The sequence below is a fragment of the Dialister micraerophilus genome, from assembly GCF_947090205.1.
Classification (GTDB): Bacteria; Bacillota; Negativicutes; order Veillonellales; family Dialisteraceae; genus Dialister; species Dialister micraerophilus.
Genome location: NZ_CAMUNF010000002.1, coordinates 1 through 57,671, shown reverse-complemented (window position 1 = coordinate 57,671; position 57,671 = coordinate 1). Strand labels below are relative to the sequence as shown.

General features: G+C 31.6%; 57 protein-coding genes, 1 tRNA gene and 1 other RNA gene (1 of these 59 running past the window's edge). 55 read left to right on the top strand and 4 right to left on the bottom strand.

From position 1 onward, the window contains the following. On the top strand, nt 1-567 hold the final stretch of the coding sequence (pheT, locus tag P6922_RS02085) for a phenylalanine--tRNA ligase subunit beta (protein WP_276873883.1). Its footprint begins 1,905 nt before the window's first position; only the last 567 of its 2,472 coding nucleotides appear in the window; the start codon falls outside the window, past its left edge; the stop codon is at nt 565-567. Between the two features lie 45 nt (nt 568-612). Here pheT and P6922_RS02080 read toward each other — a convergent pair whose 3' ends face one another. Further along, complete coding sequence (locus P6922_RS02080; protein WP_007554168.1) at nt 613-1,095, bottom strand: S-adenosylmethionine decarboxylase family protein; 483 nt, start codon at nt 1,093-1,095, stop codon at nt 613-615. A 198-nt stretch (nt 1,096-1,293) separates the two neighbouring features. Here P6922_RS02080 and tgt point away from each other — a divergent pair, with 198 nt between their 5' ends. The 10 genes from tgt to P6922_RS02030 all read left to right on the top strand — a co-directional run bounded on the left by tgt (nt 1,294) and on the right by P6922_RS02030 (nt 10,217). Next, nucleotides 1,294-2,403 carry a tRNA guanosine(34) transglycosylase Tgt gene (gene tgt, locus P6922_RS02075; RefSeq protein WP_007554235.1) on the top strand — a complete coding sequence of 370 codons (1,110 nt, stop codon included), beginning with the start codon at nt 1,294-1,296 and terminating at the stop codon, nt 2,401-2,403. A gap of 62 nt (nt 2,404-2,465) precedes the next feature. Continuing rightward, nucleotides 2,466-2,897, top strand: coding sequence for a preprotein translocase subunit YajC (gene yajC, locus P6922_RS02070; protein ID WP_052527182.1), 432 nt, complete (start codon nt 2,466-2,468; stop codon nt 2,895-2,897). Beyond that, nucleotides 2,897-3,478: a 5-formyltetrahydrofolate cyclo-ligase gene (locus P6922_RS02065; RefSeq protein WP_276873881.1), complete on the top strand. Its 582-nt coding sequence runs from the start codon at nt 2,897-2,899 to the stop codon at nt 3,476-3,478. Before yajC ends, P6922_RS02065 begins: the two co-directional genes overlap by 1 nt. 37 nt (nt 3,479-3,515) lie before the next feature. Then, nucleotides 3,516-4,739: a protein translocase subunit SecD gene (secD, locus tag P6922_RS02060; protein ID WP_245526175.1), complete on the top strand. Its 1,224-nt coding sequence runs from the start codon at nt 3,516-3,518 to the stop codon at nt 4,737-4,739. After that, complete coding sequence (secF, locus tag P6922_RS02055; RefSeq protein ID WP_276873878.1) at nt 4,736-5,617, top strand: protein translocase subunit SecF; 882 nt, start codon at nt 4,736-4,738, stop codon at nt 5,615-5,617. Before secD ends, secF begins: the two co-directional genes overlap by 4 nt. Nucleotides 5,618-5,687: 70 nt before the next feature. Next, nucleotides 5,688-6,650 (top strand): class II fructose-bisphosphatase, encoded by a 963-nt coding sequence (gene glpX / locus P6922_RS02050; RefSeq protein WP_276873876.1) that lies wholly within the window; start codon nt 5,688-5,690, stop codon nt 6,648-6,650. Nucleotides 6,651-6,825: 175 nt separating this feature from the next. After that, complete coding sequence (lepB, locus tag P6922_RS02045; protein WP_276873873.1) at nt 6,826-7,380, top strand: signal peptidase I; 555 nt, start codon at nt 6,826-6,828, stop codon at nt 7,378-7,380. A gap of 64 nt (nt 7,381-7,444) precedes the next feature. Beyond that, complete coding sequence (locus P6922_RS02040) at nt 7,445-8,683, top strand: LL-diaminopimelate aminotransferase (protein WP_276873871.1); 1,239 nt, start codon at nt 7,445-7,447, stop codon at nt 8,681-8,683. Nucleotides 8,684-8,686: 3 nt separating this feature from the next. After that, on the top strand, nt 8,687-9,793 hold the full coding sequence (ychF, locus tag P6922_RS02035; RefSeq protein WP_276873870.1) for a redox-regulated ATPase YchF: 1,107 nt from the start codon (nt 8,687-8,689) through the stop codon (nt 9,791-9,793). Nucleotides 9,794-10,046: 253 nt separating this feature from the next. After that, nucleotides 10,047-10,217: a hypothetical protein gene (locus P6922_RS02030; RefSeq protein ID WP_155800643.1), complete on the top strand. Its 171-nt coding sequence runs from the start codon at nt 10,047-10,049 to the stop codon at nt 10,215-10,217. Nucleotides 10,218-10,631: 414 nt separating this feature from the next. Here the strand turns inward: P6922_RS02030 and P6922_RS02025 are convergent, their stop codons facing one another. Both P6922_RS02025 and P6922_RS02020 read right to left on the bottom strand, forming a co-directional pair. Continuing rightward, nucleotides 10,632-11,168 (bottom strand): prepilin peptidase, encoded by a 537-nt coding sequence (locus P6922_RS02025; RefSeq protein WP_040013910.1) that lies wholly within the window; start codon nt 11,166-11,168, stop codon nt 10,632-10,634. Then, a complete protein-coding gene (locus P6922_RS02020; RefSeq protein ID WP_276873868.1) occupies nt 11,168-11,545 on the bottom strand; it encodes a prepilin-type N-terminal cleavage/methylation domain-containing protein in 378 nt (125 codons plus the stop codon). The genes P6922_RS02025 and P6922_RS02020 overlap by 1 nt, the downstream gene beginning before the upstream one ends. A 271-nt stretch (nt 11,546-11,816) precedes the next feature. On the opposite strand from P6922_RS02020, the gene gatC reads away from it, so the two are divergent. The 35 genes from gatC to cobC all read left to right on the top strand — a co-directional run bounded on the left by gatC (nt 11,817) and on the right by cobC (nt 46,656). Further along, the gene (gatC, locus tag P6922_RS02015; RefSeq protein WP_007554166.1) at nt 11,817-12,101 is read left to right on the top strand and encodes an Asp-tRNA(Asn)/Glu-tRNA(Gln) amidotransferase subunit GatC; all 285 of its coding nucleotides are present in this window, start codon (nt 11,817-11,819) and stop codon (nt 12,099-12,101) included. Nucleotides 12,102-12,112: 11 nt separating this feature from the next. Beyond that, nucleotides 12,113-13,564: an Asp-tRNA(Asn)/Glu-tRNA(Gln) amidotransferase subunit GatA gene (gene gatA, locus P6922_RS02010; protein WP_276873866.1), complete on the top strand. Its 1,452-nt coding sequence runs from the start codon at nt 12,113-12,115 to the stop codon at nt 13,562-13,564. Between the two features lie 2 nt (nt 13,565-13,566). Next, nucleotides 13,567-15,012, top strand: a complete 1,446-nt coding sequence (gatB, locus tag P6922_RS02005; protein ID WP_276873864.1) for an Asp-tRNA(Asn)/Glu-tRNA(Gln) amidotransferase subunit GatB — start codon at nt 13,567-13,569, stop codon at nt 15,010-15,012. 162 nt (nt 15,013-15,174) lie between these two features. Then, nucleotides 15,175-15,783: a MotA/TolQ/ExbB proton channel family protein gene (locus P6922_RS02000; RefSeq protein ID WP_007553897.1), complete on the top strand. Its 609-nt coding sequence runs from the start codon at nt 15,175-15,177 to the stop codon at nt 15,781-15,783. Then, nucleotides 15,780-16,196, top strand: coding sequence for an ExbD/TolR family protein (locus tag P6922_RS01995; protein ID WP_276873862.1), 417 nt, complete (start codon nt 15,780-15,782; stop codon nt 16,194-16,196). The genes P6922_RS02000 and P6922_RS01995 overlap by 4 nt, the downstream gene beginning before the upstream one ends. Before the next feature lie 11 nt (nt 16,197-16,207). Further along, nucleotides 16,208-17,080: an energy transducer TonB gene (locus P6922_RS01990; RefSeq protein ID WP_276873860.1), complete on the top strand. Its 873-nt coding sequence runs from the start codon at nt 16,208-16,210 to the stop codon at nt 17,078-17,080. A 136-nt stretch (nt 17,081-17,216) separates the two neighbouring features. Next, nucleotides 17,217-18,419 carry an aspartate kinase gene (locus P6922_RS01985; protein ID WP_276873857.1) on the top strand — a complete coding sequence of 401 codons (1,203 nt, stop codon included), beginning with the start codon at nt 17,217-17,219 and terminating at the stop codon, nt 18,417-18,419. A 51-nt stretch (nt 18,420-18,470) separates the two neighbouring features. Beyond that, on the top strand, nt 18,471-21,398 hold the full coding sequence (locus P6922_RS01980; protein WP_276873855.1) for an insulinase family protein: 2,928 nt from the start codon (nt 18,471-18,473) through the stop codon (nt 21,396-21,398). A 14-nt stretch (nt 21,399-21,412) separates the two neighbouring features. Beyond that, nucleotides 21,413-21,889, top strand: coding sequence for a peptidylprolyl isomerase (locus P6922_RS01975; RefSeq protein WP_007556481.1), 477 nt, complete (start codon nt 21,413-21,415; stop codon nt 21,887-21,889). 142 nt (nt 21,890-22,031) lie between these two features. Further along, nucleotides 22,032-22,469, top strand: a complete 438-nt coding sequence (gene mraZ, locus P6922_RS01970; protein ID WP_007553886.1) for a division/cell wall cluster transcriptional repressor MraZ — start codon at nt 22,032-22,034, stop codon at nt 22,467-22,469. 6 nt (nt 22,470-22,475) lie between these two features. Beyond that, nucleotides 22,476-23,408, top strand: coding sequence for a 16S rRNA (cytosine(1402)-N(4))-methyltransferase RsmH (gene rsmH, locus P6922_RS01965; RefSeq protein ID WP_276873852.1), 933 nt, complete (start codon nt 22,476-22,478; stop codon nt 23,406-23,408). An 18-nt stretch (nt 23,409-23,426) separates the two neighbouring features. Continuing rightward, nucleotides 23,427-23,816, top strand: a complete 390-nt coding sequence (locus P6922_RS01960) for a cell division protein FtsL (RefSeq protein WP_007553911.1) — start codon at nt 23,427-23,429, stop codon at nt 23,814-23,816. Nucleotides 23,817-23,876: 60 nt separating this feature from the next. Beyond that, on the top strand, nt 23,877-25,373 hold the full coding sequence (locus P6922_RS01955; RefSeq protein ID WP_276873850.1) for a UDP-N-acetylmuramoyl-L-alanyl-D-glutamate--2,6-diaminopimelate ligase: 1,497 nt from the start codon (nt 23,877-23,879) through the stop codon (nt 25,371-25,373). Nucleotides 25,374-25,377: 4 nt separating this feature from the next. Continuing rightward, entirely contained in the window at nt 25,378-26,760 is a 1,383-nt protein-coding gene (locus P6922_RS01950) for a UDP-N-acetylmuramoyl-tripeptide--D-alanyl-D-alanine ligase (protein WP_276873848.1), read from the top strand. Continuing rightward, entirely contained in the window at nt 26,760-27,725 is a 966-nt protein-coding gene (mraY, locus tag P6922_RS01945; protein WP_276873846.1) for a phospho-N-acetylmuramoyl-pentapeptide-transferase, read from the top strand. The genes P6922_RS01950 and mraY overlap by 1 nt, the downstream gene beginning before the upstream one ends. A gap of 71 nt (nt 27,726-27,796) precedes the next feature. Next, complete coding sequence (gene murD, locus P6922_RS01940) at nt 27,797-29,146, top strand: UDP-N-acetylmuramoyl-L-alanine--D-glutamate ligase (protein ID WP_276873843.1); 1,350 nt, start codon at nt 27,797-27,799, stop codon at nt 29,144-29,146. 11 nt (nt 29,147-29,157) lie between these two features. Next, nucleotides 29,158-30,276, top strand: coding sequence for an undecaprenyldiphospho-muramoylpentapeptide beta-N-acetylglucosaminyltransferase (gene murG / locus P6922_RS01935; protein WP_276873841.1), 1,119 nt, complete (start codon nt 29,158-29,160; stop codon nt 30,274-30,276). Then, the gene (murC, locus tag P6922_RS01930; RefSeq protein ID WP_276873839.1) at nt 30,273-31,664 is read left to right on the top strand and encodes a UDP-N-acetylmuramate--L-alanine ligase; all 1,392 of its coding nucleotides are present in this window, start codon (nt 30,273-30,275) and stop codon (nt 31,662-31,664) included. The genes murG and murC overlap by 4 nt, the downstream gene beginning before the upstream one ends. Further along, nucleotides 31,657-32,592 (top strand): D-alanine--D-alanine ligase family protein, encoded by a 936-nt coding sequence (locus P6922_RS01925; RefSeq protein WP_276873837.1) that lies wholly within the window; start codon nt 31,657-31,659, stop codon nt 32,590-32,592. The genes murC and P6922_RS01925 overlap by 8 nt, the downstream gene beginning before the upstream one ends. A gap of 12 nt (nt 32,593-32,604) precedes the next feature. After that, nucleotides 32,605-33,459 (top strand): cell division protein FtsQ/DivIB, encoded by an 855-nt coding sequence (locus P6922_RS01920; RefSeq protein WP_276873835.1) that lies wholly within the window; start codon nt 32,605-32,607, stop codon nt 33,457-33,459. Nucleotides 33,460-33,580: 121 nt separating this feature from the next. Further along, on the top strand, nt 33,581-34,609 hold the full coding sequence (ftsZ, locus tag P6922_RS01915) for a cell division protein FtsZ (protein ID WP_007553876.1): 1,029 nt from the start codon (nt 33,581-33,583) through the stop codon (nt 34,607-34,609). A gap of 55 nt (nt 34,610-34,664) precedes the next feature. After that, entirely contained in the window at nt 34,665-35,168 is a 504-nt protein-coding gene (gene nrdR / locus P6922_RS01910) for a transcriptional regulator NrdR (RefSeq protein WP_007553906.1), read from the top strand. Further along, nucleotides 35,165-35,728 (top strand): D-sedoheptulose 7-phosphate isomerase, encoded by a 564-nt coding sequence (gene gmhA / locus P6922_RS01905; protein WP_007553845.1) that lies wholly within the window; start codon nt 35,165-35,167, stop codon nt 35,726-35,728. The genes nrdR and gmhA overlap by 4 nt, the downstream gene beginning before the upstream one ends. A gap of 3 nt (nt 35,729-35,731) precedes the next feature. Further along, nucleotides 35,732-36,241: a D-glycero-alpha-D-manno-heptose-1,7-bisphosphate 7-phosphatase gene (locus tag P6922_RS01900; protein WP_276873832.1), complete on the top strand. Its 510-nt coding sequence runs from the start codon at nt 35,732-35,734 to the stop codon at nt 36,239-36,241. Nucleotides 36,242-36,249: 8 nt separating this feature from the next. Next, entirely contained in the window at nt 36,250-37,242 is a 993-nt protein-coding gene (locus P6922_RS01895) for a glycosyltransferase family 9 protein (RefSeq protein ID WP_276873829.1), read from the top strand. Nucleotide 37,243: 1 nt separating this feature from the next. After that, nucleotides 37,244-38,029: a TrmH family RNA methyltransferase gene (locus P6922_RS01890; RefSeq protein ID WP_276873827.1), complete on the top strand. Its 786-nt coding sequence runs from the start codon at nt 37,244-37,246 to the stop codon at nt 38,027-38,029. Nucleotides 38,030-38,052: 23 nt separating this feature from the next. Further along, nucleotides 38,053-38,910 carry a ChbG/HpnK family deacetylase gene (locus P6922_RS01885; protein ID WP_276873824.1) on the top strand — a complete coding sequence of 286 codons (858 nt, stop codon included), beginning with the start codon at nt 38,053-38,055 and terminating at the stop codon, nt 38,908-38,910. After that, nucleotides 38,910-39,356 (top strand): amino acid-binding protein, encoded by a 447-nt coding sequence (locus tag P6922_RS01880; RefSeq protein WP_276873821.1) that lies wholly within the window; start codon nt 38,910-38,912, stop codon nt 39,354-39,356. The genes P6922_RS01885 and P6922_RS01880 overlap by 1 nt, the downstream gene beginning before the upstream one ends. A gap of 69 nt (nt 39,357-39,425) precedes the next feature. After that, a tRNA-Pro gene (locus P6922_RS01875) sits at nt 39,426-39,502 on the top strand. Between the two features lie 34 nt (nt 39,503-39,536). After that, nucleotides 39,537-40,400, top strand: a complete 864-nt coding sequence (locus P6922_RS01870) for a zinc metalloprotease HtpX (protein WP_276873819.1) — start codon at nt 39,537-39,539, stop codon at nt 40,398-40,400. 11 nt (nt 40,401-40,411) lie between these two features. Continuing rightward, the gene (gene ndk, locus P6922_RS01865; protein ID WP_007553839.1) at nt 40,412-40,822 is read left to right on the top strand and encodes a nucleoside-diphosphate kinase; all 411 of its coding nucleotides are present in this window, start codon (nt 40,412-40,414) and stop codon (nt 40,820-40,822) included. 107 nt (nt 40,823-40,929) lie between these two features. Continuing rightward, nucleotides 40,930-43,287 (top strand): endonuclease MutS2, encoded by a 2,358-nt coding sequence (locus P6922_RS01860; RefSeq protein ID WP_276873816.1) that lies wholly within the window; start codon nt 40,930-40,932, stop codon nt 43,285-43,287. Nucleotides 43,288-43,519: 232 nt separating this feature from the next. Further along, nucleotides 43,520-44,353 carry a DegV family protein gene (locus P6922_RS01855; protein ID WP_276873814.1) on the top strand — a complete coding sequence of 278 codons (834 nt, stop codon included), beginning with the start codon at nt 43,520-43,522 and terminating at the stop codon, nt 44,351-44,353. Between the two features lie 14 nt (nt 44,354-44,367). Beyond that, complete coding sequence (locus P6922_RS01850; protein WP_276873811.1) at nt 44,368-45,975, top strand: DAK2 domain-containing protein; 1,608 nt, start codon at nt 44,368-44,370, stop codon at nt 45,973-45,975. Between the two features lie 60 nt (nt 45,976-46,035). Continuing rightward, nucleotides 46,036-46,656: an alpha-ribazole phosphatase gene (gene cobC, locus P6922_RS01845; protein WP_276873808.1), complete on the top strand. Its 621-nt coding sequence runs from the start codon at nt 46,036-46,038 to the stop codon at nt 46,654-46,656. 83 nt (nt 46,657-46,739) lie between these two features. On the opposite strand, the gene ppx is transcribed toward cobC, so the two are convergent. Further along, a complete protein-coding gene (gene ppx / locus P6922_RS01840) occupies nt 46,740-48,278 on the bottom strand; it encodes an exopolyphosphatase (RefSeq protein WP_276873806.1) in 1,539 nt (512 codons plus the stop codon). A 143-nt stretch (nt 48,279-48,421) separates the two neighbouring features. Between ppx and P6922_RS01835 the strand changes: the two genes are divergently transcribed. From P6922_RS01835 to thiE, 9 genes are all read left to right on the top strand, one after another. Beyond that, entirely contained in the window at nt 48,422-49,975 is a 1,554-nt protein-coding gene (locus P6922_RS01835) for a Ppx/GppA phosphatase family protein (protein WP_007553899.1), read from the top strand. A 2-nt stretch (nt 49,976-49,977) separates the two neighbouring features. Then, entirely contained in the window at nt 49,978-52,137 is a 2,160-nt protein-coding gene (gene ppk1, locus P6922_RS01830) for a polyphosphate kinase 1 (protein WP_276873803.1), read from the top strand. Between the two features lie 383 nt (nt 52,138-52,520). Then, complete coding sequence (locus P6922_RS01825) at nt 52,521-53,498, top strand: 3D domain-containing protein (RefSeq protein WP_276873802.1); 978 nt, start codon at nt 52,521-52,523, stop codon at nt 53,496-53,498. Nucleotides 53,499-53,567: 69 nt separating this feature from the next. After that, nucleotides 53,568-53,999 carry a signal peptidase II gene (gene lspA, locus P6922_RS01820; protein WP_007553864.1) on the top strand — a complete coding sequence of 144 codons (432 nt, stop codon included), beginning with the start codon at nt 53,568-53,570 and terminating at the stop codon, nt 53,997-53,999. After that, nucleotides 53,999-54,922 (top strand): RluA family pseudouridine synthase, encoded by a 924-nt coding sequence (locus P6922_RS01815; protein WP_276873800.1) that lies wholly within the window; start codon nt 53,999-54,001, stop codon nt 54,920-54,922. Before lspA ends, P6922_RS01815 begins: the two co-directional genes overlap by 1 nt. 58 nt (nt 54,923-54,980) lie before the next feature. Further along, nucleotides 54,981-55,322, top strand: a transfer-messenger RNA (tmRNA) gene (ssrA, locus tag P6922_RS01810). A 98-nt stretch (nt 55,323-55,420) separates the two neighbouring features. Beyond that, nucleotides 55,421-55,738, top strand: coding sequence for a thioredoxin family protein (locus P6922_RS01805; protein WP_007553841.1), 318 nt, complete (start codon nt 55,421-55,423; stop codon nt 55,736-55,738). Nucleotides 55,739-55,807: 69 nt separating this feature from the next. Further along, nucleotides 55,808-56,611, top strand: a complete 804-nt coding sequence (gene thiM / locus P6922_RS01800) for a hydroxyethylthiazole kinase (RefSeq protein ID WP_276873797.1) — start codon at nt 55,808-55,810, stop codon at nt 56,609-56,611. After that, nucleotides 56,601-57,239, top strand: a complete 639-nt coding sequence (gene thiE, locus P6922_RS01795) for a thiamine phosphate synthase (RefSeq protein ID WP_276873794.1) — start codon at nt 56,601-56,603, stop codon at nt 57,237-57,239. Before thiM ends, thiE begins: the two co-directional genes overlap by 11 nt. The last annotated feature ends 432 nt before the right edge of the window (nt 57,240-57,671 follow it).

Here is a 57,671-nt window from a genome sequence, read left to right as displayed (position 1 = left end):
GAAGTAAAAAAATATGATTTCTATGATATAAAAGCAATTGTTGAAAATGTTCTTAGTAATATAGGTATAAAGAATTATGAAATAAGACGTTCGTCACATCCTACTCTTCATCCCGGTATTTCAGCAGAATTTGTAAAAGATGGTTGTGTATTGGCAATTTTCGGTGAAATTCATCCTAATGTACTTGATGTTCTTAACATTAAAGAAAAAGTTTTCGGCTTTATTATGGAACTCAAGAATTTGGATAAATATGCCGATGAAAAAATTATTTATAGTAAAATTGCAAAATATCCTGCAGTAGAACGTGATTTGGCAATAACAGTACCGGTATCAAAATCCAATAACTACGTTGAAAATATTATTTGTAAGGCCGCAGGTAAATATTTGGAAAGTTTAAAATTGTTTGATTTATATCAAGGTGAACAAATTAAATCCGGTTATAAGAGTATGGCATATTCTTTAAAATTCAGGCTTAAAGACAGAACTTTAACGGATGAAGAAGTAAATCAATGGATAAACAAAATAATTGAAGAACTTTCAAAAGAAGATATTTCATTACGTGAATAACTTAATAAAAAATAATATCGGAGTAAGAAATTTCTTACTCCGATATTATTTTCTTGATTTTTTTATGTTGATTATATTAACTACTTTTTTGCCGGCTTTATTTATTTTTCTTCCTGTATTTTTTATTTTATGCATTGTGGTGGATTTTGTATTTGTTTTAGGTTTCATATCTAAAGGTAAATTAAAATTGCCTCTTTTAACCGTTGTTGCACGAATTTGTTCAGGAGATAAAGCAGCACGGAAAATCTTCATTGCTTTAGATGGTAATAAATCTTTATTGAAAAGATATATATCTATAGATGCATAATTTAAAAAAGGATATATCCTCAAAGAAATATAAGATTGATTTCCGTAAACTATTGCAAGTAAATCTGTATCTGTTTGCAGAATGAAGTTTTTTATAATTTCCATGTTTATATCTTCAGCTGCTTTTGTAAGTGTAGCGATTATTTGATCTTGCTGCATTAAATTTTCAAAGTTGCAGCGATAACAATCAATTAGTAATTGTTTACCTATATATTGTTTCATATTTTTTCCTTTGTTTTTTATTTTTCATTATAACAATTATAAGATTAAAAATCTACTAATTATCGATAAAGATGGAACTTTTCAGTCATTTGAAAAAAGTATTTCAATTACGGTATTGAAAGCTGAAAAAAATATTGATATTTTAATATATATGCGATTTAATTATTTCAAATAAAGAATTTAGTAAGGATGATAATAATGGTAATAAAATATGAATTGATTGCAAAAGATGAACATACCGGAGCACGTGCAGGTTTATTACATACTCCGCATGGAACATTTAAGACTCCGATGTTTATGCCGGTCGGAACACAAGCGACTGTAAAGACATTGACACCTCATGAACTTAAAGAAATGGGAGCGCAAATTATTTTAAGTAATACATACCATTTATTTTTAAGGCCGGGAACCGAGCTTATAAAAGAAGCAGGTGAATTGCATTCTTTTATGAATTGGGATGGAGGCATTTTGACCGATAGCGGTGGATTTCAAGTTTTCAGTTTAGGGAAAATGCGAAAAATTACTGAAAAAGGAGTATATTTCAGATCACATTTGGACGGTTCAAAAAGATTTCTTTCTCCTGAAGTTGCTGCACATGCGCAAGAAAATTTAGGTAGTGATATAGCGATGGCTCTTGATGAATGCATTCCGTATCCTGCAGATTATGAATATAGCAAAAAATCTACAGAACGAACCACAAGATGGGCGGAACGTTTTGTAAAAGCACATACAAGAACCGATAGAGGAATGTTCGGTATAATTCAAGGAGGAATGTATAAGGATTTAAGAAAGCAAAGTGCAGATGAAATTTGCGGATTGCCTTTTGACGGAATTGCAATCGGAGGACTTTCTGTAGGCGAGCCGTTAGATTTGATGTATGAAATATTGGAATATACAACACAATTTATACCTGAAAACAAAGTAAGATACTTAATGGGAGTAGGTACACCCGATTGTCTTGTTGAAGGCGTTGCACGTGGTGTTGATATGTTTGATTGTGTATATCCTACACGTGTTGCGCGTAACGGAATGGCAATGGTAAAATCCGGCAGAATGAACATGAAAAATAAAAAATATGAAAAAGATTTTTTACCGTTGGATATAACATGCGGATGTTACACATGTAAAAATTTTACCCGTTCCTATATACGCCATTTGTATAAAGCGGAAGAAATATTGGCATTTAGATTGGTAACAATACATAATTTATATTTTTTATTACAATTTATGCGTGATATGAGAGATTCGATTATTAATGGAAGTTTTGTTGATTTTATGAAAAATTTTAAAGAAAATTATGTAAGATGAAATAAAATAAAGACAAAGTAAAAAAGCTATGATACAATAAGTCTATAATTAAATCTCAGGAGGTGAATGTTTTGGAAGATATTACCGCCATTGTAACCAGATTTTGGCCATTTGTTTTAGTTTTGGCATTTATTTATTTCTTTATGTACAGACCGCAGAAAAAGAGACAAAACGAAAGAGATGTTTTCTTAAACTCTTTGAAAAAGGGTGATGAAATTATTACTTTCGGTGGGGTTTATGGTATTATAAAGTCAATAAGAGATAAATATGTTGAACTTGAAATAGCGCATAAAATAGTTGTTCGTGTTGATAAGCAAGGTATTGCACAATTCAGTAAATCGAACAATAAAAGTAATGTGAAAACAAAATCTGCTGAACCGGTTGAAGTAGTAGAAGAAATAGTTGAAGTCGATAATCCTGAAGATGTCGGAACTGAAATTATTGAAGAAGTGGAAAATAATAATGCCAAATCAAAAAAAGAGGAAAATAAGTGATGCAACCCGATGCTGATATTTCTCTTTACAAGAAGGAATTGCGTAAGAGGATGCTCGCCAAAAGGCGAGCTCTTTCTGTTATAAATACTAAAACAAAAAACGGAAAATTTTTTAGTAAATATATAAAAGAACTTGATATTTACAAGAAATCGTCAAAAATTTTAGCTTATTTAGCTATGAAAGGCGAGCCGGATTTGGATGAATTTATCAGATATGCTTTAATTGATGGGAAATCAGTATATGTACCTGTTTGTGTTGATAAACAAAATATGTTTGCAGCACGTATTAATTCTTTTGAAGATTTGGAAATTGGAATGTATGATATTCGTACATTGTCGTATCCATATGAAATTGCAAAACCGGATGAAATTGATTTGGTATTAATTCCATCTGTTGCTTGTGACTTAAGAGGTAACAGGTTAGGCATGGGAAAAGGATATTATGACAGATATTTGACTGAAATACCTTATAAAAAACGTATAGCGGTTATTTGGAGTTTTCAAGTAATAGATAATGTACCTATTGATAAATTCGATAGAAAAGTAAGTAAAATAATAACTGAAAAAGGTGAAATTTTGTAAAGGAGTTGAAATTTTGGAACAGAAAAAATTAATTCCGATAAAAAAAGGAGCGTTGGCTCGATTTTTCGGAGTTATAATTGTAATAATTGCGGTGTTTGCTTTTACTGTAGGTCGGCTCGCCGGAAATATAAGACAGGGACTTGATTTACAAGGCGGAACACATATAGTTATGCAAGCGGAAGATACACCGCAGAATAAAGTTACAAATGAAGCTATAGGGCAAGTAATCAATATTATGCAAAAGCGTATAAATGAAATGGGACTAACGGAACCCATAATTCAGCGTGAAGGCGGAAATAGAATAATAATTGAATTGCCCGGTGAAAAAGATCCTAAAAAAGCTATTGAAACTATAGGTAAAACTGCTGTTTTGGAGTTTAAAGATGAAGATGGTAATGTAAAACTTACCGGTGAAGATTTAAAAAATGCAAAAGAACAGGTAGGACAAAATAAATCTCCACTTGTAGCACTGGAATTTACAGAAAACGGAGCAACTAAATTTGCAAATCTTACGGCTGCAAATATCGGAAGACACATAGGCATATATCTTGATGGAGAAATGCTTACAAATCCTGTAGTTAATGAAGCAATTACCGGAGGATCTGCAGTTATATCAGGACAAAGAACTCTTGAAGAAGCAAAAGATTTGGCAATTTTATTAAGAAGCGGTGCTTTGCCTGTTAAAATGTCTGTCTTGGAAGTAAGAACCGTAGGACCGTCTTTAGGACAAGATTCAAAAGATAAATCTGTAACTGCATTTACTATAGGATTATCCTTAATTGTTTTATTTATGTTATGCATGTATCGTGTTGCAGGATTTGTGGCGAATGTAGCACTGCTTGTTTATGTACTTATTTTGCTTGGAATATTAAGTTTATTAAATGCAACATTAACGCTACCGAGTATTGCAGGTGTTATTCTTTCTATAGGTATGGCTGTAGATGCAAATATACTTATTTTTGAAAGATTTAAAGAAGAAATCGAAAGCGGAAAAGTTTTAAGAATGGCTATTCACTCAGGCTTTAAGAGAGCTTTTACTACAATTTTTGATGCTAATATGACAGTAATCATAACTTCGTGTATATTGTTCTTTTTAGGAAGTGGAACTGTAAAGGGGTTTGCTTTTTCGTTAGGATTGGGTGTAGCCATATCAATGTTTACTGCAATAACTGTAAGTCGTACTTTATTGATGATGCTTATAGATGCGTCTTGGATTCATAATCCCTGGTGGTTTGGTGGAAAGAGGGGTTATGAAAAATGAGCAATTTCAATGTAATAAAACACTCTAAAATATGGTTTACGATTTCCGGAATATTGGTAATATTGTCTTTTATTGCGATATTTATGTTTAAATTTAATTTCGGTATAGATTTTACCGGAGGAACAATTTTAGATTTGGAATTTAAGCAAAATGTTACGGTTCAACAAGTAAGAGAAGAATTGCGGAATAATGATTTGGAAACAAGCACAATTCAACTTCTTGGAGATGGACATGAAGATTCCGGTAAAAATGTAATGATTCGTACAAAAAATCTTTCATCTGAAGAATCCCAAAAAGTAATTGAAAATATAAAAAAGGGAATCGGAGATGTTGATGTTAAACGTATGGAAACAGTAGGTGCTGTAATAGGATCCGAAGTTACAGAAAATACACTTTTAAATGTAGGATTTTCATTCCTGGCCATGATAATTTATATGACGGTAAGATTTGAACATAAAATTGCAATTTCATCAATAATTGCTATTTGTCATGATATACTCATGGTTTTAGGTGCTTTTGCAATATTTCATTTAGAAGTAGATGCCTCATTTTTGGCTGCGGTATTAACAGTTTTAGGATATTCGATGAATGAATCGGTAGTTATTTTCGATCGTATTCGTGAAAATATTCATACACATAAAAGAACTGACAGTTTCGCAAAATTGGCAAATGACTCTATACATCAGACTATTCACAGAAGTATGTATACACTTTCAACAGTTTTATTTGCAACAGGTGCATTATATTTCTTTGGTGGGGACACAACAAAAAACTTTGCATTGGTAATGTTGATAGGGTTTATCTCCGGAGCTTATTCATCAGTATGTATCGCTACATCTTTATGGGTAAAATGGCATGAACGTGTAGCTAATAAATAATTAAAAGCCGAAGATTTTATCTTCGGCTTTTAATGCAAAACGTGATAAAATATAAATATTGGAGGTATATATGGATAGACAACTTTCTATAGAATTTGTAAGAGTAACAGAGCAAGCTGCACTTAGAAGTGCAAAACTTATGGGAAGAGGAGATAAAGAAGGTGCAGATCAAGCGGCCGTTGACGGAATGCATCAGCAATTTGCGATGATACCTATTTCGGGGACAGTTGTTATCGGCGAAGGTGAAATGGATGAAGCACCTATGCTTTATATAGGTGAAAAATTAGGTAAAGGTGGAGAAGAAGTAGATATTGCCGTAGATCCTGTTGAAGGTACAAATTTAGTGGCAAAAGGGAAACAGGGAGCAATAGCTGTACTTGCCATAGCACCGAAGGGATGTCTGCTTCATGCACCCGACATGTACATGCAAAAAATTTGTGTAGGACCACGTGCAAAAGGATGTATAGATATAAATGTATCTATAACTGAGAATCTAACTAATGTAGCAAATGCTATGAAAAGAAAAATTTCAGATTTAGCAGTGGTTATTTTAGATAGAGAACGTCATGCAGGAATTATAAATGAAGCAAGAAAAGCAGGTGCAAGAATATGTCTTATATCAGATGGTGATGTAGCACCTTCAGTTGAGTGCGGAATACAAGGCAGCGGTATACATATGGCAGTAGGTATCGGAGGCGCACCGGAAGGAGTATTGGCAGCTGTAGGCTTAAAATGTTTAGGTGGAGATATGCAAGCAAAATTAATTCCACAAAATGAAGAACAAATTAAACGAATGCATGCAATGGGAATTAAAGATGTAAATAAAGTTTTATATATGGACGATTTGGTAAAAGGTGATGATTGCATATTTACCGAAACTGCAATAACGGATTGCTTTACTATGAAAGGTGTAAAATATTTCGAAGGTGGGGCAAAAACAAGTACGTTGGTACTTAGATATAAAACAGGAACCGTAAGATTTATTGAAACTGTACATAGATTTGGAAGTTCAAAAACTGAAGTTATTTTATAACTGCAAATTTACAATAAAATTACTCTGGAGTTTAAATTGTTAGACTTTCAGGGTAATTTTATTGTATTTATTTACATAAAATATAAATATAAAATTGTTGTAACATAAACTGTTCTGATTTATAATCTAAAGGCAGCACGTTTATATTTAAATAATATTTACAATAGGAGAAAATATGAGTGAAATTTTTGATTGGATATATTCGATAGTTGTTGCCGTTTTTTTAGCTATGTTGATACATATATTCGTATTTGTTCCGACAAAAGTCGACGGGCAATCAATGTATCCTACTTTACATGACGGACAATATTTAATTGTATCTAAAATAGGTCATGTTTTTAGAAATGTTCCGAATTATGGAGAAATAGTAATTATAGACAGCAGAACCGAACGACCACGTTCATGGTTGGATGATATACAAGAACCTATGAAAAATTATCTTTCTATTTTTGATAAAAACCAAGCAAGTCACGTTGTATGGGTGAAAAGAGTAATCGGTAAAGCAGGTGACAAACTTGAATTTCATAACGGGCATGTATATCGAAACGGAAATTTACTTGAAGAAACTTATATAAATGAACCTATGGAATTTACTATGGAAGGAAGTTATACAGTTCCCAAAGATTGTGTTTTTGTTATGGGTGATAACAGAAATCATAGCAGTGACAGCAGATTTATAGGTGCAGTTCCCGTAGATCATGTACTTGGAACGTTATTATGTTCTTTGTGATTTATACAGACGTTTACAATGAGTATGTTATAATTAAATTTATATAATTGTATGAGGTATTTAAATGGCACATTGCAATGAAAATTTTTTAAATTTACAAGGCGCTTATTTATTTGAAAAAATAAGGAAAAAACAAGAACTTTATAAAGCCGGAAATCCTGAAGCTCAAATAATTTCTCTTGGTATCGGAGATGTTACGCAACCTTTGATACCTGCTGTAGTTGAAGCTATGACAAAAGCTGTTTCAGAAATGGGTGTTAAGGAAACTTTTAGAGGCTATGGACCTGAACAAGGATATGTTTTTTTAAGAAAAGCAATTGTAGAAAATGATTTTAAAAAGCGTGGATGCAATATAGATATTGATGAAATATTTGTAAGTGACGGGGCAAAATGTGATATAGGTAACATTCAAGAAATTTTTTCAATTAAAGATACAGTAGCCGTAAGCGATCCCGTATATCCGGTATATGTGGATAGCAATGTAATGGCAGGTAGATCCGGGAAGTTTGTTAATTCAGGATTTTCAAAAATAGAATATTTGGAATGCTTTGAAGAATGTGATTTTAAATCATTATTACCTTCACATGATCCGATGCTTATTTATATTTGTTCTCCGAATAATCCGACAGGTGCGACACTAAACAAAAAAGAATTGAAGCTGTGGGTTAAATATGCAAAACAAACGGGCTCTGTTATTTTATTTGACTCTGCATATGAAGCTTTTATTACCGAAGACAATATTCCTCACAGTATCTATGAAGTAGAAGGCGCAGAAGAAGTTGCGATAGAATTCAGATCTTACTCTAAAACTGCCGGTTTTACAGGAGTAAGATGTGGATATACTGTTGTTCCTAAAGCGTTGAAATTAGAAACAATAAAAGGAGAAAAGGTGAGTGCAAATGAACTTTGGCATAGAAGACAAAGTTCAAAATATAACGGTTGTTCATATATAGTTCAGCGTGGGGCAGAAGCTATATATTCAGAAGAAGGAAAGAAACAAATTCAACAAACTTTAGACATTTATAAGAAAAACTCAAATACTATTTTGAACGGAATTAAAGCAATAGGATTGAATGCATCCGGAGGTGTAAACAGTCCATATATTTGGGTTTCCGTGCCTTGTGGAATGAACAGTTGGGAATTTTTTGATTTTATTCTTGAAAAAGCACAAGTCGTATGTACGCCGGGTGCAGGATTCGGACCTTGCGGGGAAGGATACATAAGATTGACTGCTTTTAATACTCCGGAAAAAACAGAAGAAGCTATGAATAGATTAAAATCGGTATTGAATTGCAGAGGATGAAAAATGAGTACAAATTTACAAATCGGAATCGTGGGTTTACCAAATGTCGGTAAAAGTACATTGTTTAATGCTATAACAAAAGCCGGTGCAGAAGCCGCAAATTTTCCTTTTTGCACCATTGAGCCGAATGTAGGTGTTGTAGAAGTTCCGGATGAAAGAATTTATAAGTTGGCAAAACTTTTTAATCCGAAAAAATTAACACCTGCATTTACTCGTTTTGTTGATATTGCCGGATTAGTGGCGGGAGCATCTAAAGGTGAAGGATTAGGAAATCAATTTTTAAGTCATATAAGAGAAACTGATGCTATAGCCCATGTAGTAAGATGCTTTGCCGACAGTAACATAACACATGTAGAAGGCACAATAGATCCTGTACGTGATATGGGGATTATTAATACTGAACTTTGCTTGGCAGATTTGGATACCGTATCAAAAAGAAAAATTAAAGCTGAAAAACTTGCGAAATCCGGAAATAAAGAAGCTAAGATGCTGATTGAATTACTTGATAAAATATATGAATCTTTACAAGAAGGTATTTCAGCAAGAGCTTTAGCATTGAATGAAGACGAATTAAAAATGATAAAAGAATTAAATTTGTTAACATTGAAGCCCATGCTTTATGTATTGAATATTTCAGAAGATGATATATCAAATCCGCTTTCCAATGAATTTGTAAAAATTGCAATAAGTGAAGCAGAAAAAGAGAATGCGAAATGGGTAACAATATCTGCAGGAATAGAGCAAGAAGTTTCAGAATTGGATAAAGAAGAAGCAAAAATCTTTTTGGAAGATTTAGGAGAAAAAGAGCCAGGACTTAACAGATTAATCAGAAGTGCATATTCTATGTTGGGTTTGATTAATTTCTTTACTGTAGGAGAGGATGAATGTCGTTCATGGACTGTAAAATCAGGAACGAAAGCTCCAAATGCAGCCGGTAAAATTCATACAGATATTGAAAGAGGTTTTATAAAAGCGGAAATAATTTCATACGATGAAATGATGAAATGCGGTTCTTTTGCAGTTGCAAGAGATAAAGGACTTTTAAGAATTGAAGGTAAAGAATATATTATTAAAGATGGAGATATTGCATATTTCAGATTTAATGTGTAGTTTAAAAAATGTTGTACAAATATATGTACAACATTTTTTTAGATTTATGGATTCTTAATATCAAACGAATGATTTTTAAAGCAAATAATTGCTTTATATATTTTAATATTGATTTAAAATAAACATATTTTAATTAAATACAATATAAAGTTATAGAGGGTTAATACAGAATTTGGATAAAGGCATGAAAGGTACACAAAGTCTTTACTCACTTATGACCGCATAAGGAGATCAACGAGATATAGACAACTTTGTGAGAACACTCCTGTTAAGTACTTGGGTAGGAATGACATACATGACAGGACTGATACACTCGGCAACAAAAGACACCATACCGAAGCAAAAGAAAAAGAAGAAAGAAACAACACGTAAAACATATACAAGAAACAAAGCATCGGCAATAGACAGCATACTGGGCAAATAAAGGAGGAAAAGACATGAAAAAAGAAAGCTTTAAAGATAAGTTTTTTGATAGATTAGGTATTCTTTTCTTTACGACTGTATGGATTATAGTTATAGCCTATTGTATACTTACTTGGAAGTGGTAAAATAAAATAACAAAGATAGAGAGGTAGAGAAACAAAAACTCTACTTCTCTTTTATTTCTGCACGAAAGGAATATAAATGATTGGAGAAAGAAAAGCATAAATAACCTATAAAGGCAGAAAACGTATAATTTTCTATTTGACTACTTATAAAAGCATTTATTGAATAACAATTATAAATGAACAAAGAAAATAATACTTTTTGCAATATTATGAAATATATGAACAATATATGGATAAAGGGAATTAATATCAGTTATAAAAACAGAATATTTTATAATTTTCAGAAAGTTTTATAATAAAATGGTTTCTATGATAAGATAAATTTCATATCCATAAAAATATGTAATAATACCTCCTATGGTCAAGAAGGGGATAAAAGGAATATTTTTTTTAAAATGTTTTTTGCATATAAGAAAATATAAAAATATAAAAATTAAAGAAGAAAATGCAGATATCCATAAAAAAATTAAAATATATTTCGGATTAAGCCATAAGGATAACGCAAGAGAGAAAATAACATCTCCTGCGCCGAATCCTTTTTTGAATAAAAAATAAATAATCAAGTAAAAAACTCCTGTTAATATAAAAGACAGGAGTGAATATTTTATATGAGAAAAGATAAAAGCATGAAAAAGCCCGCAGATTCCTATGGATAAACTCCAAGAGTCGGAAATCAATGAGCTTTTTAAATCTTCGTATGCTCCAAAAATTGCAGGAATAATCCAACCATATGATAAAAAGGTAAAATTATTCAAAATAAAGCAAGGAAGAACGGATAGAAAATATAATAACGGTATAATAAGTTCTATTTTTAAAAATTTTTTCATTATGAAGTCATGTTTCTGGATGAATATTTTTTATTTTTAAAAGTATAAGATGCTTCACCTTTTGCAGCATCCCATGAATAAGAATCATTTTCAACAGGAGGCTTAGGAATAGATTGTAAGTATGAATCGGAAGCATTTTCATTTACCAGAGCAGATAATTTTGCTGGGTAAGAACCTTTATCCATATAATACATTTCAGAAGCAACACCTATTGCTTGTAAATCGGATTGTATGCGCGCAATTTTTGCACGATCAGTCATACCGATAAAATTCGGAATTGCAATTGCTGCAAGAATACCTATTATTACAACAACGATAAGTATTTCTAAAAATGTGAAACCTTTTCTTTTTCGTAATTGAATTCCGGCAATATTCATAAATTCCTCCTTTATAAATAGATAAAATTTAAATTGTTTAATTTTAATGTATCATGGTAATGCATAAAAATCAATTAAAAGTGCATAAAAATCATTGTAATTAATTTCTAATTATGTTTAATGTCGATAGGGAAAACAATAATCCATAATTGCAATTATAATAAGAGTGATAACATTTTTAATTCATGGTTATGTATGGTAAAAAATGTTATAATAAGTTTGATTTTAGTTTTGAGCGTATTGAACAAATTTATGATAAGGATGTGTAAATATGAAAATAAATGAGGAAGAAATAAAAAAAATAGCATTTCTTTCAAGATTGGAATTTGATAATAAAGATTTAGAAAAAATGAATGATTCCATGAACAGTATTTTGACACATATGGAAGAACTTAAACAGTATGATACTGAAGGTGTAGTACCTACGGCACATGCTGTAGAACAATTTAATGTAACTAGAAAAGATATCCCTCATGAATCACTTTCAAATGAAGAAGCATTGTCCAATGCTCCTGAAAGAGAAGATGGATATTTTAAAGTTCCTAAAATTATATAGGAGGTGCCGTGGTGAGTCAGTATACAATTCATGAATTACATAAAAAACTTGTAAATAAAGATATATCTGCTGTTGAATTAACTAAAAAAATGATTGCCAACAGAAATAATGTTGATGGAAAAATTCATGCATTTTTATCAACTAATGATGAGCGTACATTGCAAGCGGCAGAAAGAGTTGATAATAAAATAAAGTCCGGAGAAGTTATATCAGAAATCGCGGGTATTCCCGGAGCAATAAAAGATAATATATGCACTAAGGGATTACCATGTACAGCAGCATCTAAAATGCTTGAGAATTTTATTCCACCGTATAATGCAACAGTTATTGAACAGTTGGAAAAACAAGATTATGTTTCTTTAGGAAAAACAAATTTAGATGAATTTGCTATGGGAAGCAGTACCGAAAATTCAGCATTTGGAAAAACATTAAATCCTTTAAATACGGAATATGTACCTGGAGGCTCTTCCGGTGGAAGTGCAGCTGCCGTAGCTGCGAATGAAGTTGTTTGGGCTTTAGGTTCGGATACCGGTGGTTCTGTAAGACAACCAGCTTCTTTTACAGGATTGGTAGGATTAAAGCCTACATACGGATTGGTATCAAGATATGGACTTTTGGCATTCGCATCTTCTTTGGACCAAATTGGACCTATTACTAAAGATGTAACTGATGCTGCAATAGTTTTGAATTCTATTGCAGCATATGATAAAAAAGATTCTACTTCTATACCGCAAGAAAAGAAAGATTATAAAAAAGCATTAATTTCAGATGTTAAGGGACTTCGCATAGGAGTTGCAAAAGAATTTTTCGGAAAAGGTATTAAAGAAGAAACTAAAGAAGCTATAAAAAAAGCGTTGAGTTTTTATGAAAAAGAAGGCGCTGAAATAGTGGACATTTCATTACCTCATATTTCAGCTTGTGTTTCAATTTATTATATTATTGCGCCTGCTGAAGCAAGTTCAAATCTTTCCCGTTATGACGGAGTTGGTTACGGATACCGTAAGCCGGGAAAAAATTTGATTGAAATGTATATAAATACTCGTAGCAGCGGTTTCGGTGAAGAAGTAAAACGTCGTATTATGCTTGGAACATACGTACTTTCTGCAGGTTATTATGATGCGTTTTATTTAAAAGCTTTAAAAGTAAGAACCTTACTTAAAAATGAATTTGAAGAGGCATATAAAACTTGTGATGTTATAGTTGCACCGGCTGCAAGCGGAACAGCATTTAAGTTTGGAGCCTTTAAAGATCCGTTGTCATTGTATATGGAAGATATATGTACAGTACCGGCAAATTTAATAGGTGCACCGGCTATAAGTATTCCTGTCGGATACAAAGATGGTATGCCGTTGGGAATGCAACTTATAGGACCTACATTGGGAGAAGAAACAATTTTGAGAGCGGCATATACATTTGAACAAGCACATTTGGATTTAAATAAAACTACGAAAGGAGAGGCATAAGCATGAAATATGAGGCAGTTATCGGTCTTGAAGTTCATACAGAATTGAGAACCAATACAAAAATATTTTGCAGTTGTAAAACTTCTTTCGGTGCAGATCCTAATACTAATGTTTGTCCTGTTTGTTTGGGATTACCCGGAGTATTGCCGGTTTTGAATGAAAAGGTTTTGGAGTTTGCAGTTCGTGCGGGTTTGGCATTAAATTGTAAAATTGCAAGCTATAGTAAATTTGACAGAAAGAATTACTATTATCCGGACTTACCAAAAGATTTTCAAACGTCACAATTTGATTTACCTATTTGTGGCCCCGGATATTTAGATATAGAAGTTGAAGGTGTAAAAAAACGCATAAATATTACACGTGCACATATGGAAGAAGATGCAGGTAAGCTTGTACATCATGGAACATCTATTACCGATTCGGATTACTCATTGGTAGATTATAACAGAACAGGTACGCCATTATTGGAAATTGTATCCGAACCTGATATGAGGTCTGCTGAAGAAGCTGTTGCTTATATGGAAAAACTTCGTACAATTTTACAATATGTTGGGATTTCAGATTGCAAAATGGAAGAAGGAAGTTTGCGTTGCGATGCAAATATATCCGTAAGACCGGCAGGAACTACAAAACTTGGAACTAAAACTGAAATAAAAAATATTAATTCATTCCGTGGAGTAGGAAGAGCAATTGAATATGAAGCTATAAGGCAAGCAGAATTGCTTGAAGAAGGTGGAAAAGTTATTCAAGAAACAAGAACATGGGATGAAAAAGAAGGCATAACAAAGAGCATGCGCTCAAAGGAAGAGGCTAACGATTATCGTTATTTCCCTGAACCTGATTTGGTGCCGTTTACTGTAAGTGAAGAGTATATTGAAAACATCAATAGTACTTTACCTGAATTGCCTGATGTGAGAAAAGCAAGATACATTAAAGATTTCGGATTAAGTTCAGATGATGCTGAAATGATGACGAATAATAAATCATTGTCAGATTATTTTGAAGAGATTGTGAAAGCCGGAGCTGAGCCTAAAGCAACCGTTAATTGGCTTATGGGAGAATTTATGAGTCATTTATCGGATTCCGGTTTGGAAATTGAAGATACTCCTGTGACGGCAAAAGATTTAGCAGCGTTGTTGGATCTTATATCAAAGGGTGTTATCTCAGGTAAAATTGCAAAACAAGTATTTAAAGAAATGTGGGAAACACATAAAGAACCCGCACTTATTGTAAAGGAAAAGGGACTTGTTCAAATTAGTGATACAAGTGCTTTAGAATCCATAGTAGATGATGTAATTTTAAAAAATCCTCAATCTGTAGATGACTTCAAGCAAGGAAAGAAAAAAGCTGTAGGATTCTTGATGGGACAAATTATGAAAGCTACTAAAGGTAAAGCAAATCCGAGAGTTGTAAACGGAATACTTTTGAAAAAACTTCAAAACGTTTAGTGATAAAATAAAAAATGTGCATTTTAGGTAATGCACATTTTTTATTTTTTATATGTTTAAAAAAATAAAAAAAATAAAAATTAGGTAAATATAATTTGACGTTTAGACTTAGCCTATGATATTCTCTTACAAGATAAAAAATATTAATTTTCGGAGGAATTTATGTATATATTACACTTAATTAATGCCGGTGGAATTATGATGTATCCGCTGATATTTTGTTCTATTGCAGTTATTGCTATTTTTATTGAAAGAGTTAAATATTATAAAAAATCAGAATCAAATATTGCTCATTTGATAAAAAATATTGAGGAAAGCGGTAATATTAAAGGAAATAAAACTTTGAAGTTTATATTGGAAAAAGACGGAGGGATACCTGCGCAAATTATACTCGAAGGTATCAATTCAACAAACAGAGCTTCAAGTCAAGAAAAAATAATAGAAAGTGCCGCTATACATGCTATAGGCAAGTTAAAAGAGTATATAACATATTTAGATGTTATCGTTACATTATCTCCTTTGATGGGACTTTTAGGAACTGTTGTAGGTATGATTGGCTCTTTTAATGTTCTTTCAGTAGTTAGCGGGCAACCGTTTGCTGTTACATCAGGCGTCGCAGAAGCTCTGGTATGTACTGCCACCGGATTAGGTGTTGCGATAATGGCACTTTTAGCATATACATATTTAACAGCTCGTGTAAATAAATTGATTTTGGATATTGAAAAAATATCTACTGTTTATTTAACCATGATAGAAGGAGAATCGGAATGAAATTAAAATCTCTTATGTTTGAAAAAAAACCTAAGATAATGATTATACCGATGATAGATATAATTTTCTTTTTGCTTGTATTCTTTATGGTGAGCATGCTTACTATGGTTTCTCAAAAATCTATAGACTTAAATTTACCCAAAGCATCTACATCACAAATGGAACAAACTTCAAATTTGCCGATTGCAATAGATTCTGAAGGAACAATTTATGTAGAAAAACAAAAAATTGAAAAATCGGATTTTAGAGCAAGAATGGAAATTGCTAAAAAAGTAAATCCTAATTTATCAGTAATTATACGTGCAGATGAAAGGTCAAAGCATAAGAATTTTGTATTTGTAATTGACGAACTTAAATCTATAGGTATAGAAAAAATAGGTATTGCAGTAGATTCTTCTGAAAACAAAAGTTGATGAGGCGAGCTATGGGTAAAGATAAGAAAAAATGGTTATCCGCATACGGGGTCTCTTTGATTGTACACATTGTATTTGTGGGAATTATAGGTGCTGTTGTTTGTATTACTCCAACGCAAAAAAAAGAAACTGTTGTAGAAGTTACTCTTGACGGCGGAGGCGGAGGAGGCGGCGGTGGAGGAAGTCGAGGTAAAAATTTGACGGAATCCTCAAATTCCGATGAGCAGCAAATTAATAATATTGGAAAAAGTGCATTATCTGAAGTATTTGATTCTTTAAATAATTCTATCGATTTATCTGATTTGAGCTTTTGTGAAAGTAAATTAATTGATAAAGAGACAAGCAGTTTATTCGATAAAGGTTCAATTACAGGTACGGGGACAAGTAAAGGTGGAGGAATCGGAACCGGAGAAGGAGAAGGCAAAGGTTCAGGAAAAGGTAACGGTATAGGTACAGGAAACGGTAACGGAATTGGAAGTGGTATAGGTAACGGCGTCGGTAACGGGCAGGGTAATGGAAGAGGTAATGGTATAGGCGATGGAGTAGGCGATGGTATAGGAAACGGTACCGGTGAAAATGATAGTGACTTGGTAGCAACAGAACCTATAGCTATAAAATCAGTTTTTCCTACATATCCTGAGAGAAGAATAAATGATAATTCAGATATACAAAGAAAAGTGAGTTTAGATATACGAATAAATACTGACGGAATTGTTTCGAAAGCATGGGTTGTTGAAAGCTGTGGAGATGCAGTTTTGGATCAAAATGCACTGGAGGCTGCTATGCAGTGGGTTTTTATTCCGGGAAAAGATAAGTATGGAAATCCTATTGAATATATATCGCACTTATCTTTATCATTTACAATCAGAGAGCGTATTCAGTAGTAAAAAACCTGTTATTACAGGTTTTTTTATTTAAAATCAAATATATTTTAAAATTTTCAAGTTTTCTTTACAGTATATTTACAACATGATAAAATCTGAAATAGCTTAATTAAGAGTCATGAAAGTGGGGGTAAACGTGTCTCTTTACATAAAAAAATTTGGTGGAAGTTCTGTTGCAACACCGGAAAAAATGATAGGTGTTGCCAAGCGTGTAATATACGAAAAAAAAGAAAATGATCGAATAGTTATTGTTGTATCTGCAATGGGAAATACAACTGATGAATTAATTAAATTAGCCGGTAAAGTAACTAAAGAGAAGCATGGCAGAGAAATGGATGTTTTACTTGCGACAGGGGAACAGGTAGCCATTTCCATGTTGGCAATGACATTTATGAATCTCGGTGTGAGTGCTGTTTCTTTGACAGGAGAACAAGCAGGGATTTTTGTAAAAGGTGATTATGGAAAATCTTTTATAGCAGAAATAAATCCAAAACGAGTGTTTAATGAATTGGAAAACGGGAATATAGTTATTGTTGCCGGATTTCAAGGAATTAATTCAAATGGAAATGTTGCCACATTGGGTAGAGGTGGAAGTGACGCTACTGCAGTTGCATTGGCCGGAGCTATGCACGCTGACATATGTGAAATTTTTACAGATGTAGAAGGTGTCTATTCAGCAGATCCCAGATATGTTCATAATGCTGTAAAAATGAAAGAAATCACAAATGCTGAAATGTTGGAAATGGCACGTTTGGGTGCTGAAGTTATGCAACCCAGAAGTGTTGAAATAGGATTGCAATACCATATTCCTATACATGTAAGATCTACTTTTTCCAAAAATGAAGGAACTGTAATAAAAGAAACTTGTAAAACAAAAAATAATAAATACGCGGTTAAAGGTGTAACTCATGACATAAATGTTTCTAAAGTTTTAATTACTGGATTTAAAAATGAAGAAAATATTGTAGATATTATAAAAAATGAACTTATAAAGAATAATATAAGTGCAGATATGTTTATTAGAGATAATAAGAATATTATTTTTACGATAAAACATACTGATTTGGAAGATGCTAAAATTATTTTGGCTTCTTTAAAGAGCGAAAAATTATTTGACAGTATTGCATATGAATCAAATATTGCTAAAGTTTCTGTGGTTGGTGTGGATATGCTTGATTCAGAAAACGTTTTATCAAGGGTTATTAAAGCGCTTGATGATGTTGATATTGCTGTAGATATAGCTTTTAAAACAGATATAAGCATATCGTTTATTATACTTGAAAAGAATGTTAAAGATGCAGTACAACGTATTCATTCTGAATTTTTTAATAATTTATAGACTTAGTAAAGAACCGGATTTACCGGTCTTTATAAGTTAAGGAGGTTGTTTATGAAATTTAATAAAGGCGACGTAATCGGAGGATTTAAAATAAAGCAAAATCAATTTATACAAGAGGTGAACTCAGATGTATATTTGATGGTTCATGAAAAATCAGGAGCCAAATTGTTATACTTGGACACTACCGATGATAACAAGGTGTTTTCTATAGGATTTCGTACACCTCCGGACAATTCTAAAGGCACACCGCATATTTTGGAGCATTCTACATTATGCGGGTCCAGAAAATTTCCGTTGAAAGAACCGTTTGTAGAACTTGTCAAAGGGTCTCTTAATACGTTTCTTAATGCTATGACATGGCCTGATAAGACAATGTATCCTGTGGCAAGCAGAAATGCAGTAGATTTTCATAATTTGATGGATGTATATTTAGATGCAGTATTTTATCCTAATTGTATCGATGATCCTCAAATTTTAATGCAAGAAGGTTGGCATTATGAACTTGAAGATAAGGATTCTGAATTAACTTATAACGGAGTTGTATATAACGAGATGAAAGGTGCACTTTCTTCCGGAGATGCAATTATGGAAAATTTTGCAATGGAAAAGCTATTTCCAGATACAACTTATGGGGTAGAATCCGGAGGTGATCCGGAAGTTATTCCTGCTTTATCTTATAAGGAATTTGTAGAATTTTATAAAAAGTTTTATCATCCTTCAAACAGTTATATATTTTTGTATGGAGATATGGATATAGAAAAAACTTTGAATTTTATTGACAGTGAATACTTGAGTAATTTCAATGAAAAGAAAATTGATTCACAAATTAAAACACAAGTACCTTTCAAGAAACGCGAAGTGATAAATCGAAAGTATGGAATTTCTGAAAGCGAAAGTACCGATAAAAAAGCTATTCATGCATTATATACAGCTTTTAACGATCATATGAGCACTTTGGATTCATTGGCATTTGAAGTTTTGAATTACGTGCTTATAGAAATTGAAGGGGCTCCACTTAAAAAGGCTGTTTTGGATGCAGAATTGGGAAGTGAATTGTCGGGTTCATATACTGACGGATACAAACAACCTGTATGGACTATTCAATTATCGGGAACAGATGTAAATAATCAAAAAAAGTTTGAAGAGATTATTGACGAAACTTTACGTGCATTGGCATTAAACGGTATTGATAAATCAATGCTTAAAGCTGCTATAAATCGTATAGAGTTTACTTTAAGAGAAAATGATTATAGAGGACGTCCAAAAGGATTATTCTATGGAATCAGAGCAATGGAATTGTGGTTGTATGATAGAAATCCGATGGATGCTTTAAAATATTTTGATAATTTAAAGCAATTGAAAAAGTTTATAGATACAAATTATTTTGAAAATTTAATTTTAAAATATGTTATCAAAAATAATCATCAAGTTTTGATAACAATGGAACCGGAAAAAGGTTTAACAGAAAAGAAAAATGCTTTAACTGCGCAAAAATTGGAAGCTTTTAAGAACAGTTTAAGTGAAGAGCAATTAAATGAAATTGTTGAAAATACCAAGAAGCTTAAAGTGCGTCAGGCTTCAAAAGATAGCGAAGATGCATTAAAAACAATACCTTTGCTCGAACGTAAAGATCTTAAGAGAATTATTACCGAGAAAAAAATAAAGAAGGATTTCGTTAACGGTGTAGATTATTTACATTACGATGTCAATACTTCAGGAATTTCGTATGTAAGGTTATTTTTTAATCTTTTCGGAATCAATGAAAATGACATTTTCTATGCAAATCTTTTGACATCTTTGCTCGGTTCAATGGATACTCAGAAATATACATATGGAGAACTTACACGTTTAGAAAATTCCAATACTGGTGGAATTAATTTCAGCGTTATGTGCTTTGGTGACTATAATAATTCCGATAAATATATTCCGACATTTGAAGTGGGTGGTAAAGCTTTGACAGCTAATAATAAATGTATGGTGGAATTATTGAAAGAAATTATTTGTCATACCGAATATACTGAAAGAAAACGTCTAAAAGAATTAATTCTCTCCGAGAAAACAAAATGGGATATGACGGTATTTGACAGGGGTCATTTGCTCACAATGAACCGTTTGATTTCTTATTTTTCGAAAACAGGTGAGTTTACCGAAAAATTGGCATTAAGTTATTATTATTTCTTGGCAGATTTAGTAAATAACTATGATAAGAATTATGATGAAATTGTAAAAAAACTTGAGAGTGTATCGGCAAAAATATTTACACGTAATAATTTGACAATTGAAGTTATAGGAAATGAAAAAGACAGTCAAAGTGTAAAAGATTTAGTTAAGACTCTTATTTGTGATATGGAAATCGGTGAGAAAAACAATAAAAATTCATTTGAATTCAATAATGATTGTTATAATGAAGGCTTTTTGACTTCAGGCAAAGTTAATTATGTATCTAAAGGTGGAAATTTTAAAAAGTACGGATTTAAATATACCGGAGCCGTTCGTGTAATGGAAACAATTTTAAGATATGATTATCTTTGGAAGAAGGTTAGAGTGTTGGGTGGTGCATATGGGGCATTTGTTCAATTTTCACCGAATGGAAATGCTGTTTTATGTTCATATCGTGATCCCAATTTGAAAGAAACTTTAGATGTATTCAAGGGTATTCCAGATTATTTACGTAACTTGAAAATTTCAGAGCGTGAAATGACGAAATATGTAATAGGTACTATGGCTGCAGAAGAAGTACAGTTTACTCCATCAATGTTAGGTGATAGAGCTGCGGCAGATTATTTTAAAGGAAGTACCGCCGAGGATAGAGAAAGAATTCGAAATGAAATTATAAATTGCACTTTGGAGGATATTCATAAACTTGCCGATTTGGTAGAATCGGTTATCAATGAACCTTATTTGTGTGTAATGGGTTCTGAACACAAGGTAAAAAAATCTGAAGAAATATTTAAAAAAATTTGTTCATTACCTAATTAAGTCAGGAGAAAAATATGAATAATAAACTTTATGCAGAATTTCAAACTAATTACGGTTCTTTTGTTGTTGAATTGTTTGAAGAAAAGACACCGATTACTGTAGCCAATTTTAAAAAGTTGGCAGAATCAGGATTTTATGACAATACTATTTTTCATAGAATAATTCCTGATTTTATGATTCAAGGAGGAGATCCTGAAGGAACGGGATATGGAGGATCGGATCAGGTTATACCGGATGAGTTTGTGTCGGAACTTACTTTTGATGAAGCCGGAGTGTTGGCAATGGCAAATTCAGGTCCAAATACAGGAAGATCACAATTTTTTATTACCGTAGTACCTACAAGATGGTTACAAAATCACCATACTATATTTGGTAAGGTGGTAAAAAATTATGCAAAGGTACAAGAAATAAGTAATGTCGAAACTGATTTTTCAGATAAACCTTTAAAAGATGTGGTTTTAAAAAAAGTTTTAATAAAAACTGAAATATAATAAGAAAACAGATCAGAAATAGAAAGCTGATCTGTTTTTTATTTTAAAAAATAAATTTATATAGTAGAACAAATATTTTGTTGTATATATGTGGTGAATTGTGGTAGAATGTGGATGAAAGTGGAGGGGGTGGAAGAATAAAATGTTTATGAATGAATATTCACATACGATTGATACAAAAGGTCGTATGATTCTTCCTGCCAAATTTCGAGAAGAATTGGGCGAATCCTTCATTTTGGCACCCGGATTGGATTCATGCTTATGTATTTATCCTCGTGAACGTTGGGATGCTATGATTGAAAAATTGCAAAAACTACCATTTACGAAAAAAGATGTAAGACAGTTACGTCGTTATTTAATTGGTAAAAGTACGGAAATGGAATGTGATAAGCAAGGTAGAATTTTAATTCCGGCACATCTTAGAACACTTGCAAAACTTAAAAAGAATGCACGAATTATAGGGACAGGATCAACTATAGAAATTTGGAGCTCTGAAGTTTTGAAAGAACAAGAAACGGAAAGTCAACCTATAGATGAATTGGCAGAGTCTTTGGATATGCCTATGGATTTTGATTTTTAGAGAAAAATGGAATTTAAACATGTAACAGTTTTACGAAGAGAAATGATTTCTGCAGTTTTAACCGATAAAAACGGAGTCTATGCAGATTGTACGTTAGGTGGTGCGGGTCATTTATCTCTTCTATCGGAAAAAGTTGAAAATGGTGCACTTTTAATTGGCATAGATCAAGATTTAGATGCATTAAAAGCTGCAGAATTGAGAATGAAAGATTGCACATGCAATTTGAATTTTGTTCATAGTAATTTTTCGAATATAAAAAATATATTGTCAGAAAAAAAATTAAATAAAATTAATGGGTTTATTTTTGATTTAGGAGTTTCTTCATATCAATTGGACGAGGCAAATAGGGGATTTTCCTATATGCATGAAGGTCGGTTGGATATGCGTATGAATCAGAATAGTGAATTAACTGCACATGATGTTGTAAATAAGTATTCTGAAGAAAAAATAGCATTTATTATAAAAGAATATGGTGAAGAAAGATGGGCAAAACGTATTGCAGAATTCATTGTTGATTATAGGAAAAACAAAATTATAGAAACTACAGGTGAATTGGTAAGTATTATAAAAGCTGCAATACCGTTGGGGGCAAGGAAAAACGGTCCGCATCCTGCAAAAAGAACTTTTCAAGCTATACGCATTGAAGTTAATAATGAGCTTGGTATTATTGAAAGCACAATAAACGATTGTGTAGATTGTTTAGTTTCCGGCGGTCGTATAGGAATAATTACGTTTCATTCTTTGGAAGATAGGATAGTAAAACGAACTTTTAAAAATCTTGCCAAGCAATGTATTTGTCCACCGGAATTTCCTCTATGTGTATGTAATCATCAACGGAAAATAAAATTGTTGGGAAATGGAATACGTCCGACAGATGAAGAAATTGCAGAAAACCCGAGAGCTAGAAGTGCAATACTTCGTGTTGCGGAAAAAATATAAAATAAGGAGGCATTTTATATGCTGTCACAGAATGTAAAGATGTTAAGCTATTCAAAGTCAGTTGGAACAACTTTTGATGTACCTGCAAAAGTTTCTGTAGGTAAAGTAAAAACATCTATTGCTTTTCGTGACGTTAAAATGATTCTTTTGATTTTATTGTTGCCTTTAGCTGTTACATATTGTTTCAGATTGATTAACGATCAAGAGCGATATGTTATGAGAAATTTAAGAACTGAAGTTATTGAATTATCTAGAGAAAACGCCAGATTGAAATTGGAGGTTGCAGGTTTGGAAGCACCTACAAGAATTCAGGAAATAGCTGAAAAAGAATTAGGTATGGAAATGCCGTCTACCGCTATTTATGGAATGAATGACGTTAAAGATAGTCATAGAAAAATACGTGATTAAAAAGTAGCGGCCTTTGGCCGCTACTTTGCGATATAATATAATTTGTGAAAGAGGTAAAAAATGAAAAATCTTCAAGAGTTATTGAATGATAGTTCTTATATAAAAATTATTGGAAATGTTGATAAGGATATTATAGATATTACTGCAGATTCAAGGATGGTGAAAGAAGGAAGTTTATTTATATGTTTATCCGGATATCATGTAGATGGTCATAAGTATGTAAGTGAAGCGGTAGAAAAAGGAGCAGTCGCAATTATTGCGGAAAAAAAGATTTCAGTTCCTGAAGGAGTTACTGTGGTTTACGTAAAAAGTACCAGAACGGTAATGGAAAAAATAGCGCCGCTTTTTTTTGATTATCCGTCGAAGAGTATGAGAATGATAGCTGTTACGGGAACTAACGGAAAAACAACTACCACTCATATAATTTCGCATATTTTAAAAAAAGCCGGATATAAAACTGGTGTTATAGGAACAATACATGCATTGATTGGTGATGAAGAGTTTGAAACACATAATACAACACCGGATGTTATCGATTTGCAAAGATTATTATATAAAATGAAAAAAGCAAAAGTAACACATGTTTGCATGGAAGTTTCATCACATTCTTTGGTATTGGGCAGAGTAGAAGGTTGTGAATTTGATACTGCAGTATTTTCAAATTTAACCGAAGATCACTTAGATTTTCATAAAACCATGATTAATTATGCCAATGCAAAAGCAAAATTGTTTTCTATGGTTTCGGAAGAAGGACAAGTAAAATCAAATAAAAATGCTTGTATAAATATAGATGATGACTATTCACATATTATGATTGATGCCATTAAAGATAGAAAGCTTTGCAAGTTGCATACTTTCAGTATGAATAGAGATGCTGAACTTAAAGTTATATCAACTGAATTTACAGGTAAAAACACGAAATTTATTTGTGTGTATAAGAATAAAGAATATCCTGTTACGGTAAAATTGATGGGAAGATTTAATGTTTATAATATTATGGCGGCAATGAGTGCAGCAATTTCAGAGGGAATAGATTTTAATTTTATAATAAAGGCATTAACTGATTTTACTAATGTTCCGGGACGCTTTGAATTAATTGATGAAGGTCAGGAATTTCCCGTTGTGGTTGATTATGCACATACTCCCGATGGATTGGAAAATATATTAATAACAGCAAGAGAAATAACAACCGGTAAAATTATAGTTGTATTCGGATGTGGAGGAGACAGGGATCCTATGAAACGTCCGATAATGGGAAGAATTGCTGCAAAGTATTCAGATATTGCTATAGTAACTAGTGATAATCCACGTACTGAGGATCCGAATTCTATTGTTGAACAAGTAGTAAAAGGTGTTAAAGAAAATGCCGAAAAATATAATTGTAAATATAAAGTTTTAGTTGATAGAAGAAGTGCAATTAAAGAAGCTATTGAAATTGCACGAGTTAATGATATAGTGATTATTGCCGGAAAAGGTCATGAAGATTATCAGATATTGAAGAATAAAACAATTCACTTCGATGATCGTGAAGAGGCAAGGAGAGTATTAAGAGGTTAAATTTATGGCATCTTTTTCTTTCAATGAGATAAAAAAAGCAACAAATGCTGAGCTGGTCAGCGGTAAAAAAACGGGAGTTTGCTTTAATGTGAGTATAGATTCTCGTACAATAAAGGAAAATGATTTATTTATAGCTTTAAAAGGAGAACGTTTTGACGGGCATGATTTTGTAATTAATGCATGCAAAAAAGGGGCTTCGGCTGTAATTATTTCCGATTCTGAGTGTTTGGAAAAAATATCTGAAGATTGTACGGTGTTTTTAGTTAAAGATACTAAAAAGGCTTTTGAAGATTTAGCGCATTTTAATAGAATGCGTTTTGATATACCTGTAGTAGCCGTAACCGGATCAAATGGGAAAACAACTACTAAGGATATGATTTCCGCTTTACTTTCCTCAAAATTCAATGTGTGTTCTACTGAAAAAAATAATAACAATGAAATCGGACTGTCCTTGACATTACTTAATATCACAAAAGAACATGATGCATGTGTCGTAGAAATGGGAATGAGAGGTTTTGGACAGATTGAAGAATTATGTAATATAGCAAAACCTACTATAGGTGTTATTACTAATGTCGGGACTTCACATATAGGTATATTGGGTAGTAAGGAAAATATTGCAAAAGCAAAAGGTGAATTGATTCAATCATTACCTGAAAATGGAATTGCAGTTTTAAATGGTGATGATTCATTTGTCAAAAAGATGGGAGAAAATTTCAAAGGTAGAGTTATTTATTATGGATTAAACGGTAATTATACCGTCTATGGAGAAAAGGTAAGTTTTGAAAACTTCGGTACAAAATATACTTGCGTATGTTTTGATGAAGCTTTTAAAGTAAATTTGAAACTTTTAGGAATACATAATGTTTACGATGCTTTAGCAGCAACTTCTACGGCACGTATTTTAGGTGTTGATGTTACAAAAATACAAAGAGTTTTGAGTGATTTTTCTCCAAGAGCGGGTAGGCAATCATTAATTGAAATTAATGGAATTAAAATTATTGATGATGCATATAATGCAAATCCGTTGTCTATGGAAATGGCTCTTTGTTCTTTGAAGCAAATATCTGCCAAAAATAAATATTTGGTTCTTGCCGATATGAAAGAGCTTGGGGAAAATGAAGAAAAATTTCATTATGAAATAGGATTAAAAGCGGCAGATATGGGATTTTGTGGAATAATTACTGTCGGAGATTTGGCAAAATTTATAGCAAAAGGTGCAAAAGAAAAAGGCATGAAAATGATATATTCTTTCGATACTTGTAAAGAAGCTGCGGAATACATTTTAAATATAGCAAAAGCAGGAGATGTTTTTTTATTAAAAGGGTCGCATTCAATGCAGATGTATACGATACCTGATTTACTGAAAGAAGAGTTAGAGAAATAATGGATAAAAATTTTTTCTTTTATTTGATAGAAGCAATATTGGCAGTTGTTATTTTATATTTTATAGGTATGCCGGTTTTACGTAAGTTAAAAGCACGGCAATCTATTAGAGAAGAAGGTCCTAAAGCGCATAGAGCTAAATCAGGAACACCGACAATGGGCGGAATTTTTATGATTATAAGTTTTATTGCGGTTTCAGTTATGAACGGTTTGATTTCTGCCCAATCTATACTTTTCCTCTTTGTAGCGGTAGGGCATGGGTTTTTAGGATTTTTAGATGATTTTATAAAAGCCAGAAAAAAACGTAATTTGGGTTTAACTGCCAAAGAAAAATTGTTGGGTCAATTATTTTTATCCGTTGTATTTTGCTATGGGGTAGTAGAGATTTTAAAAATTCCTACTGCAATTTCAATACCTTTTTTAAATTATGATATATCATTAGGATGGTTATATTATCCATTTGTGGTTCTTGTAATTATAGGAGCATCTAACGCAGTAAATTTGACTGACGGTTTGGATGGATTGGCAAGCGGATGTTGTACAATTGCGTTTGCCGCTTATTCCGCATATTGCTATTTAAGCGGATATATCGATCTTAGTTATATGTGTCTGATTGTTGTTGGATGTTGTGTAGGATTTTTATTTTTCAACTATAATCCTGCAAAAGTATTTATGGGGGATACAGGTTCGCTTTTTTTAGGCGGAACAATTGCGGCCGTTTCTGTACTTACGAGAAGTGAATTACTTTTGATTTTATTTGGATTTATTTTTGTTATTGAGGCATTATCTGTGATAATTCAGGTTACCTCATTTAAGTTGTATAAGAAAAGAATTTTTAAAATGAGTCCTATTCATCATCATTTTGAGCTTTCAGGATGGAAAGAAACAAAAGTTGTATGGGCATTTTGGACTTTTGAATTTTTTATTGCGTTTGGAACATTGTTTATGATTATAAATAATGCTTGATAAGGTTGTTTATTTAAAAATAAAGTTATATACTAATTGTTATTGAAAAAAATAATATCCGAGGGGGAAACATGAAGAATGTTTTAATTATCGGAGCGGGTATTAGTGGAGTGGGAGCTGCACATGTTTTGCTTCGACATAACTGTAATGTTGTTATTTCAGACTTAAATAATTCTTTTCAAAATACGGAAGAATATCAAGTATTTAAAAAGAAAGGTGTTAAATTTTATTTTGGAATTCAGACAAATGAACAGTTGAAAGGCATAGATACTGTTGTGGTGTCTCCGTCAATATCATTAGAAAATATTTTGGTAAGGGAAGCTTTAGCAAGAAATATTGCAGTAATAAGTGAAATAGAATTGGCTTTTTGTATTACAAAAGCATCAATTTTAGCGGTAACAGGAACTAATGGGAAAACAACGACAACAAAATTATTGGGACTTATGCTTAAAAATTCCGGTAAAAAATTCGCAGTTGCCGGAAATTTAGGAGTTTCATTAAGTGATAAAGCTGATTTAATTGATGAGAAAAGTATAATAGCAGCCGAAGTTTCAAGTTTTCAGTTGGAATTTATTAAAAATTTTAAACCCAAAGCAGCTGCAATTTTAAATATTACACCTGATCATTTAGAACGTCATCATACAATGGAAGCTTATGTTCAAGCAAAAGCAAGAATTTTTGAGAATATGAATTTTGAAAATTGTATTCTTTTAAATGCAGATGATAAATATACGAATGAACTGACTGAAATGGCGAATAAGCATACCAATGTATGTTTGTTCAGTATACAAAAAAATATTGACAACGGAGCTTTTCTTGATGGGGAAGAGCTTGTAATTTCATATAAAGGTAATAAGATTAATATTTGTAACATAAATGAGTTACAAATAAAAGGTAAACAAAATTATGCAAATGCCTTAGCCGCATCATTTTTAGCATTTTTCAGCGGAATTTCTTTAGAGGCTATTCGAGCAGCTTTAAAAGAATTTAAGGGATTGCCTCACAGAATAGAATTTGTAAGAAAATTTAAAGATATAAATTACTATAATGACTCTAAAGCTACAAACACAGATGCTTCTATAAAAGGTATGGAAGCTTTTGATAAACCTGTGATACTGATTGCAGGTGGACATGATAAAGGTATACCTCTTTCCGAATACATGAAAAAAGTTAAAGAACATACAAAAGAATTGATATTAATCGGAGAAGCAACGGAAAGATTTGAGAAAGTTGCAATAAACGAGGGAGTTTCCAATATAACAAGAGCAAAAGATATGGAAGATGCCGTTTATAAAGCAACAAAGTTTGCCGAAGCGGGAGATATAATTATTTTGTCGCCTGCATGTTCAAGTTTTGATATGTATAAAAATATGGCAGAGCGTGGAAATGATTTTAAAAGAATTGTAAATTCTATGCAATAAGTAGGTGCTTAATGAAAAAAATAATTATATCCGGAGGCGGGACAGGCGGTCATATTTATCCCGGTATAACAATTGCCAGAGAAATTTTGCAAATTGAAGAAGCAGAAATATTGTTTGTCGGAACACCTTTAGGAATGGAAGCAAAAATTATTCCACAAGAAGGTTTCGATTTTTTCGGTATTTCATCTTCCGGTTTGAAACGTAATTTATCATTTGAAAATTTTAAAACTGTATTCAAAACATTCGGTAGTGTTTGGAAAGCTAAAAAATTAATAAAAAACTTTAAACCTGATGTTGTTGTCGGAACAGGCGGATACGTATGCGGACCTGTTTTACTTGCAGCGGCACTTTCAGGAATACCGACATTAATACAAGAACAAAATGTAATACCTGGTATAACAAATAAAATTTTGAGCAGATTTGTTGATAAAATAGCTCTTGGATATGAGGATGCAAAGTTCAGATTTAAGTATCCGGAAAAATGTATTTATACAGGTAATCCTGTGCGAAGAGAAATTATAGATGCCAAGAGAGAAGAATCGAGACAAAAGTTAAATATTGATAAAAATGCGTTTATGGTATTGATTGCAGGAGGAAGCAGAGGAGCCAGAGCTATAAATAATGCAATGATAGAAGTTCATAATCATTTTAAAAATACTGAAAATCTTTGCTTATATCATGTTACAGGTGATAAAGAGTATGAAAATGTTATGAACGCATTAAATTCCGGTGGTGAAAAGAAATACGGTAAAAGCAGTATTATTGTAGGATACCAGCATGATATGCCTACGGCTTTGGCAGCTTCAGATTTGGTAATTTATAGAGCTGGTGCTATAGGATTGGCAGAATTGGCTGCAAAAGAATTGCCATCAATATTGATACCGTATCCATATGCGTCTGAAGATCATCAAACATATAATGCCAGAGTGTTTGTTGCTGCCGGGGCATCGAAAATGATTGTAGATAAGCATCTTACAGGGAAAGAATTAATTCAAGATATAGAAGATTTAATTGCCAATCCGGATATATTGCGATATATGTCTGAGGCTACCAAGAAAGTGCAAAAAATAAATGCAGGACAAGAGATTGCCAAATTGGTGTTTGAATTGTCGAAGTGGGGAAAAAGATGAATTTAAATAATTATAAAAGATTTCACTTTGTAGGAATCGGTGGAGTCGGAATGAGAGCATTGGCTAAAATAATGATAGATAAAGGATATATGATATCAGGATCTGATAATGTATATTCTTCAGAACTTGAAAATTTAAGAAAATTAGGAGTGGAAATATTTGTAGGGCATAATCCACAAAATATTAAAAATGCTGATGTTCTTATAGTATCGACAGCTATTTCAAAAAATAATTCAGAAGTTTTGGAGGCCAAAAAACATAAAATACCGGTATTTCACAGATCTGATTTATTAGCAGCGATTCTTTGCGGAGGCAAAAGTATTTGCGTTGCAGGAGCACATGGAAAATCTACAACATCGGCAATGATAGGAAAAGTTTTTTGTGATGCTGAAAAACATCCGACAGTTGTTCTGGGTGGGAAAGTGGATTATTTAAATGGAAATTCAATTTTCGGAAATGGTGAATTTGTAATAGCAGAAGCGGATGAAAGTGACGGATCATTTTTAAAATTCAATCCGTTTATATCTGTTATAACTAATATAGAAGACGATCATTTAGATCACTATTTGACAGTAGAAAATATAAAAAATGCATTTATAAAATTTATTAATCAAACAGATAAAATTAATGGAAATACAATATTATGTATTGACAATGAAGGCGTAAAAAGCATTTTACCCAAGTTGGATAAAAATTCTTATATAACTTATGGAACTTCTGATAATGCTGAATATAAAGCTATTAATAAAAGATATATTGATTCTCATATGATGTTTGATGTATATCATAAAGAAAGTTTTTTGGGAACTGTAAGTTTGATGATTCCGGGAACACATAATGTCAGAAATGCTTTAGCAGCTTTAGTTACAGGTTTAATTTGCGGTATAGATTTTAAAACCATAGCAAAATCATTAATGGAATTTAATGGAGTTAAACGTAGGTTTCAAATTAAATACTCGGGTGAGGTAAAAATAGTTGATGACTATGCGCATCATCCGACAGAAATTATGTCTACATTGAAAGCAGCGAAAGAATGTGGAAAGCATCGTGTAATTTGTGCATTTCAGCCACATAGATATTCAAGAACGAATTTATTGAAGTACGAATTTGCAAATGCTTTTGATAATGCGGATATAATATTTATTACGGACATTTATTCTGCAGGAGAGAAGCCTATTAACGGGATAAGCGGTAAAACGTTGGTTGATTTAATAAAAGAGAAACATCCAACAAAAAAAATTACATATATTAAAAATATGGAAGATCTTCCGGAAGCAATAAAAAATGAAATGCAAAAAGATGATATGATTATTACTATGGGTGCAGGTAATATTTATCGTGTGGGTGAAGATTTGATTATGTCAATAAAGGAAAGAGATAATGATTAATAAAAATACTAAAATTACTGTACTGATGGGTGGTCCGTCAGATGAAGCCGAAATTTCAAGAAAGACAGGTAAAGCTATAGTTAATGCGTTATCGGGATTAGGATATTCCGTTGTGGGTTTGGAGTATCATCCTGAATGCGTACTTAAGCAATTACAAGAACTTAATACGGAAATAGTTTTTTTGGCATTACATGGTAAATATGGTGAAGACGGAACGATTCAAGGATTACTTGAATTGGCCGGAATTCCTTATACAGGATCAGGTGTAAGTTCAAGTGCAATTACAATGGATAAGATTTTTACTGCACATATTTTTAAAGAACAAGGTATAAGAATGGCAAAATCTATGTCTTTTAAAGAAAAAGAGGGAATTGATTTTGTCAATAATCAAATCTTGAAAAATTTTAATATGCCTGTAGTTTTAAAACCTGCATGTGAAGGTTCCACTATAGGTATAGAAATTGTAAAAGAATCAAACGACTTAAAAGATGCAATATGTCGTGTATTTAAAGTTGAATCACGTATTTTGGTAGAAGAATATTTAGATGGTGAAGAATTTACGGTTCCGGTAATGAATGGGAAAGCTATGCCGGTGATTCAAATTTGTCCACATTCAGGTCAATATGATTTTCATTCAAAATACACAAAGGGTGCAACTGATTATTTAGTACCGGCACCAATTTCAGAAGAATTGAAAAGTGAAATGCAATTAATGGCGGAAAAAGGATATCATGCTGCTGAATGTGAAGGTGTAGTCAGATTTGATATGAGAACCGATCATAATGGAGTTCCTTATGTATTGGAAGCAAATTCAATTCCCGGAATGACAGAAACAAGTTTGGTTCCTAAATCTGCAGCAAATATAGGTATAAGTTTTGCTAAATTGTGTGAAATGATATTAGAAGGAGCAGGACTGAATAAAGTGTAAAGAGAGTAAAAAATGCATGAATATAATGATTTTGAAAATTTCCAAAAAAAAATACGTAACGAACATGTAAATGTCAGTGAAAATGATAATAAAGATTTAAACGACAAGAATTTTGATGATAAGAAGATTCGTAAAGTTCTAAAAAAACGAAAGAAGCATAAAAAAAATAAAAAATTTAAAGTATTGTTTTATTTAATAATTTTCATAATAATTATTGTAGTTTCATTGCTTTTTTTGCCGATACCTTTTGGAAATTTGACAGTTACAGGAAATGATATTATAAAAACAGAAGATATTTTTTTTGAGGCTGAAATAAAAAAACCTATAAATATTTTCCAAATAAGAACATCTAATGTAGAAAAAAGATTGTTAAACGATATTCGTATAGAAGAGGTAGATGTAAGCAGACAATTTCCTTTTACTATAAATATAAAAGTTAAAGAGAGAAAACCTTTGGTGATAGTTCAAGGCGAGTTTTGCTATGCTATATTGGATAAAACAGGATTAGTTATAGAAACCGAAACTTCATTAAAAAAAGCAAATTATCCGATGATAACCGGGAAAAAGTGGGGAAATCTTCTTTTAGGAGATACCGTTTCCGAATCAGATGTACTTCTTGCGTTGAAATTTATAAATAGTTTAAGTGAAGACGGTGTAAAATTATTTTCAGAAATCAATATAGGAAATAAAGATAATATAATCGCTTATACACGAAGCGGTATAGCTGTAAAATTGGGTAACGGTAAAAATATTGCAGATCAGGCAAAATTGGCGGAAAATATGGTTGGAGATATAAGTTCACGTCAATTGTCTGTAGAATATATTGATGCAAATACTTCTTCACCATTCATAAAATTAAAAAAATAATTTTAAATTTGCAATTAGTGGCGAATTGCAATAAAGTATTGTAAAATAAAAGATATTAAATACATTGAAGAAAATATGACTTTTATAGATATAATCCGCTAATATATAAGGAGGAGCAGACATGGAAGGTTCGGGAATTGCAAAAATTAAAGTTATCGGTGTTGGTGGTGGTGGAAATAACGCTGTAAATCGTATGATTGAAGCTGAGGTTCAAGGTGTTGATTTCATTGCCGTAAATACAGAAATTCAAGTTCTGGATAAATCTAATGCAGGCGAGAAAATTCAGATAGGTGAAAAGGTAACGAAAGGCTTGGGCGCAGGTGCTAAACCGGAAATAGGTGAACAAGCAGCTGAAGAATCAAGAGATGATTTAATGCGCTCTTTATCCGGCGCGGACATGGTATTCGTTACAGCAGGAATGGGTGGAGGAACAGGTACAGGAGCTGCTCCTGTAGTTGCACAATGTGCCAGAGAATTAGGTGCTTTGACCGTTGCAGTTGTAACAAAGCCATTTACCATTGAAGGTAAAGTTCGTATGAGAAACGCTATAGAAGGAATTGAAAAGTTAAAAGAAAGTGTAGATGCAATTTTAATTGTACCTAATGATAAGTTGTTAGGCGTTATTGATAAAAAGACATCGGTAAAAGATGCATTTAAAACCGCAGATGACGTATTAAGACAAGGTATACAGGGAATTTCCGATTTGATTACAGTTCCGGGAATAATAAATTTGGATTTTGCTGACGTTCGCACAATTATGAGTGACCAAGGTGAAGCGCTTATGGGAATCGGTGTAGGTACCGGTGACAATCGTGCAAGTGATGCTGCAACTATGGCTATCAACAGTCCTTTACTTGAACGCAGTATAGATGGAGCTAAAGGAATTATTATAAGTATTACAGGTAATGAAGATTTGGGATTGTTTGAGATAAATGAAGCATCTCAAATTATTACGGAAGCTGCAGATCCGGATGCAAACATTATTTGGGGTACTTCAGTCGATCCGAATTTGGGAGACGATACGGTAAAAATAACTGTTATTGCAACCGGATTTGAATCAAAGAAAAATCGTGGAACTGTAGGGACAAATAGTTTTAGAAGTAGTGTGAATAATACATCTATAGCAGTTCCGGAATTTCTTAAGAAATAATGTAAAGAGTCGCACCGGTTGTTGTGCGACTCTTTTTTTACGAAAAGAGTTTATTATGAAATGTCCATTTTGTAAAAATAAAGATACCAAAGTTACAGATTCCAGAGATACGGATGACGGTACTTCTATAAGACGTAGGAGACAATGTTTAACTTGTAAAAAGCGTTTTACTACATATGAATCAATAGAAAGTACACCGGTACGTGTTATAAAAAAAGACGGAACAAGAGAACTTTTCGATAAAAATAAGATACGTAACGGATTGATACGTGCTTGTGAAAAACGTAATATATCAACTGAGCAAATAGAACAAGTTGTAGAGAAAATTGAAATTAAAGTCTACAATGCATTAAAACAAGAAATATATACAGAAACTATAGGTAATTGGATTATGGAAGAGTTGAAAGAACTCGATCAAGTTTCATATGTCAGATTTGCCTCAGTTTATAGAGAGTTTAAAGATTTGGAAAGTTTTATGAGTGAGTTGAGAATGCTTATGCGTAAAGAATCCAATGAAAATAGTTTAGATAAAGAAGTTAAGGAAAATAAAAAATTATGATTTCAATTATTGAAAACGCTTTTAATAGCCATGAAAATGTATTAAAAAAATCTGAAATTTTATATCCTCAAATTGAAAAAATTGCAAATTTATGTAAAAATGCATTTGAATCCGGAAATAAGATTTTAGTATGTGGAAATGGTGGAAGTGCTGCAGATTCACAACACATAGCTGCAGAATTTGTTGCAAGATATTCAAAAAACAGAAAAAGTTTGCCCGCTGTTGCACTTACTACAGATACTTCTATATTGACAGCGATAAGTAATGACTATGAATATAATTGTGTTTTTTCCAGGCAGGTCGAATCTATAGGTAATTCTGGTGATGTATTAATAGGTATATCTACGAGCGGTCAAAGCAAAAGTGTAATTAATGCTATAAATACGGCGAATAAAAACGGAATTAAAACTGTAGCTTTTACAGGCAAAAATGGAAAAATTTTAGAAAATATTTCTGATATTTCTTTAGTAATTCCTTCCGATATAACGGCGAGAATACAAGAAATGCATATATTATGTGCTCATATTATTTGTGAAATTATTGATGAGTTTGAATGGTAAAAAGTGAAAAAAGCAGTTTTTTTAGATAGAGACGGTGTAATAAATAAAGATACGGGCTACGTGGGATTTATAGATGAATTAATTTGGATACCCGGAGCAAAAAAGGCCATTGCCAATTTAAATCAAAAGGGGTGGTCTGTTTTTGTGGTTACAAATCAAAGTGGGATAGCAAGGGGTTATTTTACAGAAAAAGATGTACAAAAATTGCATGAATATATGCATGCTGAAATAAATAAAGTTGGCGGTATTATTACAAAATTTTATTATTGTCCATATTTAAAAGGTGCAAAAATAAAAAAATATGATAAAGATTCTTCATTAAGAAAGCCTAATCCAGGAATGATATTAAAAGCAATGGAAGAGTATTCTATAGATAAGGAAAAATCTTTTTTAATTGGAGACAGTATTAGAGATTTACAAGCAGCAAAAAATGCCGGAATTCGCGGCTATTTGTTTAATGAAAAATATTTGGATAAATTTGTAAATAAATGTTTGGAATTTGAAAATAAATGAGTGTTGAAATGCCTATAAAAATTTTAGTTATCAAGATGAGTTCTTTAGGAGATATTGTACATTCTTTGCCATTTTTATATATGCTAAGACATACATATCCCGATGCTCACATTACTTGGGCAGTGCATGATCCTTATATTGATGTGTTGCCGGGAAACCCGTGGATAAATGAAAAATATGTTGTACATAGAAATAAAATGACAAATTTGTCTTACCTTCGTAAAGTACATAACGATTTGAAGTCTCGCAAGTTTGATTTGGTAATAGATTTGCAAATGCTATTTAAAAGTTCAGTTATAGCTTATTTATCTGACGGGAAAGTTAAAATTGGAAAAAATAAAAATACAGAATTAAGTAAATTTTTTTCAAAACCTATAAGCGGACCTAATAATAACGGGCATATTATCGAGCAGCTTTTAGATGTTGTAAGATATTTAGGTGGTAAAGATGAAAAGATAGAATTTCCTTTACCTGATTTTAAATTACAAGAGAATTCTATAAAATTGAAGTTGGAAGAAAACGGAATAAAGGGAAAATATGTACTTGTTGTTCCAGGTACTCGCGGTGCAAGTAAAATGTGGCCTGTGAAAAATTGGAAATTACTTGTTGAAAAATTGGTAGAACAAAATATTCCGGTAGTAATAACGGGAATGTTACAAGAACAACGAATGATAGAAGAAATAAGTTCATCTTTTAAAAATAATCAAGTGTTGAATATTGTAGGAAAAACAAGTTTATTGGATTTAATTGCGATAGAAAATTTATCGGCAGTGCATGTATCAGTAGATACAGGACCTTTGCACATAGCAAATGCATTGAAAAAACCTCTAGTTGCATTATTCGGGCCTACTTTTTCGCAAAAAAGCGGACCGTATAATAATTCGTACAGTAGGGTAATATGTGCTGAAAATTCAGGAAATAAAAATGCTGATATGAGTACTATAACTGTAAAAAGAGTATATAATGAAATAATTGATTTATTTAACCATAAAAGGAGATAGTATGGAAATTATTACCAGTCTTAATAATAAATGGATAAAAACGGTTTCACAATTGCGATTAAAAAAATATAGAGATAAAAATAATTTATTCATTATGGAAGGAATTCGACTGGTAGAAGAGGCAGTTAAACTTAAATACTCGGAAGTTGTATGTTTTATATCTGAAAATGTAACAGAAAAGGAAAGAATACAAAATTTAATAAAAAATGGAAATTTATTAAAATGGAAAATTTTATTTGTAAGTGAAAAAGTTATGAATAAATTGTCGGGGACAAAACATACACAAGGTATTGTTGCAATAGTAAAAAAGAGATGTATTAATTTAGGTACATTTAAGTATAAAAATAATGAAAGATATGTTTTTTTAGATGAAGTTCAAGACCCCGGAAATGTAGGAACTATTATAAGAACTGCGGCGGCAACAGGAATGGATGCCGTTATTTTAAGTAAAGGTTGTGCAGATCCTTATTCAGAAAAAGCCATAAGAAGTTCAATGGGAAGTATATTCAGAATTCCTGTAGTAACAGATGTATCGATTGATGAATTGATTAAATGGAAAAATGAAACAAATATATTTTTTGTAGGAACATCATTACAAGATGCAGAGCCGTATACGCAAATTTCTTTATCGGGTTGCTGCATGTTTATATTTGGGAATGAAGGTAATGGCGTCAGTCAAAAAATATTAAATATTTCAGATAAAAAGATTTATATTCCTCTTAAATCGAACGTAGAATCACTTAATGTATCTATAGCTACTGCAGTTATTTTATTTTATTATTCATAAAAGTGTATTGACAGGAGATTTAAATGACTAAAAAGCTTATAGTAAATGCTGACGATTTGGGCATTCATTATTCTGTAAATGAGGCAGTTGAACAAGCATTTTTTGATGGTATTTTAACTAGTACATCTTTAATCGCGGGTGGAAATGCATATACTGATGCAGTAACTAAAATAAGGAAAATGAATAGATTGGGTGTAGGTGTTCATTTGACTTTGGTAGGTGATATAAAGTCTGTTTGTTCACCTCATGAGGTTCCGAGTTTAACATGGGAACATGGTGTTTTTTGTCATAGCTATTTAGATTTAATAAAAAGAGATTTAAGAGGTTTGATAAACTATCAGGAAATTTATGAAGAATGGGATTCCCAAATTTTAAAAATTATAAACGAAGGTATTGAAGTTACGCATTTAGACGGACATCAACATATGCATATGTGGAAAAGTTTTTTCCCGATAACAATTGAATTGGCAAAAAAATATAATATTCCTTGTATACGTGTACCGGATGAAAATTATTTTTTCGGAGTGAAATTAAAAAATATAATCCGAGGAATGGCAAAAATCGGATTGTCTGTATTATCTAAAAATAATAGAAAATATTTAATAAAAAATAATTTGAAGTCGAATGATTGGTTTTGGGGAATGATTTATGGCGGGTATTTTTCTGAAGAGCATATGTTGGAGGCTATTGACTCATTAGAGGAAGGTGTAAATGAGTTTATGACTCATCCAAGTTCAGATGAATGTGCAATGGAAGAAGAATTTAAATGGGGTTATCATGGGGAAAGTGAATTATACGCTTTATTATCAAATAAGGTAAAAGAAAAAATAAAAAACAATCACATAGAATTGATTTCATATAAGGATGTAGGGAGTAAGTAATGAAAAAATCTAAGCAGAGGTTTTACTTGGTGGATTTTGAAATTTTACCGGAATCTATAAAGAAAACGATAAACGTAAAAGAAATGTTAAAAGAAGGATTAACATCAACTATTCATGAAGCTGTAAATAAAGTAGGTATAAGCAGAAGTGCATATTATAAGTATAAAGATCATGTTGCACCGGCATCAGAAGTTCCTAATACAAGACTATGCGTATTGGAATTGATGTTATCAGATGAAATATCAGTTTTTAATAAAATTATTAAAAGAATAGTAAAAGAGAATGCGATTGTATCAATAAATAGGAATATTCCCGTCGGTAAATATTGTGTAACTGTGGTAGTATTCAGGACAGAATTTGATGACACTTTATTGGCATCTTTTGTTAATTCATTAGGACATATGAAAGGCGTTAAGTCAGTAGAAATAATAAATCAAGAGATTTAATATTTAAAAATATATGCTGAACTTGACAAAAAAAGATGAAATGTGTATGCTATTCAATGTAGTAATTGTCGGGACGTAGCTCAGTTTGGTAGAGCGCTACCTTGGGGTGGTAGAGGTCGCATGTTCAACTCATGTCGTTCCGACCATTTTTTTTAATATATTTTATAAGGAGGTTATCATTTGAATACTTTGAAATCTGTAATGCTCCTTGTATTGTTAAGTGTGATATTGATTTTTTTCGGGAATATTTTAGGAGGGCAAGACGGAGCTCTGGTTATGTTCCTGATTTCTCTCGGTATTAATTTTATAGTTTACTGGAATTGTGATAAAATTGCATTGTACAGTTATAATGCTAAAGCTTTGTCGGAGAGTGAAGTTCCGGAGTTATTTGAATTGGTAAGACAAGTGTCTATAAAAGCGCAACTTCCTATGCCGAGAATTTATATTATACCTACTTCGGTGCCAAATGCATTTGCAACAGGAAGAAATCCCGAAAATGCGGCAATCGCCGTTACTGAAGGAATATTGCAATTGCTTGACAAAGATGAAATGGAAGGCGTGTTGTCTCATGAGTTATCTCATATAAAAAATAGAGATACTTTGGTGATGACACTTGCAGCTTCCATTGCAACTGCAATAGGCTATCTTGCAAATATTGCAAAGTGGTCGGTAATTTTCGGTGGAAGTAATAGGGAAAGAGATAACGGTGGGAATGCAATATCATTACTTGTTGCATCTGTTATTGCTCCAATTGCAGCAATGATACTTCAGATGACTTTGTCAAGATCAAGAGAATTTTTGGCAGATGAAAGCGGAGCAATAATTTGTAAGAAACCGTTGGCATTGGCCAGTGCATTGCAGAAATTAGATGATTATGCACATAGAAGAGTTATTTCACAGTCTACTCCGGCTATGGCAAGTTTATTTATTATAAATCCTTTGTCAGGAGTAAGAGATATGGCAAGATTATTTTCTACACATCCTTCAACCGAGGCACGTGTAGAGAAATTATATAAAATTGCAAGAGAAATGCGATTAATTTAAGGAGGATAATTATGTCTGAAAAAACATTGGTATTAGTAAAACCGGATGGTGTAAGAAAGCATATTTGCGGAGAAATTATTTCTCGATTTGAAAGAAAAGGATTGAATATCGAAGCAATTAAAATGATTGATGTTCCGGTAGAATTGGCAAAGAAACATTATGCAGAACATGAAGGTAAAGGTTTCTTTAATGCTTTGATTTCATTTATCACATCCGGCAAAGTGTTAGCAATGGTTATAAGCGGAGAAAATGCAGTTGCTGCAGTTCGTCAAATTAATGGAGCTACAAATCCCTTACAAGCAGTTCCGGGTTCTATTCGCGGTGATTTTGCAACATCTATTGATGAAAACGTTGTTCATGCATCGGATGCAGTAGAAACAGCCAATAGAGAAGTAAAACTTTGGTTCCCTGAACTTCAATAATTTTAATTGGTAATTGACAATAAATTTAAAGTGATTGTATGATAAAAGAGGGCGGATGTCCTCTTTTATTTTTATGTAATTTAATGACGATAAGTTTTGAGGAATATATGATACGTAAATCCATCTATGATGCACTTGATTTTAATGATATAAGGAAAAAATTACAAGAAAAAGCACCGTCAATGTTATCTAAAAAAATGGCGGAAAATATTGTACCTGAAACCGATTATTTAAAAGTTGAAAAATTATTGAATGAAACGGAAAATGCTTGTATATGTATTACTGAAGAAACCTCTACACCTATTGGCGAAACTCATAATATTTCGTTTATATTGGAAAAAGCGAAAAAAAGAATTTGTTTGATTCCTGAAGAATGTATAGATGTATTATCTTCAATAGAAACTTATAATAAAATGTATAATTATTTTATAGGTGAAAGGAATTTAAAATATCCTTATTTACAAGTAATTTCAAATGAAATTGTTCCGCTTAATGAGTTGGTTGAGGATATGAAAAAAGTTTTTACCGAATCCGGTGAAATCAATAAAAAAGCATCTTCGAAACTTGCGCAAATTTATAAAGAAAAAGAAATAATTAAAAATAGAATAAGGAGAGAGTTTCAAAGAATTTTACAAGATTCAAAATACGAAACTTTTTTTCAAGATAGAATTATAACGCAAAGAAACGGAAGATATGTCATACCTGTGAAAGAATCATTTAAATATAAATTTGATGGAATTGTTCACGACAGTTCTTCAACAGGACAGACTTTATTTATGGAACCTCTTTTTTCAGTGCATTTAAATAATGATTTAACAGAACTTGAAGTGGCTGAAAAAAAGGAAATTAAACTTATTTTGGAATCAGTTACAAACTCTATACGTGAGAGTGCAGATATTATAAAAAATAATTGTGATAAAGCAACCTTATTGGAATTTATATTTGCACGAGGAAAGTTGGCTCTGTCTATGAAAGCAAAACGAGCAGCTCTTTCAGATGGAACTGAAATAAAATTAATAAATGCCAAACATCCTTTGATTTTAAAAGATAAAGTTGTGCCTATATCTTTTGAAATAGGTAAAAATTATAAAATAATGATAATAACAGGTGCAAATGCCGGCGGTAAAACTATTGCGATGAAAACTGCAGGATTATTTTGTATGATGAATCAATGTGGACTTTTTATTCCGGCAGATGAAGGGGCAGTTTTACCGGTATTTAAAAATATTTATGCAATTATAGGTGATGAACAAAGTATACAGAATAATTTATCTACGTTTTCTGCATATATTACTCAATTGTCGTCATTCTTACATAAAGCAAGTAAAAAAGACCTTATTTTATTGGATGAATTGGGATCCGGAACAGATCCTGTTGAAGGTGCAGCTTTGGCACAGTCTGTAACGGAATATTTGTCGGATAAAGGTATAGTATCTATTATTACATCACATTTCAGTGAAATGAAAAAGTTGGCATACGAAAAAGAAGGAATATTGAATGCTTTTGTAGAATTTGATGAAAAAACATTAATGCCTACATATAACTTGATATTGGGGGTAGCAGGTAACAGTAATGCTTTCAATATATGTAAAAGATTTGGAATTCCTGAATTTATTTTAGAAAGAGCACTTGAATTAAAAGAAAAATCTTCATTATATAATGTTGAAAAAATAATGGAACGTCTTAACGGTGAAATACGAAGTGTTGAAAAAGAGCGTAAAGATTTAAGAAACTCAATAGATGAAGCCGATAATTTAAAATTAAATTTACAAAATGAAGTAGAAAATTTTTATAAAAAGAAGGCCGATATATTGGAAAAAGCACGTGTTGAAGCGGAAAATATGAAACGCAGCGTACGTGTTGAAGCGGAAAATATTATAAAAGATTTGAAGAAAAAAGCAGCAAAAATAGAAAAAGAAACTGTAAATAAAGATGTAACAAGTATACGAAATCGTATTGACGGTATAAATATTCCGGATAGTTTAAATTTTAGAGATTCCTTGGAGTTAAAGGATATAAAAAAGGGAGACAATGTTTATATTGACACGTTGAATCAAGATGGAGTCGTAAATTCTATTTCCGGGAAAAAAATTACAGTTATTTGTGGAAATATTACCGTTACAGTAGATTTTCGTCATTGTTTTAGATCACATAATATAAAAACCGAGAAAAAAGTGATAAATAAAGTTTATAATCCGATTAAATCTGAATTTTCCGTGCAATCTGTTTCAACAAATATAAATGTAATCGGTAAAACTGTAGATGAAGCTGTACCGTTAGTAGATAAATTTTTAAATCAATGTTTTATGGCAGGAGTTTCACCTGTACAAATAATACATGGAAAAGGTACAGGAAGTTTAAGACGAGGAATTCATGAACATTTGAAAACATTGAATTTTATAAAAGAATTTCATTTGGCTGATGCAAGATTTGGAGGAGCGGGGGTAACTGAGGTATATTTTTAATCAGGATATTAATGCTATATAAAAAGATAAATTTATAAATAACAGTACATAAATCGTTTTAATTTCATATTTATTTATAAGATTAAAATATATTTATGTTTTTGCTGTTTTAATAATAGTATTGTATAATGATAAATGATTTCTGAATATGATTAAAAGAATGAATACAACTGGATAATGAATATAACTACATATCTAATTAAAAATAGAGTTAATGGAAGGATGTTTTTTAATGATTCATTTTATTTTGGACAGTACTTCTGGAGTATCGAAAGATATTTTGGATAAATATCCTCAGATTCACAAAGTGCCGTTGTACATGTTTGTTGACGGTGAATATAGAGATGAATCGGAATTTACGATTGATGATGTAATAGAATACTCTGAACGTGAAAAGAAGGCTATTCAAACAAGTCAACCAAGTACCGGTGATTATATGAAATTGTTTGAATCGATACCGCAAGATGATGAAATAATAATTATTGCGTTATCGGTTGCAGTAAGTGGAACTTACAACGGTGCAGTTTTGGCAGCACGCCAATCAGGTCGCAAAAAAATAGCCGTAATAAATTCCAGGAGTACGGCAATAGGTATGATTCATTTACTTAGGGACGGACTTGAAATGGTTGAACAAGGATTGCCGTTTGAAAAAGTTGTTGAAGGATTGCAAGACGGTGCAAGTAGAATACGCACAACTTTTACTATGGAATCTATAGAATATTTGCGTAGAGGCGGACGTGTAGGTAAAGCTGCCGGTTTAATAGGAAGTATATTGAAAATAAGACCGGTAATATATTTGACTGATGAAGATGAAGTTGATGCATTGGCAAAAGTAAGAACACAGAAAAAAGGAATTGAAGCTATAGTAAATTATTTACATGAACAGTCGCCTTGTAAACGAATCGGTGTTGTGCATATTAAAAATTTAGATGTTGCAAATGCTCTTCGTGATAGATTAAGTAAAGAATATCCGGATATCGATATAACGGTTTCTACAGGAACTCCGGTATTAACCTGTTATTTGGGGCCCGGACTGGTTGGTATTATTTTTGAAAAAGCCAATTAATAAGAGGAGATTTTATGTATACAACTATTGATTCGGTATGTTTTAAAAATATGCTTGTGGGAGCATATCAGTTATTTGAAAAGAAATATGAAATTATAAATGCGTTAAATGTATTTCCGGTACCGGATGGAGATACCGGAAGTAATATGCTTAATACGCTGAAATCTATGTATAGCATGATTAGCGATGTAGATACGGATGAACCTATAGGAATTATTGCCGAAAAAGCATCTATAGGGGCGATAATGGGTGCTCGTGGAAATTCAGGTGTTATTTTATCACAGATAATACATGGATTGAGCAGGGGGTTGCGCGGAAAGAAGACAGCAACTTGTGGACAGATGAGTAAAGCTTTTCAGTATGGTATTTTATATGCATATCGTGCGGTTACCCGACCGGTTGAAGGGACAATTTTATCGGTTGCAAGAGGTATAGCTAAGGGTACTCGCGATATATATCGTGTTGAAACTGATTTCAGTAAAATTCTTGAAGCATCAATAGTTTGCGGGAATGAAGCTTTAGCTAAAACTCCTGAACAACTTAAAGTGTTAAAAGATGCAAATGTAGTTGATGCAGGTGGTCAGGGTTTAATATTCTTTTTGATGGGATGTTTAAACGGATTAACAGGTAAAGTACAAGATGTAGACGTAGAAATGAATGTAAAACCTGTAATAAGCAGATTAGAAACACATGGAGAATCATTTTCCATAGAATATCCATATTGTACGGAGTTTATAATAAGTCCATGTAAAGTTTCTGCAGAAGAAGTAAGAAAGAAATTGTATGCCTGGGGTGAGTCTATGATTGTAGCTTCAGGAGATAATTTGGTTAAAATACATATTCACGCACAACGTCCGGGAGCAGTTATAGATATGGCTTCAGATTGGGGCACCCTGCATGACATAAAGTGCGATAATATGGTTGACCAATATAATAGAAAAAGTGCAAAGGAAAAAAGAATAACTAAAAAGCCTCTTGGAATGCTTTCCATAGTTACAGGAGACGGATGGAATGAAATATTCGGGCAATTAGGTTGTGATATAGTTTCCGGCGGACAAACAATGAATCCATCTGTGCAAGAATTGATGAATGGCGTAAAAAACGGTGAATATGAAAAATATTTGATTTTGCCGAACAATAAAAATATTATTCTTGCGGCAAAGCAGTTGCGTAAAATGCTTGGAGATACAGTAACTACAATACCTTCAGTGAATGTTATGGAAGGTCTTGTTGCCGCAATGGCTTTCAATCCGAAAGCTTCGGTAGAAGAAAACGAAAAAGCTATGAATGAAGCTATGACGGAAGTAAAAACAGGTATGATTACAACAGCCGTAAGAGATAGTGTAATCGGAGATACAAAAATTCATAAAGATGATTTTTTGGGAATGTCTAAAGGGATGAAAGTTATTGCTGAAAAATCTTTAGAAAAATGTTTTTCCGTTCTTTTAAAGAATTTGGTAAATGAAGATTCTGAAATTGTTACCGTATATTACGGAAATGATATTACGGAAAATGAATGTCTGAAATTAATTGAAAATGTAGAATCCGAACACAAAGATTTAACCTTTGAAATGCAATATGGCGGACAGCCGTTGTATCCTTTAATGGTATCAGTGGAATAATAATAAAACCGTTATGAGTAATCATGACGGTTTTTACTATATTTAATATATGGGTGATTTATGATCAGATTGTATTTTGTAAGACATGGAGAAACCGAATGGAATAAAATCGGTAAATTTCAAGGATCTGCAGATGTAAGTTTAAATAATATTGGGGAAATCCAGGCTGATTTGACAGCTGAATATATCAAAAAATTTAAGTTCGATAAAATTTATTCAAGTCCCTTAAAGAGAGCATTTCAAACTGCATCCAAAATAGCTGAAAAGCAAAATATTGGAATAATAAAAGATGAAAGACTTAAAGAAATGAATTTTGGAGATTGGGAAGGGTTGTCTTTTGATTGTATAGAAGCTAAATGGCCCGGAAGATTAAAAGAAATGTATTATAGCCCTGATAAGGTCAATATTCCTAATGGAGAAACATTTTTACAGGTACAAATGCGAACAAAAAATTTTTTAAATAATTTACTTGAAAATGAAGGGGATAAAAATTATTTAATAGTAAGTCATGGTGTGACACTGAGAACGATATTTTGCAATTTATTAGGAATTCCTTTAAATAAGGCATGGAATTTATCTCAAAAAAATGCAAATATTTCATGCATAGAATATCGTGATAAAAATAGAAGTATATTGAATTTTTTAAATTATACGGATCATCTGAGTAAAGTTAAAGAATAAGAACAAAAAAACAATAAAATAAAAAATGGACTTTATAACATATCGTATCTGATTTTGTAGAGTCCATTTTTTAAATAATATATTCATTTGTTAATGATATAATGCTTAATTAATAATTTCTTACTGAATAATTTACAGAAATAATGTAGTATTGATTGAGTGTAGTAATCGATAATATGAATATCTTTTTTATTTATACCTATGTGTAAAATTACATTTTTTTCAGTTTCACTAATATGTATGTTTTTAGGGGAAATATTTTTATAGAAATTCAATATTTCTGAAATATGTAAAATAAACGAAAGAATTTTTATTTCTCTTATTTCTTTATTATTTAATAGTGTAATATAAGAGGAATTTTTTATTATTTTATTTGAGAAACCGTTATGAAATGAAGCTATAAATGCAGTTTTTATTTGATCTTTATGGCTCCAACCAAAAATAGAAGCATTTAATATTATATAAGCGGTATGTTTTTCACTTTTAAAATAATTTACTTTCAAACCTATATTATGCAAAATACTTGCACAACGTAGTAATAAACGTGCATTTTGCGTAAGTTTATGTATATCTTTTAGCCTATCAAATAACAAAAGTGCAATTTCAGTTATATTATTTGAACTATCAACATTATTATCAATGAGCATTTTTTTATAATTTAAAACTGAATTTATCAGCATGGAATCAGAATTATATTTTTCATGAAAATTTAAACTGTGGTAATAGTTGAAAAATATACCTTCGCGTAATCCAGAAATTGAGATTGTAAGTGTTTTCGATGAAAGTGAATTTAATAGCTCATTTATAACAATAGCTCCTGCAAGTATAATATCTGATCTGTCTTCAGAAAGTCCCGGAATGTTTTTTCTTTTTTGAGATGCTTGAGAATAAATAATCTCAAATATTTTTGAAATTGAACTTGAAGGGAGAGTATAATTATGTAATTTTTTAAATGGATAATTAATTTGCCTTTGATGTATTTTAGCTAAACTTCGCACAGTTCCTCCAATACCTATTAGAGGAATTTCTTCTTTTGGCAACCATTCAATTGACTTGATTTGATTTTGAATATATTTTTTTAGCGATTCAATTTTTTTTGATGAAATTTCTTTTTTTAAATTGAATTTTTCAGTAAGATTTACTGCGCCTAACGGTAAACTTATAGAATTGATTATTTTTTTATTTTTAATAAGGGATATTTCAATGCTTGCACCACCGAGATCAAACATTAGGAAATCGGTTTTGTTTATTGTATGAATTACACCTGAAAATCCTAAATATGCTTCTTTTTTACCATCTATTACATTAAGTTTTATTCCGGTTTCTTCTTTTATACGTTCTAAAAAATATTTTTTATTTGATGCGTTTCGGACTGCTGCGGTGGCTATAGCGAAAATTTTATCGACATTATAAAATTCAATAAAATTCGAATATATTTTTAAACAATTAACAGCTTTTTTTATAGCAGCTTCAGTCAGAATTAATTTTTTTCCCATTCCTTCCGCTAAACGAATACTTTTCTTATCCTTGAAAATCAATTTGAAAGTCGAATCGGAATTTATCTCTTTTATGAGAAATCGAATAGAGTTTGATCCTAAATCAATGATAGCAATACGTTCCATATATACTCCTCAAGTCATATACTATTTAAGTCAATTTTCTTCATTGTACAACAGATGTATTAATAAATCATAGTAATTTTTATGCTTATAATTAAATTAATTATGCTAAAATGTAGTTGTTAAACACAAGTGAGGTGTTGAAAATGGAAAAAAAGGCATTAGTTTACGGAATTATACATATAGGTTCATCCAATTTATCATTGAGAATAGTTGAATATAAAAATATAGATAATATAAATGTAATTGAAGAAGTAAAAAAACATATTACTTTTGGAGAAGAGGTATTTCATAATGGAAAATTGTCTTTTGATTCCATACTTGAATTATGTAAAATGCTTAAAGGATTAAAACAATTGTTATCGGATTATCAAGTAAAAGTATATTCAGTTTATGCGACATCGTTGCTTAGAGAAGCTGAAAATAAAAGAGCAATAATAGATTTAATTCGTGTTCATACAGGATTTAGAGTGCAAGTTGTGGATATGCCGCAAGAGATTTATTTTAAGCATTTTGCATTGCAGCATATATTAAGAGTTTCCAATTCTAAAAAACTATATTCACCTAATTTTAATTTTTTGTTTATAGATATCACTTCAGGTTGTATAGGACTTACGGTTTGGGAAAATGGAGTTTTAAAGTATCAACATAATATTCATATAGGAACATTAAGATTGCTCGAAGCGTTCAGTGTAAATCAAAGAGATTCTCAAGATTTTCCAATTGCTATTGAAGAGTATATACACGCTATAATGACGCCATTATGGAAATTTGTACTTCAATATAATCCTGAATATGTAGTTTTTTCAGGAAGTGAATCTCGTATTATGACAGAGTTTTTAGAGCTGAAAATGAATGAAGATAATATGGTTTCTTTTAAATCTTCAGATTTTTATAAAGCATATACCAAATTGAATCATTTTGTTTTTAATAAATCAAAAAATATTTCAAAATATGGAATTTTTTGGAAGTATGGTGTTTTGCCCACAATATATTTGTATAAAGAAATATTGGAAAACATAAAAACCGATAAAATTTTGATTATGGGAACAACATTTATTGAAGCGGTAGCGATGTTTTATGGTGCTGAAAAAACAAATGATTCCGTATTATCGAACATGAGAACTCAAAATTTAGAATTGACTCGTTCGATTGCAAGTTGTTATTTTTATGAACATGAGCATGCAAAAATAATGGAAAGTTTTTGTTTTACTATTTTAAATGAATTGAAAAAGAAAAATGGGTTAACTAATCGTGATGAGTTTTTGCTTAGAATGTCAATAATTTTGTATCAAATAGGTAAATTTGTTAATCTTTTAGATTCATATAAACAAGGTTGGAATTTAATAAGAAGTACGGATATTTTCGGAATTTCTGAAAAGGAAAAAGATATAGTAGCATGTATTGTTTATTATGCTCAGGGGGTTTTTCCACATGAAAAAGAAACTCCGTTTGCATTGTTGACAGATTCTGCTAAAATGACTGCACTTAAATTAATTGCAATTTTTCGTATGATTTTAGCTATGGATATATCAAGAAAGCAAAAATTAAAGAATATGACGGTAAAAATTGACTCGGATAAATTGGTAATTAATTATGACAGTTATCAAAATACTTCTTTAGAAGAGTGGATATTTGAAAAGGAAAAAGAGTTTTTTCAAAATATATTCGGTATAGAAGCAAGATTGGAAAGGAGATAAAAATGGATTCAAATTATTCTTCTTATTTACTGAATCGTGAACTTTCGTGGTTACAATTTAATAAAAGAGTGTTAAAAGAATCAACGGATCCTAATAATCCGTTGCTTGAAAAATTGAAGTTTTTAGCAATTACAAGTTCGAACTTAGATGAGTTTTTTATGATTCGTGTGGCAGGATTAAAGCATCAAAAAGAAAGTAATTTTAAAAAACGTGATATTGCAAATATGACAGCCGAAGAACAACTTTATGAGATTTCTAAAGAATGCCACAAGCTTGTTGAACAACAATATATTTATTTAAAAAATATTGTAAAATCCTTGGAGTCTGAAGGAATAATTTTTACTGAACCGGATAAACTGACAAATAAACAAAAACAATGGCTTAATAAGTATTTTGACAGAGAAATTTTTCCGGTAGTAACTCCTTTGGCAGTTGATTCGTCCCATCCTTTTCCTTTTTTGGCATCTAAAAGCTTAAATGTCGCAATGCTTCTTGAAAAAAACGAACAAGATTTAAATTGTGATGAAGAAAACAACATAGATGTAAAAACTGCAATAGTTCCGGTTCCTGCAGTATTACCGAGAATAATAGCAATCCCAAGTGATTTTTCAGATTCAGGTAAACATTATTTTATATTATTGGAAGATGTAATTTGTTATTTTGCATCACGTTTTTTTATAGGGTATGACATGTTGGAGTCGGGATGCTTTAGAATTACTCGTGATGCCGATCTTAATATTGATGAAGAGGATGCAAGAGATCTTGTCATAGAAGTTGAACGACAGCTGAAGAAAAGGCAAAGAGGACAGGCTGTAAGACTTGAATATCAATCTGGAACGAGCAGATTTATGCGTAGATTTATGAGTCAAGAAACTAAATTGAGAGATGAAGATATGTATGAAATCAATGGACCGATTGATATAACGATGTTTTTTGATTTCTATAATATTAAAGGATATGACAAGTTAAGATATACTCAAGCTTATCCGCATACTCCATGGAGTATTTTAAAGGTAGATTCGTATGATAAAAAAAGTATTTTTGAAATTATAAGGAAAAAAGATTTACTGATTCATTTGCCATATGAATCATTTGAAGATTCCGTAGTTCGTTTTGTTTCTGAAGCCGCAAATGATGAAAACGTTTTGGCTATAAAACAAACTTTGTATAGGGTAAGTTCTTCAAGTGCAATTATACAAGCACTTGAAAGAGCGGTACAAAACGGTAAACAAGTAACGGTATTAATGGAAGTGAAAGCACGTTTTGATGAAGCAAATAACATTATAATGGCACGAAGACTTGAAAAAGCAGGTGCACATGTTATTTATGGGCTTGTAGGCCTTAAAACTCATTCAAAATGCACAATGGTAATACGTAGAGAGAAGGACGGAATTCGTAGATATGTGCATGTAGCAACAGGGAATTACAACGCAAAAACTGCAAAATTGTATACAGATTTAGGAATATTGACATGTAACGACAGATTTGGGATTGATGCATCTGCTTTTTTCAATTTATTATCAGGATATTCAGATCCTCCGGAATGGAATTCTTTTATAGTTTCACCTATTAATTTAAGGCAACGTTGTGTGGCTATGATTGATAGAGAAATTGAATTTGCAAAAAACGGAGAGAGTGCATCTATTATAGCTAAAATGAATTCTCTTTTAGATAAAGATATAATAATGAAATTATATGAAGCATCATGTGCAGGAGTTAAAATTCAGCTTATAGTAAGGGGAATATGTGTACTTATTCCGGGAATAAAAAATGTCAGTGAAAATATTAAAGTACGTAGTATAGTAGGACGTTTTTTGGAACATAGCAGAGTATTTATATTCGGGAATGGAGGAAATGAGGAGGTTTATATCGGTAGTGCAGATATGATGCCAAGAAATTTGAATGATCGTGTTGAATTGATGGTTCCTATAGAAGATTTTGAAATAAAATCAAGAATCAAGGATATGATTTTATCTGAACTTAAAGATAACCAAAAATCTTATACGATGAATTCTGATGGAAGTTGGTCAAAAAATATTAGTGAAAATAATAAATATTGTGCACAAAAATATTTTCAAAAAATATCTGAAGAAAGAGTAAATTCTCAAAAAATGACACTAAGACAAAAATTTGAACCGTATAAACCGATTATAGGATATTGATTTAAAAAATGGCATAAAAATATGCCATCGTAGAAAGTTCGTTTTGTGAAAACCTTTTTATTAAAAAATTAAGATAAATTTATTTGATAGTGTTATATCCCATGAATAGTGGGTAAAATGATATTTTAAAAATAAAATTAAATAATAAGTCTATATGGAATGTACATAGTTAACAATAAAAAACAATAAAAAGTCAGGTTTTATCTGACTTTTTATTGTTTTTTGATAAATTTTGATATAAAAGGATATGTGATAAAAAACTTGTTTATCAACTGATTTAAATAGATATAATAGGGAAAATCGAATAAATTAATATTGTCAACCTATAGGCGTTTGACAAAAAGTCTATCTATGGTAGAATAACCGACATAGGAGAGGTGATTATGGCAGTTTTTAGCATGAAAAAAGCAAGAGCAATATTTTTAGGAACAATCATTATTACATCAACTATGATGAATTCGGTATCTGCTTTTGGAATTAATGAAACAAACAATAAAATTGAATACAAATCTATTTCTATATATGATGGTGACAAAAAGATACCATTTAAAACCAATGAATCTGATTACAGAAAAGTTTTAGATGCGGCAGGAATAAAGTTAAGTTCTTATGATAAATTTTGGTCCAGTTCAGGAAACGTAGAAGACGGCTCTGTTCTGGTAATTGAAAGAGCAATTCCTGTAAAAATTAATTATAAGGGAAGCGTTCGTGTTATTTATACAACACAACAGACGGTGCAAGGTGCAGTAAATGATGCAGGATATGATTGGCACAAAGTTATGCCTGTTGAAGACGGACTTTCTCGTGTTCGTTCCGGTATGGAAATACATGTTATACCATATGAAGTGAAGATTGTGGAAAAAACGGAAGAAATTCCTGTATCTTATGTAAAATGGTATGATTCTACTTTGAATAGTGATGAACAAGTTGTAGTTCAAGAAGGACGAGCAGGAATAAGAAATACCAGAGTTGAGGAATTTATTTCCGATGGTAAAGTTATAAAAACAGAAGTATTAAAATCTAAAGTGATTGATGAAGGTGAAAAGGGAATAGCTAAAACCGGAAATCAAAATGGTACAGTGGGTTGGGTAAAGGTAATGTCTGCTACCGCTTATCATCCCATGGATGGAGATGGAAGAGGAATTACCGCTACAGGTACAAGAGCCGGTCATGGTGTAGTGGCTGTAGATCCTTCTGTAATACCTTTAGGAAGTAAAGTGTATGTGCCTGGATATGGTGAGGCTGTAGCGGAAGATACAGGTGGAGCAATTATAGGTGACAGAATAGATTTATGTATGGACACATATTACGATTGCTACGCGTTCGGTAGAAAAAATATTGAAGTATTTGTACAGTATTAATAAAAGTCGGCTATGCCGACTTTTATTAATACTGTATTTCTATGATATAATTAAAACTCAGGAGGATTTATGATTACCGTAGTTGTAGCTTTTTTTATTGTAATATTTGATCAACTGACGAAATATTTGATTCAAAATTTTATGCAATATGGTCAAACTGTTCCTGTTATTCCGGATGTGTTTCACCTTACATATATAATTAATCGTGGAGCGGCATTTGGAATTTTACCTCATAAAGACTGGTTTTTTTTGAGTATTGTTTTTATATTATTTTGTATATTTGTCATATATAGAAAAAGAATACCTATAAAACCGATATATTTTTCTATAGGAATAGGATTACTTCTTGGAGGAGCTTTTGGAAATGCAATAGATCGTGTGCGTATATCCGGAGTTGTAGATTTTTTAGATTTAAGAATTTGGCCTATTTTTAACGTAGCAGATATTGCTATTTGTATTGGAGTTATGTTTATTGTTTATTATTTTTGGAGACATAATTAATGAATACACATATATATGAAGTAGATGAAAAACAAGATGGTATGAGACTTGATCAATTTTTAAAAGAAGTAAGCGGATTAACACGCTCTGAAGTTCAAAAATGGATTAAAGAGGGATATGCGATATCATTACCAAATCGTATGGTAAGATCAAATTATCATATTTCCGATAAAGAAAAAATTCAATTTTCATGGGAGGAAAAGAAAGAAATTGAATTAATACCTCAAAAAATAAAGCTGGATATTTTATACGAAGATGAGCATATTATTGTGATTAATAAATCTAGAGGAATGGTAGTTCATCCCGGAGCAGGTAATATCGATAATACTTTGGTAAATGCATTACTGTATCATTGTGGAGAAAGTCTTTTAAAAGTTGGAGAAAAAACTCGTCCCGGAATAGTTCATCGATTAGATAAAGACACATCAGGTGTTATGGTAGCAGTTAAATCCGATATTGCGTATGAAAAAGTAAAAAATGAAATAGCAACACATGAAGCCAAGAGGACATATTTGACATTGGTACATGGACAAATGGAGGGGCCTGATGGAAAAATTGATTTACCGTTGGGAAGAAGTTTAAAAGATAGAATGAAATGGGATGTGCAACCTAAAACGGGTAAAAATGCGATAACACATTTTCACGTTTTGGAATTTATGCCTAAATATTCTTTACTCGAATGCAAATTGGAAACAGGTAGAACACACCAAATTCGTGTTCATATGTCCTATATAGGACATCCTGTAATAAATGATCCATTGTATGGAAGAAAAAAAGATAATTTTCCGATACAAGGTCAAGCACTTCATTCATTTACTTTAGAATTAAAACATCCTTTAACAGGAAAAATTATGAAATTTGAAGCACCGCTTCCGGAAGATATGAAAAAGTGCTTAGAAATGGCAAGAAAAGAAAATATATAAATTATATTTTGACAATTTAATTTGTATTAAGTAAACTTATATAAAAGTGAGACAATACGGGGACGTACCGGCTTCGACAGGGAGTCTTTGTATCATAAATAGCGAGTCGGGATTCCATCAACCCCGTAAAACGGTGGAAAAATATAAAAGCAAAACAAGAATTTGCTTTAGCAGCTTAATGCTAATGTCTCACTAAAGTTTTCCTGTGGCTTTTTTGAGGCATCAACTAACAGGATACCGATGTATAATGTTCAGTAGTACAGAGGGAAACATAACTGAACTCGATGAAAATAGTTCGTTATCGTACGATTTTTCATTTAAATAAAAACGATAACTGCACTCGGAGAAGTTTATGGGGCAGGCTTTTTGGACAGGGGTTCGACTCCCCTCGTCTCCACCAGTAATTTAACAGAGCGATTTGCTCTGTTTTTTATTTTTTATTAATTATGATATAGTTATAATAGTATATTTAAAAATGTTGATTTATAGGGGGCTATTATGATTAAATCTATTACCGGAACAGAAAAATTTGATTCTATTATTGCTGAAGCAGAAACTATTGTAATGTTCAGTGCACCTTGGTGCGGATATTGTAGAAAAATAAAACCTGTTGTAGAAAAAATATCTAATGAAATAACTACACCGATATATATTGTAAATACTGATGACAATCAAGAACTTGCGGAACGTTACAGTGTAGAAACTATACCATATATAACGATATTTAAAGAAGGTAAATTTATTGATGGAATTATAGGATACGGAACTGTAGGATATGTACAATTGAAAGAATTTTTCAGTAAAAGTTTAAAATAGATATTTTAAGTGGTATGATTGACTTAGAATTGTTTAAGTAGTTTTGTTGTGCGGTAATGGGAGGTAACTTTGAATATTAAAAAGATATTGGAAAATATAAATAAAACAAAACCTTTAGTTCATCATATTACTAACTATGTAACGGTAAATGATTGTGCAAATGTTACTTTAGCGATTGGAGGTTCGCCGGTAATGGCGGATGCAATTGATGAAGCGTCTCAAATGGCATCAATAGCATCATCATTGGTTTTAAATATAGGAACACTTAATGCAGATAAAATAAATTCGATGATAAAAGCCGGTAAAAAAGCAAATTCATTAGATATTCCGGTTGTATTTGACCCTGTTGGATGCGGAGCAACTGCTTTTAGAAATGAAATGTCGGAATTATTGATAAAAAATATAAATATGTCTGTTATAAGAGGAAATTTATCTGAGATACTTGCATTATCTGGTAAATCTGTTGTTACAAAAGGTGTAGATTCTTCAGATATAAGTATTAAGAATTTAAATGAATATTTAAAAAATATTGCCGAAAAATTTAAAACTGTAATTGCAGTCACGGGGAAAGTCGATAGAATTACTGATGGTAAGAAAATTGTTGAAATTTATAACGGCTGCAAAGAAATGTCTAATATCACAGGTTCAGGATGTATGTGCAGTTCTTTAATCGGAACTTTTGTAGGTGCAAATAAAGATAATATATTTGAAGCTACCGTTGCTGCTATTTTAACCATGGGAATTGCCGGTGAAAATGCCTGGGATAAATACAAATACGAAGGTTTAGGACATTTTCATATGGGAATAATAGATGAAATAAGTAAAATTACCCCTGAAATTATAGAATTGAACGGTAATTGGAATGAAAAATAATATAGATTATACTTTATATCTTGTAACCGATAATCATGTTTCTGATTTTGAAAAATTCTGTTATAAAATTGAAAAAGCAATTTGCAATGGAGTGACAACTGTACAATTACGTGAAAAAAATTTAGAAACAAATTTATTCTATAAAAAAGCTTTAAAAGTTAAAGAACTTACTGATAAATATAATGTTCCGCTTATTATAAACGATCGTATAGATATAATGCTTGCGATAGATGCTGCAGGTGTACATTTGGGTCAGTCCGATATGCCTGCAGATATTGCAAGAAAAATAATAGGACAAAATAAAATACTTGGAATTTCAGCATCAAATCTAACGGAAGCAAAAAAAGCTTATGAAGATGGAGCAGATTATTTAGGAGTAGGGGCAATGTTTGCCACTCAAACAAAACCGGATGCGGATGTTACAAGTATGAAGGAACTAAAGAAAATACGAGAAAACGTTAACATACCTATAGTTGTAATTGGAGGAATAAATTGTAAAACTATTCCGCTTTTTTCAAAAATTAAAGTTGATGGGTTTGCAGTAGTATCTGCAATAATGAGTGAGAAAGATTCAGGCAAAGCTAGCAAAGATTTAATAAAAGAAATACAAAAAGTAAAAATACGGTAATGAGTTAAGCACATTACCGTATTTTATATGGATTAATCTCATAAAATAACCATGCCATTATTTACACAAGCAGATTTTATATTATCTAATGTATAAGCACGTGCCAAATTACCTGCAACGACATGTTTTTATTTGTATGTACTTGTTAAGCTTAACTTATTATATGTAATTTATATTGTTTTGTGCGATAATTCTGTTTTTAATTTAATATTTTAGTGTTTTTATTGTTAATTCAGATTATATTAAATCCGTTTTTTAATCAGTGTTTGACAAAAGCTTATTAGACTGATATTATACATAAAGTATTTTCAAATAAAAGTTAATTTATGTAGATTTGACAGATAATTGAAAGTATGGTATATTATTGGAGTCGCATAAAGAGCGACACGGTTCTTTGAAAACTAAACAGTACAACGAAAAAATGCAAAACAT

Excerpts from the sequence above, each read along its gene's own strand:
- P6922_RS01890 (WP_276873827.1), top strand. The coding sequence starts at position 37,244 with ATGGAAATTATTACCAGTCTTAATAATAAATGGATAAAAACGGTTTCA.
- tgt (WP_007554235.1), top strand. The coding sequence starts at position 1,294 with ATGGTAATAAAATATGAATTGATTGCAAAAGATGAACATACCGGAGCA.
- P6922_RS01850 (WP_276873811.1), top strand. The coding sequence starts at position 44,368 with ATGTATACAACTATTGATTCGGTATGTTTTAAAAATATGCTTGTGGGA.
- P6922_RS01835 (WP_007553899.1), top strand. The coding sequence starts at position 48,422 with ATGGAAAAAAAGGCATTAGTTTACGGAATTATACATATAGGTTCATCC.
- P6922_RS01805 (WP_007553841.1), top strand. The coding sequence starts at position 55,421 with ATGATTAAATCTATTACCGGAACAGAAAAATTTGATTCTATTATTGCT.
- secF (WP_276873878.1), top strand. The coding sequence starts at position 4,736 with ATGAGCAATTTCAATGTAATAAAACACTCTAAAATATGGTTTACGATT.
- P6922_RS01925 (WP_276873837.1), top strand. The coding sequence starts at position 31,657 with ATGATTAATAAAAATACTAAAATTACTGTACTGATGGGTGGTCCGTCA.
- ndk (WP_007553839.1), top strand. The coding sequence starts at position 40,412 with ATGTCTGAAAAAACATTGGTATTAGTAAAACCGGATGGTGTAAGAAAG.
- lspA (WP_007553864.1), top strand. The coding sequence starts at position 53,568 with ATGATTACCGTAGTTGTAGCTTTTTTTATTGTAATATTTGATCAACTG.
- P6922_RS02065 (WP_276873881.1), top strand. The coding sequence starts at position 2,897 with ATGCAACCCGATGCTGATATTTCTCTTTACAAGAAGGAATTGCGTAAG.
- ppk1 (WP_276873803.1), top strand. The coding sequence starts at position 49,978 with ATGGATTCAAATTATTCTTCTTATTTACTGAATCGTGAACTTTCGTGG.
- P6922_RS01895 (WP_276873829.1), top strand. The coding sequence starts at position 36,250 with ATGCCTATAAAAATTTTAGTTATCAAGATGAGTTCTTTAGGAGATATT.
- gatC (WP_007554166.1), top strand. The coding sequence starts at position 11,817 with ATGAAAATAAATGAGGAAGAAATAAAAAAAATAGCATTTCTTTCAAGA.
- murG (WP_276873841.1), top strand. The coding sequence starts at position 29,158 with ATGAAAAAAATAATTATATCCGGAGGCGGGACAGGCGGTCATATTTAT.
- P6922_RS01975 (WP_007556481.1), top strand. The coding sequence starts at position 21,413 with ATGAATAATAAACTTTATGCAGAATTTCAAACTAATTACGGTTCTTTT.
- P6922_RS01815 (WP_276873800.1), top strand. The coding sequence starts at position 53,999 with ATGAATACACATATATATGAAGTAGATGAAAAACAAGATGGTATGAGA.
- gmhA (WP_007553845.1), top strand. The coding sequence starts at position 35,165 with ATGATTTCAATTATTGAAAACGCTTTTAATAGCCATGAAAATGTATTA.
- nrdR (WP_007553906.1), top strand. The coding sequence starts at position 34,665 with ATGAAATGTCCATTTTGTAAAAATAAAGATACCAAAGTTACAGATTCC.
- P6922_RS01955 (WP_276873850.1), top strand. The coding sequence starts at position 23,877 with ATGAAAAATCTTCAAGAGTTATTGAATGATAGTTCTTATATAAAAATT.
- P6922_RS01825 (WP_276873802.1), top strand. The coding sequence starts at position 52,521 with ATGGCAGTTTTTAGCATGAAAAAAGCAAGAGCAATATTTTTAGGAACA.
- ftsZ (WP_007553876.1), top strand. The coding sequence starts at position 33,581 with ATGGAAGGTTCGGGAATTGCAAAAATTAAAGTTATCGGTGTTGGTGGT.
- mraZ (WP_007553886.1), top strand. The coding sequence starts at position 22,032 with ATGTTTATGAATGAATATTCACATACGATTGATACAAAAGGTCGTATG.
- ppx (WP_276873806.1), bottom strand. The coding sequence starts at position 48,278 with ATGGAACGTATTGCTATCATTGATTTAGGATCAAACTCTATTCGATTT.
- P6922_RS01995 (WP_276873862.1), top strand. The coding sequence starts at position 15,780 with ATGAAATTAAAATCTCTTATGTTTGAAAAAAAACCTAAGATAATGATT.
- mraY (WP_276873846.1), top strand. The coding sequence starts at position 26,760 with ATGGATAAAAATTTTTTCTTTTATTTGATAGAAGCAATATTGGCAGTT.
- ychF (WP_276873870.1), top strand. The coding sequence starts at position 8,687 with ATGAGTACAAATTTACAAATCGGAATCGTGGGTTTACCAAATGTCGGT.
- P6922_RS02040 (WP_276873871.1), top strand. The coding sequence starts at position 7,445 with ATGGCACATTGCAATGAAAATTTTTTAAATTTACAAGGCGCTTATTTA.
- P6922_RS01855 (WP_276873814.1), top strand. The coding sequence starts at position 43,520 with ATGATTCATTTTATTTTGGACAGTACTTCTGGAGTATCGAAAGATATT.
- lepB (WP_276873873.1), top strand. The coding sequence starts at position 6,826 with ATGAGTGAAATTTTTGATTGGATATATTCGATAGTTGTTGCCGTTTTT.
- P6922_RS01920 (WP_276873835.1), top strand. The coding sequence starts at position 32,605 with ATGCATGAATATAATGATTTTGAAAATTTCCAAAAAAAAATACGTAAC.
- gatB (WP_276873864.1), top strand. The coding sequence starts at position 13,567 with ATGAAATATGAGGCAGTTATCGGTCTTGAAGTTCATACAGAATTGAGA.
- P6922_RS01860 (WP_276873816.1), top strand. The coding sequence starts at position 40,930 with ATGATACGTAAATCCATCTATGATGCACTTGATTTTAATGATATAAGG.
- P6922_RS01950 (WP_276873848.1), top strand. The coding sequence starts at position 25,378 with ATGGCATCTTTTTCTTTCAATGAGATAAAAAAAGCAACAAATGCTGAG.
- P6922_RS02000 (WP_007553897.1), top strand. The coding sequence starts at position 15,175 with ATGTATATATTACACTTAATTAATGCCGGTGGAATTATGATGTATCCG.
- P6922_RS02020 (WP_276873868.1), bottom strand. The coding sequence starts at position 11,545 with ATGAATATTGCCGGAATTCAATTACGAAAAAGAAAAGGTTTCACATTT.
- P6922_RS01960 (WP_007553911.1), top strand. The coding sequence starts at position 23,427 with ATGCTGTCACAGAATGTAAAGATGTTAAGCTATTCAAAGTCAGTTGGA.
- P6922_RS01990 (WP_276873860.1), top strand. The coding sequence starts at position 16,208 with ATGGGTAAAGATAAGAAAAAATGGTTATCCGCATACGGGGTCTCTTTG.
- rsmH (WP_276873852.1), top strand. The coding sequence starts at position 22,476 with ATGGAATTTAAACATGTAACAGTTTTACGAAGAGAAATGATTTCTGCA.
- P6922_RS01980 (WP_276873855.1), top strand. The coding sequence starts at position 18,471 with ATGAAATTTAATAAAGGCGACGTAATCGGAGGATTTAAAATAAAGCAA.
- P6922_RS01885 (WP_276873824.1), top strand. The coding sequence starts at position 38,053 with ATGACTAAAAAGCTTATAGTAAATGCTGACGATTTGGGCATTCATTAT.
- P6922_RS02025 (WP_040013910.1), bottom strand. The coding sequence starts at position 11,168 with ATGAAAAAATTTTTAAAAATAGAACTTATTATACCGTTATTATATTTT.
- cobC (WP_276873808.1), top strand. The coding sequence starts at position 46,036 with ATGATCAGATTGTATTTTGTAAGACATGGAGAAACCGAATGGAATAAA.
- thiE (WP_276873794.1), top strand. The coding sequence starts at position 56,601 with ATGAAAAATAATATAGATTATACTTTATATCTTGTAACCGATAATCAT.
- P6922_RS02080 (WP_007554168.1), bottom strand. The coding sequence starts at position 1,095 with ATGAAACAATATATAGGTAAACAATTACTAATTGATTGTTATCGCTGC.
- murC (WP_276873839.1), top strand. The coding sequence starts at position 30,273 with ATGAATTTAAATAATTATAAAAGATTTCACTTTGTAGGAATCGGTGGA.
- glpX (WP_276873876.1), top strand. The coding sequence starts at position 5,688 with ATGGATAGACAACTTTCTATAGAATTTGTAAGAGTAACAGAGCAAGCT.
- murD (WP_276873843.1), top strand. The coding sequence starts at position 27,797 with ATGAAGAATGTTTTAATTATCGGAGCGGGTATTAGTGGAGTGGGAGCT.
- P6922_RS01880 (WP_276873821.1), top strand. The coding sequence starts at position 38,910 with ATGAAAAAATCTAAGCAGAGGTTTTACTTGGTGGATTTTGAAATTTTA.